General features: G+C 60.5%; 53 protein-coding genes (1 of these 53 cut by a window edge). 33 read left to right on the top strand and 20 right to left on the bottom strand.

Annotation, left to right across the window (positions count from 1 at the left end; all coding sequences use genetic code 11):
• From EK23_RS24855 to EK23_RS12285, 4 genes are all read right to left on the bottom strand, one after another.
• A partial coding sequence (locus EK23_RS24855; protein ID WP_200892154.1) for a PKD domain-containing protein occupies positions 1–746 on the bottom strand: 746 nt, incomplete at its 3' end.
• 5 nt (positions 747–751) lie between these two features.
• Positions 752–2596 carry a nickel-dependent hydrogenase large subunit gene (locus EK23_RS12275; protein WP_045225661.1) on the bottom strand — a complete coding sequence of 615 codons (1845 nt, stop codon included), beginning with the start codon at positions 2594–2596 and terminating at the stop codon, positions 752–754.
• Between the two features lie 65 nt (positions 2597–2661).
• Positions 2662–3672 (bottom strand): hydrogenase small subunit, encoded by a 1011-nt coding sequence (locus EK23_RS12280; RefSeq protein WP_045225662.1) that lies wholly within the window; start codon positions 3670–3672, stop codon positions 2662–2664.
• Between the two features lie 17 nt (positions 3673–3689).
• Positions 3690–4151 carry a hydrogenase expression/formation C-terminal domain-containing protein gene (locus EK23_RS12285; protein ID WP_052808148.1) on the bottom strand — a complete coding sequence of 154 codons (462 nt, stop codon included), beginning with the start codon at positions 4149–4151 and terminating at the stop codon, positions 3690–3692.
• 1231 nt (positions 4152–5382) lie between these two features.
• Here EK23_RS12285 and EK23_RS12290 point away from each other — a divergent pair.
• From EK23_RS12290 to EK23_RS12340, 11 genes are all read left to right on the top strand, one after another.
• On the top strand, positions 5383–5976 hold the full coding sequence (locus tag EK23_RS12290; protein ID WP_045225663.1) for a hypothetical protein: 594 nt from the start codon (positions 5383–5385) through the stop codon (positions 5974–5976).
• 130 nt (positions 5977–6106) lie between these two features.
• Complete coding sequence (locus tag EK23_RS12295; RefSeq protein ID WP_235282034.1) at positions 6107–7810, top strand: multicopper oxidase domain-containing protein; 1704 nt, start codon at positions 6107–6109, stop codon at positions 7808–7810.
• 13 nt (positions 7811–7823) lie between these two features.
• Positions 7824–8732 (top strand): cupredoxin domain-containing protein, encoded by a 909-nt coding sequence (locus tag EK23_RS12300; protein ID WP_045225665.1) that lies wholly within the window; start codon positions 7824–7826, stop codon positions 8730–8732.
• A gap of 65 nt (positions 8733–8797) precedes the next feature.
• On the top strand, positions 8798–9310 hold the full coding sequence (locus EK23_RS12305; RefSeq protein WP_052808149.1) for a HyaD/HybD family hydrogenase maturation endopeptidase: 513 nt from the start codon (positions 8798–8800) through the stop codon (positions 9308–9310).
• A 563-nt stretch (positions 9311–9873) separates the two neighbouring features.
• On the top strand, positions 9874–11157 hold the full coding sequence (locus EK23_RS12310) for a sialidase family protein (protein WP_145998650.1): 1284 nt from the start codon (positions 9874–9876) through the stop codon (positions 11155–11157).
• A gap of 4 nt (positions 11158–11161) precedes the next feature.
• Positions 11162–11668: a copper resistance CopC family protein gene (locus EK23_RS12315; RefSeq protein WP_082054154.1), complete on the top strand. Its 507-nt coding sequence runs from the start codon at positions 11162–11164 to the stop codon at positions 11666–11668.
• Positions 11669–11678: 10 nt separating this feature from the next.
• The gene (locus tag EK23_RS21800; protein ID WP_052808151.1) at positions 11679–12371 is read left to right on the top strand and encodes a hypothetical protein; all 693 of its coding nucleotides are present in this window, start codon (positions 11679–11681) and stop codon (positions 12369–12371) included.
• Positions 12346–14124: a hypothetical protein gene (locus EK23_RS12325; RefSeq protein ID WP_145998651.1), complete on the top strand. Its 1779-nt coding sequence runs from the start codon at positions 12346–12348 to the stop codon at positions 14122–14124. The genes EK23_RS21800 and EK23_RS12325 overlap by 26 nt, the downstream gene beginning before the upstream one ends.
• The gene (locus tag EK23_RS12330) at positions 14121–14774 is read left to right on the top strand and encodes an ABC transporter ATP-binding protein (protein WP_045225666.1); all 654 of its coding nucleotides are present in this window, start codon (positions 14121–14123) and stop codon (positions 14772–14774) included. The genes EK23_RS12325 and EK23_RS12330 overlap by 4 nt, the downstream gene beginning before the upstream one ends.
• A gap of 3 nt (positions 14775–14777) precedes the next feature.
• Positions 14778–15935, top strand: coding sequence for an ABC transporter permease (locus EK23_RS12335; protein ID WP_045225667.1), 1158 nt, complete (start codon positions 14778–14780; stop codon positions 15933–15935).
• Positions 15936–15946: 11 nt separating this feature from the next.
• Positions 15947–16861, top strand: coding sequence for a metal ABC transporter substrate-binding protein (locus tag EK23_RS12340; RefSeq protein WP_045225668.1), 915 nt, complete (start codon positions 15947–15949; stop codon positions 16859–16861).
• Positions 16862–17652: 791 nt separating this feature from the next.
• Here EK23_RS12340 and EK23_RS12345 read toward each other — a convergent pair.
• A complete protein-coding gene (locus EK23_RS12345; RefSeq protein ID WP_045225669.1) occupies positions 17653–18033 on the bottom strand; it encodes a hypothetical protein in 381 nt (126 codons plus the stop codon).
• Between the two features lie 478 nt (positions 18034–18511).
• Here EK23_RS12345 and EK23_RS12350 point away from each other — a divergent pair, with 478 nt between their 5' ends.
• From EK23_RS12350 to sufT, 5 genes are read left to right on the top strand one after another with little or no spacing between them, the layout of a single operon-like run.
• The gene (locus EK23_RS12350; protein WP_045225670.1) at positions 18512–19837 is read left to right on the top strand and encodes a TRZ/ATZ family hydrolase; all 1326 of its coding nucleotides are present in this window, start codon (positions 18512–18514) and stop codon (positions 19835–19837) included.
• A gap of 6 nt (positions 19838–19843) precedes the next feature.
• Positions 19844–20554, top strand: coding sequence for a bifunctional 2-polyprenyl-6-hydroxyphenol methylase/3-demethylubiquinol 3-O-methyltransferase UbiG (gene ubiG, locus EK23_RS12355; protein WP_045225671.1), 711 nt, complete (start codon positions 19844–19846; stop codon positions 20552–20554).
• 4 nt (positions 20555–20558) lie between these two features.
• Entirely contained in the window at positions 20559–21233 is a 675-nt protein-coding gene (locus EK23_RS12360) for an HAD-IA family hydrolase (protein WP_045225672.1), read from the top strand.
• Positions 21230–21979, top strand: coding sequence for an SDR family NAD(P)-dependent oxidoreductase (locus EK23_RS12365; protein WP_045225673.1), 750 nt, complete (start codon positions 21230–21232; stop codon positions 21977–21979). The genes EK23_RS12360 and EK23_RS12365 overlap by 4 nt, the downstream gene beginning before the upstream one ends.
• A gap of 37 nt (positions 21980–22016) precedes the next feature.
• On the top strand, positions 22017–22565 hold the full coding sequence (gene sufT / locus EK23_RS12370) for a putative Fe-S cluster assembly protein SufT (RefSeq protein WP_045225674.1): 549 nt from the start codon (positions 22017–22019) through the stop codon (positions 22563–22565).
• Positions 22566–22629: 64 nt separating this feature from the next.
• On the opposite strand, the gene EK23_RS12375 is transcribed toward sufT, so the two are convergent.
• Together EK23_RS12375 and purM are read right to left on the bottom strand one after the other, a co-directional pair.
• On the bottom strand, positions 22630–23349 hold the full coding sequence (locus EK23_RS12375) for a glycosyltransferase family 2 protein (protein ID WP_045225759.1): 720 nt from the start codon (positions 23347–23349) through the stop codon (positions 22630–22632).
• Positions 23350–23408: 59 nt separating this feature from the next.
• The gene (gene purM, locus EK23_RS12380; RefSeq protein ID WP_045225675.1) at positions 23409–24464 is read right to left on the bottom strand and encodes a phosphoribosylformylglycinamidine cyclo-ligase; all 1056 of its coding nucleotides are present in this window, start codon (positions 24462–24464) and stop codon (positions 23409–23411) included.
• Positions 24465–24631: 167 nt separating this feature from the next.
• Between purM and EK23_RS12385 the strand changes: the two genes are divergently transcribed.
• Together EK23_RS12385 and EK23_RS12390 are read left to right on the top strand one after the other, a co-directional pair.
• Positions 24632–25201, top strand: a complete 570-nt coding sequence (locus tag EK23_RS12385; RefSeq protein WP_082054156.1) for a CDP-alcohol phosphatidyltransferase family protein — start codon at positions 24632–24634, stop codon at positions 25199–25201.
• The gene (locus tag EK23_RS12390; protein ID WP_045225676.1) at positions 25198–25629 is read left to right on the top strand and encodes a hypothetical protein; all 432 of its coding nucleotides are present in this window, start codon (positions 25198–25200) and stop codon (positions 25627–25629) included. Before EK23_RS12385 ends, EK23_RS12390 begins: the two co-directional genes overlap by 4 nt.
• A 10-nt stretch (positions 25630–25639) precedes the next feature.
• Here the strand turns inward: EK23_RS12390 and EK23_RS12395 are convergent, their stop codons facing one another.
• Positions 25640–26221: a DUF4136 domain-containing protein gene (locus tag EK23_RS12395; RefSeq protein WP_082054157.1), complete on the bottom strand. Its 582-nt coding sequence runs from the start codon at positions 26219–26221 to the stop codon at positions 25640–25642.
• A 55-nt stretch (positions 26222–26276) separates the two neighbouring features.
• Here EK23_RS12395 and mtgA point away from each other — a divergent pair, with 55 nt between their 5' ends.
• Complete coding sequence (gene mtgA / locus EK23_RS12400; protein WP_045225678.1) at positions 26277–27014, top strand: monofunctional biosynthetic peptidoglycan transglycosylase; 738 nt, start codon at positions 26277–26279, stop codon at positions 27012–27014.
• A 113-nt stretch (positions 27015–27127) separates the two neighbouring features.
• Here the strand turns inward: mtgA and EK23_RS12405 are convergent, their stop codons facing one another.
• On the bottom strand, positions 27128–27400 hold the full coding sequence (locus tag EK23_RS12405) for a DUF4404 family protein (protein ID WP_045225679.1): 273 nt from the start codon (positions 27398–27400) through the stop codon (positions 27128–27130).
• A gap of 172 nt (positions 27401–27572) precedes the next feature.
• Between EK23_RS12405 and acs the strand changes: the two genes are divergently transcribed.
• Together acs and glnK are read left to right on the top strand one after the other, a co-directional pair.
• Positions 27573–29513 carry an acetate--CoA ligase gene (gene acs, locus EK23_RS12410; protein WP_045225680.1) on the top strand — a complete coding sequence of 647 codons (1941 nt, stop codon included), beginning with the start codon at positions 27573–27575 and terminating at the stop codon, positions 29511–29513.
• Positions 29514–29604: 91 nt separating this feature from the next.
• Positions 29605–29943, top strand: a complete 339-nt coding sequence (glnK, locus tag EK23_RS12415; RefSeq protein WP_045225681.1) for a P-II family nitrogen regulator — start codon at positions 29605–29607, stop codon at positions 29941–29943.
• Positions 29944–30007: 64 nt separating this feature from the next.
• Here the strand turns inward: glnK and EK23_RS12420 are convergent, their stop codons facing one another.
• Positions 30008–30586, bottom strand: a complete 579-nt coding sequence (locus tag EK23_RS12420) for a MarR family winged helix-turn-helix transcriptional regulator (protein ID WP_045225682.1) — start codon at positions 30584–30586, stop codon at positions 30008–30010.
• 180 nt (positions 30587–30766) lie between these two features.
• Between EK23_RS12420 and EK23_RS12425 the strand changes: the two genes are divergently transcribed.
• Positions 30767–31033 (top strand): DUF2024 family protein, encoded by a 267-nt coding sequence (locus EK23_RS12425; RefSeq protein ID WP_045225683.1) that lies wholly within the window; start codon positions 30767–30769, stop codon positions 31031–31033.
• A gap of 143 nt (positions 31034–31176) precedes the next feature.
• Positions 31177–31497: a c-type cytochrome gene (locus tag EK23_RS12430; RefSeq protein WP_045225684.1), complete on the top strand. Its 321-nt coding sequence runs from the start codon at positions 31177–31179 to the stop codon at positions 31495–31497.
• A 42-nt stretch (positions 31498–31539) separates the two neighbouring features.
• Here EK23_RS12430 and speE read toward each other — a convergent pair whose 3' ends face one another.
• Complete coding sequence (gene speE / locus EK23_RS12435; RefSeq protein WP_045225685.1) at positions 31540–32391, bottom strand: polyamine aminopropyltransferase; 852 nt, start codon at positions 32389–32391, stop codon at positions 31540–31542.
• An 82-nt stretch (positions 32392–32473) separates the two neighbouring features.
• On the opposite strand from speE, the gene speA reads away from it, so the two are divergent.
• The 5 genes from speA to metA are packed head-to-tail and all read left to right on the top strand — an operon-like array spanning position 32474 to position 37606.
• Positions 32474–34348 carry a biosynthetic arginine decarboxylase gene (speA, locus tag EK23_RS12440; RefSeq protein WP_045225686.1) on the top strand — a complete coding sequence of 625 codons (1875 nt, stop codon included), beginning with the start codon at positions 32474–32476 and terminating at the stop codon, positions 34346–34348.
• A 1-nt stretch (position 34349) separates the two neighbouring features.
• Positions 34350–35213, top strand: coding sequence for an NAD(P)-dependent oxidoreductase (locus EK23_RS12445; protein WP_045225687.1), 864 nt, complete (start codon positions 34350–34352; stop codon positions 35211–35213).
• A gap of 8 nt (positions 35214–35221) precedes the next feature.
• Complete coding sequence (locus EK23_RS12450; protein ID WP_045225688.1) at positions 35222–35620, top strand: group II truncated hemoglobin; 399 nt, start codon at positions 35222–35224, stop codon at positions 35618–35620.
• A 56-nt stretch (positions 35621–35676) separates the two neighbouring features.
• On the top strand, positions 35677–36519 hold the full coding sequence (locus EK23_RS12455) for an ATPase (RefSeq protein ID WP_045225689.1): 843 nt from the start codon (positions 35677–35679) through the stop codon (positions 36517–36519).
• Between the two features lie 22 nt (positions 36520–36541).
• On the top strand, positions 36542–37606 hold the full coding sequence (gene metA / locus EK23_RS12460) for a homoserine O-succinyltransferase MetA (protein WP_045225690.1): 1065 nt from the start codon (positions 36542–36544) through the stop codon (positions 37604–37606).
• A 39-nt stretch (positions 37607–37645) separates the two neighbouring features.
• On the opposite strand, the gene EK23_RS12465 is transcribed toward metA, so the two are convergent.
• Entirely contained in the window at positions 37646–40150 is a 2505-nt protein-coding gene (locus tag EK23_RS12465) for an EAL domain-containing protein (RefSeq protein WP_052808153.1), read from the bottom strand.
• Positions 40151–40329: 179 nt separating this feature from the next.
• Between EK23_RS12465 and EK23_RS12470 the strand changes: the two genes are divergently transcribed.
• The gene (locus EK23_RS12470) at positions 40330–41739 is read left to right on the top strand and encodes an OmpP1/FadL family transporter (RefSeq protein WP_082054158.1); all 1410 of its coding nucleotides are present in this window, start codon (positions 40330–40332) and stop codon (positions 41737–41739) included.
• A 132-nt stretch (positions 41740–41871) separates the two neighbouring features.
• Here EK23_RS12470 and EK23_RS12475 read toward each other — a convergent pair whose 3' ends face one another.
• Both EK23_RS12475 and EK23_RS12480 read right to left on the bottom strand, forming a co-directional pair.
• The gene (locus EK23_RS12475) at positions 41872–42189 is read right to left on the bottom strand and encodes a hypothetical protein (protein WP_045225691.1); all 318 of its coding nucleotides are present in this window, start codon (positions 42187–42189) and stop codon (positions 41872–41874) included.
• Between the two features lie 27 nt (positions 42190–42216).
• Positions 42217–43089, bottom strand: coding sequence for a hypothetical protein (locus EK23_RS12480; protein WP_145998652.1), 873 nt, complete (start codon positions 43087–43089; stop codon positions 42217–42219).
• 1038 nt (positions 43090–44127) lie between these two features.
• Here EK23_RS12480 and EK23_RS12485 point away from each other — a divergent pair.
• The gene (locus tag EK23_RS12485) at positions 44128–45528 is read left to right on the top strand and encodes a sigma-54 dependent transcriptional regulator (RefSeq protein WP_045225693.1); all 1401 of its coding nucleotides are present in this window, start codon (positions 44128–44130) and stop codon (positions 45526–45528) included.
• 687 nt (positions 45529–46215) lie between these two features.
• Here EK23_RS12485 and EK23_RS12490 read toward each other — a convergent pair.
• The gene (locus tag EK23_RS12490) at positions 46216–47019 is read right to left on the bottom strand and encodes a response regulator (RefSeq protein ID WP_045225694.1); all 804 of its coding nucleotides are present in this window, start codon (positions 47017–47019) and stop codon (positions 46216–46218) included.
• 301 nt (positions 47020–47320) lie between these two features.
• On the opposite strand from EK23_RS12490, the gene EK23_RS12495 reads away from it, so the two are divergent.
• A complete protein-coding gene (locus EK23_RS12495) occupies positions 47321–50215 on the top strand; it encodes a GDSL-type esterase/lipase family protein (RefSeq protein ID WP_145998653.1) in 2895 nt (964 codons plus the stop codon).
• Between the two features lie 42 nt (positions 50216–50257).
• Here EK23_RS12495 and sfsA read toward each other — a convergent pair whose 3' ends face one another.
• The gene (gene sfsA, locus EK23_RS12500) at positions 50258–50959 is read right to left on the bottom strand and encodes a DNA/RNA nuclease SfsA (RefSeq protein WP_045225696.1); all 702 of its coding nucleotides are present in this window, start codon (positions 50957–50959) and stop codon (positions 50258–50260) included.
• A 24-nt stretch (positions 50960–50983) separates the two neighbouring features.
• The gene (locus EK23_RS12505) at positions 50984–51451 is read right to left on the bottom strand and encodes a YqiA/YcfP family alpha/beta fold hydrolase (protein WP_045225697.1); all 468 of its coding nucleotides are present in this window, start codon (positions 51449–51451) and stop codon (positions 50984–50986) included.
• Between the two features lie 170 nt (positions 51452–51621).
• Here EK23_RS12505 and EK23_RS12510 point away from each other — a divergent pair, with 170 nt between their 5' ends.
• Both EK23_RS12510 and EK23_RS12515 read left to right on the top strand, forming a co-directional pair.
• Positions 51622–52113, top strand: a complete 492-nt coding sequence (locus tag EK23_RS12510) for a hypothetical protein (protein WP_235282035.1) — start codon at positions 51622–51624, stop codon at positions 52111–52113.
• Between the two features lie 19 nt (positions 52114–52132).
• A complete protein-coding gene (locus EK23_RS12515; protein WP_045225699.1) occupies positions 52133–53650 on the top strand; it encodes a B12-binding domain-containing radical SAM protein in 1518 nt (505 codons plus the stop codon).
• Positions 53651–53692: 42 nt separating this feature from the next.
• Here the strand turns inward: EK23_RS12515 and lplT are convergent, their stop codons facing one another.
• The 3 genes from lplT to malQ all read right to left on the bottom strand — a co-directional run.
• Positions 53693–54895, bottom strand: coding sequence for a lysophospholipid transporter LplT (lplT, locus tag EK23_RS12520; protein ID WP_045225700.1), 1203 nt, complete (start codon positions 54893–54895; stop codon positions 53693–53695).
• A gap of 6 nt (positions 54896–54901) precedes the next feature.
• Positions 54902–57058 (bottom strand): bifunctional acyl-ACP--phospholipid O-acyltransferase/long-chain-fatty-acid--ACP ligase, encoded by a 2157-nt coding sequence (aas, locus tag EK23_RS12525; RefSeq protein ID WP_045225701.1) that lies wholly within the window; start codon positions 57056–57058, stop codon positions 54902–54904.
• Positions 57059–57152: 94 nt separating this feature from the next.
• Positions 57153–57329, bottom strand: the 3' end of a protein-coding gene (gene malQ / locus EK23_RS12530; RefSeq protein WP_045225702.1) for a 4-alpha-glucanotransferase. Its footprint extends 1314 nt past the window's final position; only the last 177 of its 1491 coding nucleotides appear in the window; its start codon lies off the right edge, out of view; the stop codon is at positions 57153–57155.

Consider the following 57329-nt stretch of genomic DNA (forward strand, 5'->3'; position numbering starts at 1 on the left):
CTCGGACTCGGGCTCGGACTCGGGCTCGGACTCGGGCTCGGACTCGGGCTCGGACTCGGACTCGGGCTCGGACTCGGGCTCGGGCTCGGGCTCGGGCTCGGGCTCGGGCTCGGGCTCGGGCTCGGACTCGGACTCGGACTCGGACTTGGAGTCGCCGAGGCCTTAACCAAAATACTGCGTGTGGGTGTCACGGGAGCTGCTGCCCCGTCAGGGTCTGTCACGGTCAAGGTCGCTACAATTGGCCCTTCTGCCGCTCCCGTCGGTACCGTGAAATTGACGGATTGCCCGGTTAAAGCGGTGCCATTGGAAAAATTCCAACGATACGTGATTGCAAAGCCATCGGGATCGGTGACCGCCCCAGCCGTAAACGTGACAGTACTCCCCGCGAGTACCGAAGTCCCGTCGGTCGCTGGCACAGTGATCGTGGCCGTCTTTGGCGCGGTGTTGATGCAATAGGGATCCATGGCCGCCACATTCGTTGACAGGCTAGCCGTCCCAACGGCATTTAAGTCACTACGCGAGCGATTCGAGGTCGTATGGCACAGGGAACAATTGTAGTTCGACGCGCGATACGGCCGACTCTGCTGCGGTGCACTCGGCGCCACCGGAAGCGTCGCGCATTGGGTATCAAGTTTGGTCGCAAAGGTCGAGGTCGCGAGGGCGTCCGAAATACCAATGCCGGCCAACAAGAACGCCAGACTCGCCACCTGACCACGGGATACAGTACTGTTGCTTTCTCTGTTCATGACATTCACCCCATGACCTTTACCCGCAGCACTTCATTCTTCCGTGCGTCGATGACATGAACTGCGCACGCCATGCAGGGATTGAAGCTGTGGATGGTCCGCAACAGTTCCAGTGGCTGGTCCGCGACAGCCAGCTTGTGCTTGCCATCTTGCAAGGCGGCCTCATACGCACTCGGATTGTTCGCCGGATCGCGCGGCGCGGCGTTCCAGGTGGTCGGAACTACCGTCTGATACGACTCGATCTTTCCATCCTTGATCTTGACCCAGTGTCCGAGCGCGCCTCGCGGAGCTTCGGTAAAGCCGAATCCTTTGACCTCTGCCGGCCAAGTAAAAGGCTGAAATAATTCCGCGTTATGGGTCGCGAGGTCACCACCCTGAATGTTCGCCATGAGTTCCTCGAACCAGACCTTGGTCATATCGCCAATTATCTTGGTATCGAGTGCTTCCGCCAGCAGCCTTCCCATGGTCGAAAACATGCCGCTGAGGGGTTGCTTGATCTGTCCGAGGCTATCGTTAACGAGGGCTTGTGTCGCCGGATCGCCCTTCGCATAAAGCACCATCACTCGCGCAAGGGGTCCGACTTCCATGGCATTGCCTTTCCAACGAGGCGTCTTGAGCCACGAATACTCAGGTCCGCGCGCCGGGTCGAATAACAGTTCGCCGCCCTCGCATACCGGGACATGCGGCGCGTACGCACGAGTCGGCCCGGTGTACGCGGGAACGGTTTCGCCATCGAAGGGATGCAGTCCTGCCGACTTACCGGCAAGCGTATAGTTGAACCAAGATTTCGCAACGAATTCTTGGATTTCAGAAGGGTTCGAAAGATCGATGGGATAGACCGCATCCGCCAATCGAAAACGCGACAGAGGCAGCCGCCTGCCTGTGCTGTCTTTCGGCCAAAGTATGGCGCCGCTGGGTATCGCAAGTTTTGGCGCCAGCGCGCCCCAGGACGGATTATCGTCTTGCGGGTAGTCGCCGAAGCTAAGAAAGTTCCCCAGACCCTCTCCCAGGGTAAACCACTCGGGATAGAACCGCGCCATAGCCAGCATGTCAGGCAAATGAACCTTGTCGACAAAATCCGTCATTTCCTTGAGAGTCTGCCGCACGACCTCAAAACCATTGGGATCGGAAGACGTGTTCCCATTTAGCAAAAGACCCGTCTCATCTGTGCTGATCGCACAAGGCACACCACCGACTAGGAAATTGGGGTGGGGATTGCGGCCGCCGAAAATAGCATGGATCTTTACCATCCGGCGCTGCCAGTCCAGGGCTTCCAGGTAATGCGTGAACAACATCAGGTTGAGTTCGGGCGGAAGCTTGTAACCCGGATGTCCCCAATAAGCGTTCCCAAAAATACCCAACTGCCCGGAAGATACGAAAGTGGACAGCTTGTCCTTGACGGCACGAAAATAGTCGGGGGAGTTTTTATCCCAGCCGGATAGGCAACGTTGCAAATCCGCTGTTTTCTGTGGGTCTGCCTTGAGTGCCGAAGTTACGTCCATCCAATCCGGCGATGTCAGTTGGTAGAAATGAACCACTTGGTCTTGCACCATCTGGACGCCGCTCAATATGTTTCGAATGAGCCTTGCGTTTTTTGGGATGCGATAGTGCAATGCATGCTCGACGGATCGAATTGAGGCCATGGCGTGCACGACGGTGCATACACCACAGATCCGCTGAGTGATTGCCCAGGCGTCGCGGGGGTCTCGGCCTTTTAGAATTTCCTCGATGCCACGGAACATCGTGCCGCTGCTGTAAGCACCGGTCACAGTGCCATCTGATGCGACATCAGTTTCAATATGCAGGTGCCCTTCAATTCGGGTCACCGGGTCCACGATTACCTTACTCATGACTCGTGCTCCTTGATTCGTTTCAGACCGGGCGCTTCTCGCCGTCCTAGGGCGGACGGACCGGCTTAGTAGTAGAAGCTGCTACGGAACGTTTTTGTGATCGGATCAAACCCCTTGTCCCAGAACTGGGGCTCGGAACAACCTATGCAGCCGTGTCCTACGAGCGTGGGCGAATACTTCGGTTCGTTCGTCGAGGGATCTCGATTCCACCCCAGAGCCGTGCACGCATTGAACGTTTCCGGCCCCTTGCATCCGAGTCCGATCAGGCAATAGCCTTGGCGGGCCCCTTCGTCACCGTAGCTGTTGGCAAAGTTCCCCGCGATGAAATGCGAGAGCCGCGGGCAACTGTCATGTACCGTCTGCCCGTAAAAAACCACGGGCCGGAAATAGGCATCGAGTTGCGGAATCCCATGCACTAGGTAATAAGCAATGGTTCCCGTGATGACCGACGCCATGGGTGGGCAGCCAGCAATGTTGACAAACGGCGGCAGCCTTCCTTCGCCGCTCGGGCGCACCAAACCTTGTGCCACCAGATCAGCGTAACCCGCTGCGTGCGTCGGATTGGGATAAGCTGCCGGAATTCCGCCGTAAGCCGCGCAGGTTCCCAGGGCAACCACCAAGGCTGCGCCGCTAACCGCCTCGTTCAGAGTCGCCAAATTCGAATTTCCGGCTGCACAGGACCAAAATTCGGACTCTCCCGTCGGAATCGCGCCATCTACGATCAGAACATACTGACCATAGGCCGCTGCCATCGCATCCTTGCGCGCCTTTTCCGCGAACTCCCCCGCCGCCACTTGCAAAGTTTCGTGGTAATCGAGGGAAATAACGTCAAGCACCAATGTTTCAATCGACGGATCAAAAGAGCGAAGAATGGACTCGGAGCACCCAGTGCACTGCTGGAACGACAGCCAGATCACGGTTGGCCTGCGAACGTTAGCCAAGGCGTCGGCGAATACCCGTGCTTGCTGACTGGACAACGCGAGCGCCGAAGCGGTGACTCCAGCGAATTTTAGAAACGAGCGCCGCGAGACACCGCGTTCCATCAGCGCTTCCAGTAATGTTTGTTGCGTGTTCATGTTCCACTCCCAACAGGTCAAGGCATGGAGGTTGGTCGAACCGGCATAATCAGGTCCGCGCCGCGGGCGCGCAGAAGGGCTAGCCCGTGCGCCACGGACCCTCTATCTGAGCGCAGTAGATTAGGTATTTCAGCAATCTCGAGAAATGTGCCGAGTACATGATTGTTGACATCGTAGTGGATGACCCACCACAGGCATGGAACGGAAGTCTCGGTGATTTCAGAATTGCCAGAGGTGGTAACAACTGCGGCAACTTCGCCGCGACCGAGAATGCTGTGTATGAGTGAAATATCTGGTGAGGAACGAACCAACATCCTCAAATCTAGGGTTGACTCTTCGCCTTTATCGATGAAGGACGACAGCTTCGCATCGATCTCATTGAGGAGAGCCAGGACCGCATCTCGATTAGGCAGGCCCGAAGGACCAAAGCCACACTTTACGCTTTCGACACGAACCGGAATATCTTCTAACCGACCCATAAAATATCTCCTCCCCTTTATCGATATATAGAGGCTTGCCCTAACTAAAAGATGATGTTAAAACGGAAATCCATGCAGCCTTAAACTGAGCTACCCAAGTAAAATCACTTTGTGAATGAGATTAGCCGGCGAACACGCAAATTAAGCGGGGGACTTCACAAAAACAGATACCGGAGAAATCGGCCAGTAGCTTTCGGACTTTAGACCGACCTTCAGAGAGCTTAAGCATCACTTAAGTTTATGAATATCAAAGGTTCTTTAGATTTCAACGAAATACATTTCGCTGAATTGATATCACAACCGCACAACCTTTGACCTAGATCAAATTAGTGAGGCCGGAAAATGAGGGGATGGGAAATATCTATTTTGCTAGTCCGCTTTTTACCTACCAAGACTCCTTGCTCTAAGTCTTGGTTTAGCTGTCCTCGCGCAGTCCTCGCGGTCCGATTAAATCCGACAAACAGAGAAGAATGGGTTAATTGAGCTTTTCGATATGCCACACGTACTGCAATCAAGGCACCATGGAACCACTAAATTGTCGTGACACTTGATTACTTAGCCTAACAAAAATATCACTATAACTTCCAAATAACACAAACAATTTAAGGCCTAAAAAATCATTTATTAAGAGCCCTCATCAATCTCTAAAAAAACCAACCTATAAATTTTTTCAGCTTCGTGACAAGATCTTCGAAATAGGTCTCCAAAAGAGCCAATAGGAATCTTATAAGACTTACTATCCAGGATTTAGGCAAGCCTAGTTTGGGCTTTGCTTAAATTACGACCCATAGAACCTGAAGCAGCAGCGGACACTGAAGCATGCGGCTCTTAGGTCGACTTTCTGAACTTGACTTCTGTGAAATCGATAAGAAGGTCTGGTCGCGAGTTCACCGAACGCGCAAGCAAAAGGCAATGCACGAGTTCGTGGCGTGTGCCGCCGAGGCCTACAGACAAAGTGACCGGTGAGTCCGAACTTTATAGAGCTTTGCCTGTCACACGCTTTGAAATTTGGATGGGCGAAATGCGCGTTGGAAAGAAAGAGGCAGGGCTATTGAAATCTTTATCAACCGAGCGGCCTATGATAGGCTGCTTATGTTCGATCCAGGCTTCCAAACGGTTCCGTTCTCGGAAATCCGCCGTGCACCTTGACGGCGTGCCACGGATCTTTCAGTTTGCTCGTCCCGAGAGTCATAACGATATTACATAAACCAAAAATAATGAGGGAAGAGATATGCGTAATCTAACCTTTGTCAGAAGCTGGGTTGCAACGCTAGCCATCGTTCTATCGGCCTTGCTCCCAACGTCCAGTTCATGGGCTCATGGCGGAGCTAGCGTCGACACCGACCAATGTCGAATCTTCGTGGGCCCCCACTTGGTGCATTTTACCGCTTACCAGCCCCAATTGACCGGCACCACCGAATACTGCGACGCGATACCGGAACTCGGCCCCAGCACTCTCGTATTCGACTACGAGGGAAAAGCCCTGCGCGCCATGACGGTCGAGTTGGAAGTCACCAAGGAACCCGAAGGGACCCGCGTTTACTATCAGGAGCCCTCGACGCATCCCTCTGGAACCTTCAACATCAATCTCAACTTCACGGAACCCAGCAAGTACTTGGCGCACGTGACTTTGATCAACGAAGGTCAGAAAGTGGATGCCCACGTTCCGTTCAAGGTAGGCACCAACGTGAGTGGCGGTGGACTGTCCACCAACGCAATCATCATCCTCATGGTGATCCTGGTGGCGGGCGGCTACATCTTTTACCTGTCTAACGCCCAGTTCAAAGCCCTCATCGACGGCCTGCTCAAGAAAAAATCAGCCTGACGGCGGCTGTGGAGGCGGCCGCGGCAAGCCCGCGGCCGCTTTCTTGTATCCAGTCGGTGACCGCGACCCTATGGCAGAAGTTCAGATGCTCAGAATACCCCTCAGATCGCTGTTAAGTTGCGCATTATTGATGTCCTTCGCGGCTGGCGCCGTAACCACGCCCCCGCCTACTGAAAAAGTACCCCTGGCTGACGCCGAACCCTTCTGCAATAGCGGCGTGCCGCCGGAATGGCGCGACTCCCAGACGCTGGAAGGTGTCACGATTCAAGAGGAACGCGTCTGCAACCCCGACAATCCCGCAGACATCGCGGTGTTCGTGAAGGGGACCAACAACGTCTCCATGCAAACGCTGATGGACACGAATCTGGCCGCGGACGCAATCACCATGTCCAATGACATGGACGGCGACGGCGATCCTGACCATATCATCATCAAGCTGGAGATCATGGAGATCAACGGCCACTCGCCAGACTTCGCGGGCGTGGTGCCGACCTTTGACATCGCCCCCGGTATCAGACCGGGCTTCTGGGTGTTTGCGCCCAAAACGCGCGACATGTCCACCAAGAGTTTCGCCAGCGCAGAGGCCAACGCCTTGCTGCGCATGCCGTCCCCGACCATCCGCGTCGAGCAGGGTGACATCGTGTGGCTGGTGGTGGAAAACACGCACTATTTCCCGCATTCCATACACCTGCACGGCGTCGACCATCCCTTCCGCGACCACAGTGGCGAAGGTAACGATGGCGTAGGCCAGACCAGCCACATGGATATCATGCCCGGCGAGAGCAAGACCTACGTCATCAAACCCAGGCAGCCGGGCACGATGTATTATCACTGCCATGTGCAGCCGCATACCCATATTCCCATGGGCCTCGCGGGAATGTTTGTAGTCGAGGAAAATAGGCCCAACAATTGGGTGCAGACTTTCAACGTGGGCAATGGCCAGGTGCGCTCGCCCTCCAAAGCCGTCCGTGAAAAATACGACCGCGAATACGACTTGCACTTCCAGTCGGTGGACAAAGAATTGCACCGCATGATTCAGGCCGCCAACGATCCGCGTCTGATCGCGCGGGCCATGAATCAGGAATACGACATCACCGACGCGACAGACGATTACTTCATTTTGAACGGACGCGCGTTTCCCTACACCTTGCGCGAATCCATCATGGTTGTGGAGCCCAACCAGAAGATCAAGATGCGGGTGCTGAATGGTCATACGGAACTCCTGGCCTTACACACCCATGGCCACAAGGCAACGGAAACCCACTACGATGGCGTGGAGCATAACCCGGCCGCGAGGGTAACCCGTGATGTGTATTCCATTGCGCCGGCCCAACGCCTCGACCTGGAACTGAACACCACCAACGACGGGCTGCACAGCTTCGGATCCGGAATCTGGATGTTTCACGACCACGTCGAGAAGGCGTTCACAACCGACGGCGTCGGTGAAGGTGGAAGCATCAGCGTCATCGTCTACAAGGAATACCTGGACGAAAAAGGCACCCCGAAAACGCACGGCATGGACTTGACTCCTTATTTCACCAAGCAATTCTGGGAGCGCAAAGTCCCCATCTGGCAGAACTTCGCCGGCGACTGGGGCGCCCTGGGATTGCCGGCAACGGCCGCTGCGAGCAGCCAGACAGTTGCCCCGGCACCATCCCAAGCACAGGCGAATCAAAGTGCGCAGGCAGCCAGCTCGCCGAACGGTTCTGCCAGCTTTGGGAATCTGCTGACGGGAATTTTGCTTGGAGTCTTAGGCTATTTCTTCTACCTGAAGCGTAATTTCTTCATTCCGCTGGCCCATGATGCGGTCGCCCGGTTGAAGCGGATGAAATGAGGCTGTGACGAAGATGAAAAGCTTGCTTATTGCATTGGCGTTGAGTCTTCCGGCATCCATGACGGGCGCCGCGGAGTCCAAGATTGTTGACCACAACATGATGATGGATCACGGCGACGGTCACCTGATGGACATGGACGGTGGCATGGTCATGGGACAAAACAAGGACAAGCTGCCGGGCGGATGCGACAAGATTTCCGAAGATGCGCACATCACCGTGCATGGTGGTCACAAGTATTCCCAAAAGTTTCCGGGTACCATGTTCGCCTTCGATACCCAGGAGTGGCGTTTCAAGCCCTGCACCCGGTTGACCATCACGTTCGTCAACGAAGACAACATCCGCCATCAATGGATGATGCATGGGCTCCCCAAGTACATGTACGACAAGGGCATGTTCCACTTGGAAGTGACCGGCCCCGGCAAAGTGACGGGCACCTTGATCCTTCCGAAGGAGGACAAGACCTACTTGGTCCATTGCGACATTGCCCAGCACATGGAAAAGGGCATGAAGGGAGAACTTATCGTGGGCAACGGCAGCGGCACGTTTCCGAGTATTCCAGGCCTGACCGACCCTGCCATACCTGATTACTATGGCCCCGGCCCGGCACCAGCTACCGTCGCGGCGGGAGCGCTGTCCGTCAAGGGTTCCGATGCCTCATCGACCCCGGCGCCGTCCGTAACAGGGGAGTCGGCACAAGGTACAACACTGCTGTCCGGCTCGCTGGTTCTCGGCCTGGTGCTTGGCCTGTTCGGCACGCCCATGGCTATGCGCTACGCGGGCCAACGATTCAAGGGCAAGACCACGGCGGAAGCGGTGGCGGAAATCCTGAATATCGTGTCAGACCTCATAAGTCGCGTGATCAAACTGATTGCCTGGCTCTATGCCAAAGCCACGGGGCAAAAGCGACTGCCAAGCAAATAGGCGGGACCGCGGGCGGCGCACTTCCGCCCGGGCACCGAGGCCGCTAACAGCCCAGGTTCTGTTCGGTGCACACGGAAACTGAAAAGACGGTATTACTCCTGGGCCTGGGCAACGTCTTGATGGGCGATGATGGACTCGGTATCCGTGTGCTCGAGAGAATTCTCCAAAACTACGATCTCCCATCCAACCTGATCTGCTTGGATGGCGGGGTCATGGGCCTGCAGCTCTTGTCTCACATGGGCGGAATCACTCATTTGCTGGCAATCGATGCGACACAGACCGGTGCCCCGCCCGGGACTGTGGTCAGCCTCGAAGGCGACGATGTACCACAGTGTCTGACCCAAAAATTGTCCATGCATCAGATCAATTTTCAGGAGGTACTAGCCATTAGCCAGCTGCAGGGAATGCACCCACCCCACTTAATGATTTGCGGGATGGTACCGGAACGCGTTGAATTCGGCATGGAACTCACGGACACGATACAGGACCGGCTGCACGACCTTGAATCTGCTGTAGTAAAGGCACTGTGTGATTGGGGCGTGACCCTCGTTTCAAGATCCAAAACCGCAGAGTCTTAAAAAAAGCGCCGGCTGTCGAACGCTGGTGGCAACAAATTGAGAAGCGCACGAGTAGGCCATGAGGTTCGTGGAGGAGAGTCAACCTCGCCTGCCCGTGATACCCGACTGCCGGCGAAAACCGGATATGCCAGAGTTAACAAGCATAGAAGGTGCCATTGCCTGCTAGGCGAGGCCGGCATCTCTCCAGGCTGATACGCCGAAACCAACCATCAGTCCCCTGCTATCCTCGGAATGACGGGGCACGACACCCGCGACCGGATAAACTCAGACTCCACCTTCAATCACCGGGCCGACACTCCAGCCCATCCTTGCACTGTCCACCAGCACGCAGGCCAAGACCAGCCCCGCGTCATTTCCCCCAGCGCTTCCGTTAATTGCCATATTGAGAATCCTACACCTCTCTTACCTTACTGTTTTCACAAGCGTTTTTTCTGGCACGCAGATTGATTAAATAACACCAGGCGGCCTGCGTCACTGCATGCACTCCGCCGAGACGGATTCCATGTAAAGAAGGCCGTCCATAAGAAAAAAGCAATAAGGCACAGAATCAGAGGTTATTACGGTTGCTCCAACCATCCCACCGTCCACGTATTACCGGCGGGTCGACGCGCTCACTCGATGGCGCGCGGCTGCTCTCCCGCGTCCTGCAACTGCTGATATTGGTCGTACCCGCCATTGCCACGGGCGCATCCCGAGTCGCCCAAGATCAAAACGGTGGATTGCCGAATGTTCCTGCCATCGAGGGACTTGTGGATGTGCACAGCCTGGACATCTACAACGAGGCAAATAAACTCCACGCCTTGGTGGCAGGCCGTTTCACTGGTCACGCCAACCCGATGCTGGCCTACCTGGCTTCCAGTGACGGAGGACGGAGTTGGAGTAAGCCAGCATTCGTTACGGCAGAATCTGATCCTCCCATCGTTTCCCGACGTGGCAACGACGCCCAGGTGGCCGCGAGTGGCCCGCATCTGGTAGTGGCCTGGCAGCAGCGCGGGCAATTCCCCACCGGCGGCCCCCTGCGCCTCGCACGCTCGGGCGACAACGGCCACACCTGGACTCAATCCCTCCTGCCTGACATCGACGATCCCACCAACAATCAGTCCTATCCGGATCTGGTGGCCGACGCAAGCGGGACATTTCACCTGGTCTGGCTGGACGACCGCGAGGAGAATGGCAACGCCCAAGGCTTGCGTTATCTCAATTCCACCGATGGGGGACGTCGCTGGTCGCAGCAGACCACCATCGACGGCGTGGTCTGCACCTGCTGCTGGAATCGCATCGGCATAATGCCCGATCGCTCAGTGGCAGTCCTTTATCGCGACGATGAGCCGCACGACATGCGCCTCGCCGTCCGTAACAAGGCAGGCTCCTGGAAAGACCTGGGTAGCGTCGGCGATTTCAAATGGCATTTCGCCGGCTGCCCGCACTGCGGCGGCGGTTTCGCCAGCGCCATCCGCAAGAACGCCGCCCAACTCCACAGCGTGGTCTGGACCGGGATCGAGTCTGCCCCGGGCTTGTATTACCTGAAGTCGTCGGACCTGGGCGCATCCTGGTTACCCCCTTTCCGGCTGGGTGACAGCAGCAGCCGCGAAGCCGACATCGCCGCCCTGTCCGCGAGACACATCGCTGTGGTTTACAGCATCACGACAGGCGGGAAAGGCCTGATTCATGTGCGCCAGTCCAAGGATGGCGGCAAAACGTGGTCTCAGGCAAAGGCCCTGACCAAGGGCCCTGAGTCGGCTGATCACCCCCGTATCGTGGCAACGCCCTTCGGATTCCGCGCATTCTGGACTGAGCGCGCACCGGGCGGCGGCCGCACACTCACCATGCACTCTTTGGACTCATGATTTCATGACACAGCATTTGTCGTTTGGCCCGCTATGCCGATTCACCCTCCTCGGCCTCACATTGAGTTCCCCTGGGGCAGGCGCTTTTCCGGTCACACCGACCCAAACCACGGAAGAGTGGCTCACCACGGGCACGGCGCAAGCGGCGCAGAACCGCGAGACCAACCCTTTTGCCCTGACAGCCATCGCACTCCCGCATCTGCTCGCCCATGCGATCCTGGTCAAGGCGAATCCCGAGAAAGAGTCCGTGATCAGCGATGCGCCTGAAGAAGTCCTACTGATCTTCAACGATGGCGTCGGTGAAGAATACCTGGCCCTGGCCGTGGTGGACGAGGCGGGCAAGCGCGTCGACAAGCACGACGCCAAACTGGATTTCACCGATCGCTCGCATTTGCGCGCAACGGTGGAAAAACTCCCTCCGGGACGGTACATGGTGCGCTACCGGGTACTGTCGGCGGACGGGCATGTAGTCAGTGGAAAGTACTACTTCCAAGTACAAGGCAAACAATGAGGGAATTACCATGAGCAAATTCGACCGCGCACCAGCCCGTCTGGCCTGTTTTCTGTCCGTCACCCTGCTGGCGGGCCTCCTGGGAGGTCCCGCACTGGGGGCCAACGCGCCGCGAGATCCCTTGAACGGGCGCCAGTCGTACTCTGGATCAAACATGAACTGTTTGATTGCAAACGATTTTTACGTCATACATTTCACTGCCCTGCAGCCCGGCACGTTCAAGAACGAGGCCACCCCCTTCGAGAAGTACTGCCAGGAAGTGCCTCAGATCGGAAAGACCTATTTGACCATGGACCTGCTGGACCGCGACGTGCGTTCCACGCCCATCTCACTGCGGGTGGTTGAAGAGGAGTTCGGAGTGGACGGCACTCCTACCCGCGAGATCGCCACCCTGGCCGAAGTTCCGGCCAAGATCTACAAGAACGGCACCGCGGACACTCAAGTCGACATCACCAAACCGGGACATTACGCGCTCATCGCTAGCATCGGCGAAGACGCCATCACCGAGGACGACCGGCTACGGATTCCTTTCAGCGTGGGTCTGCCAAGCCCGAGCAAATCCACCGACTGGATGGGCAAGTTGACGGCCTTCATCACCATCGCCTTCTTCGGCACCATGGCCCTCATCGGCTTTCGCACCTGGCGCGCCTATCGCCGCCCCAAGGCGGCTGAGGCTGATGCGCTGCGCTATCCACCGGCTTGAAGAGAGCCTGACGCCAATAGCCCGCGTGGCGGCCCAGATGCATAAACTCCTGCAAGGATGGCTTCTGGCCGCCGTTGCGGCAATGGCGCCGCCGCTTGCCGCCGACTGGGCCGGGTTCTCCAACTACACGGTGCTGGCGGAACTGGCGGTTCAACCCGGCGTCTTCACGCTGACTCTCCGCATCCCACTCAAAATGCTCCCCGAACTGGCACAACGCCTGGGTAAGGAGCGGGATGTTACCCCGGAAGCGCTTTCACGCAGGCTCATGCGGATAAGGGCGGACCACGGCGCGCCCTTGCAGGAGTTGCAACCGCGAGTCACCAAAGAGGCCGTGCCCGACGCGAACGGTACGCCGGTGGAATTCGTTGAAATAACACGTGTGCTCACGCCAGCCGGCGCGGTCTCCGGATTCACGCTGGCGCCTGCCGCAGGCCTGGAGAACCGAATCGGCCTGGTGGTCCTCGACCGTGGCGTCCCCTTGGCAGACCTGGCGCCGCTCTCAGGAAACCTGCGCGCCCATCTGGACACGGAAGATCCCTGGAAATCCGGATTCGACGATCCGGGCTTGGTTCGCCGGCATGCCCAACCACGTTCTTTCCTGTATGTGGAGCCGCTGGAAGTGCGGCACGAACTATTGCTGCGCCTCACGGACCTGAAGCGCTGGCTTCCCGCCGATCTCATGAAGCCCAAAACCTTATCAGAGGACGACCAATCCCGACTATCCGAAGCCATCGCCAATCTGGTCAAGAGGCAGTTGCGACTGGAGGTGGATGGCCAGGAACGGCTGGCCGAGTCGGAACAGGTGCAGTTCGTCGGCTTCACCCGCACGGGCGTTCAACCCCTGCCGCCAGGACCGGTCGACACCACGGCGGCCCTGGTGGGCGTCGTGCTCGCCTACTTTACGGAACAACCGGCCACTACTCTCTCTCTGACCTGGGACCTGTTCCCGCCAGACGCAGCCCCCTGGCCCGTCAGCGTTCTCCAAGGCACCGAGAGCTTTGATGCCTATGTAACGCCTGCACAGCCACGGATGGACTGGGCGCACGAGGATGGATTCGAGCCTTTGGCCAGCGAAGCGGCTGCTCCTGCCGACTCAGAGCCCTTCACGCTGGCAAGCGCAGCACAGCCCGCTCCGGATTCCGAGCGGCGACTGTCCACTTTGCTGGCACTGTTGCTGCCAGTTGGTGTCTGGTTTATCTGGCTGCTGAACCCCAGACGGCGTTTCGCCGGCTTGACCCTTGCCGGCGCATTAGCGCTTGGCACGGCCCTGAGCTGCCACCCAGGCATCCGGCAGCAGCAGGGAGGCGACGGCTCCGGCTTGCTGGACGAAACCCGGTTACGCGCCGTGCTAGCACCCATGCTGCACAATGCCTACCGGGGATTTCAACTACGGGATGAAGAAGCCGTCTACGACCGGCTTGCCCGCAGCCTTGACGGTCAACTCCTGGAAGAAACCTATCTTCAGCAGCGCCGCAGCCTGCTCAGGCATTCGCAGGGCATCGGCGGCCTGGGCAAAGTGGATCGGGTCGAAATCGAGCATCTGCAACTGATGCCCACGGAGACACCGGCCACCGCAGAACTGGAGGCGGAATGGGTCGCCCATGGCAGCGTTTCGCATTGGGGGCATTCCCATCCACGCCACAATCGCTACCGCGCCCGCCTTAAGCTGCAGGTCGCCCCTGATCAGCGCGTGCGCATCACCGCCATGGATTTTCTCGACGGACAGGACTTGGGCTCCGGCCCCGCCTCATGATCCACATACGCAATCTGCACTTCAGCTATCCAGGTAGCGAATTCCGAATGGACGTGACTTCACTTACCATCGAGCCTCAGGCGAAGGTCGCCATCATCGGGCCCAGCGGCAGCGGCAAGAGCACCCTGCTCAAGCTCATCGCCGGCATCATCCCGGCACAGAGTGGCAGCTTGAGCGTGGATGGTGCCCACCTTCAGGACATGGACGACGGCGCTCGGCGCAACTTCCGTGTGAGCCGGATCGGATTCGTATTCCAGGAACTGGAACTGCTGGATTATCTAAACGTCCTGGACAACATCCTTCATACCTACCGCATCAACCATGTTCTGAAACTCAGCGCGGACGTACGCCAGCGCGCGCGGCTACTGGCGGATGATGTCGGCCTGGGTGGGAAACTCGAGCACATGCCCAGCGAATTATCCCAGGGCGAACGCCAACGCGCCGCCGTGTGCCGGGCCCTGTTGCCCAAACCTAAGCTGTTGCTGGCCGATGAAGCCACCGGCAACCTCGATCCTGTTAACAAGCAACGCATTCTCGACCTGCTCTTCCGTGCCACGGACGCGCAGGGCGCCGGCCTCATCGCCGTGACCCACGACCACGAACTGCTGCCGCGCTTTGACCGCGTCATCGACTTCTCCGCCCTGCACTAGCAAATGCGCCACGATTTCTACCTGGCATGGCGCTATTTGCGCCACCACACGGGGCGTACCTGGATTTTGGTCATTTGCCTCAGTCTGATCGGCAGTTTACCCATGGCGCTGCACTCACTCATGGATGCCGGTGAGCGGCAGATGCTGGCGCGCGCCGAGTCAACGCCTTTACTTATCGGCGCGCGAGGCAGCGCCGTTGACCTGACCCTGGCCGCCTTGTACTTCAACACGGTGCCGCCACCGGCCACACGCATGGCGGAAGTGGAGCGCATCGCCGACAGCGGCTGGGCAGACCCCTTGCCGATCTATGCCCGGTTCCGTATCCAGGGCCACCCCTTGGTAGGCGTTACCCTGGACTATCTTGAATTCCGTGGCCTCGAGCCCCAACAAGGCCGGACCTTCGCCCTGCTGGGCGAGTGTGTGATCGGCGCCGATGCTGCCGCCGCACTGCATCTCAAACCCGGCGACAACCTGCTCACCACCCCGGAGAACATGCTGGACCTGGCCGGCGTGTATCCCTTGAAGCTGCACGTCGCTGGCATCCTCGCCAGAAATCATTCGCCGGATGATGCGGCCGTGTTCATCGACCTGCAGACCGCCTGGATCATCGAGGGACTCGGACACGGCCACGAAGCCCAGGCCACCGCTGGCAGTCCGTCGAATGTGGTCGCCGACCCGCGTCTGGTGACCTACACAGAGATCACGCCGGAAAACGTCGAAAGTTTCCACTTCCATGGCGATCCCCTGACCTACCCCATCAGCGCCGTGATCGCCCTCCCCCACGATCGGCGCGCCGCCACCCTCTTACAGGGCCGCTACCTGTCACCGGATGACCCTGCGCAAATCGTCCAGCCTCCGCAGATTGCGCAGGGCCTGCTGCAAAACGTGTTCAAGGTGGGAGATCTGCTGGACGCCGTCCTGCTCTGGGTGGGAAGCGCCGCTTTGCTGGCCGTGGGCCTGGTATTTACTTTGTCCTTGAGGCTGAGGGAGCGCGAACTGCACACCATTTTCCTGATGGGCTGCAGCCGCAGCACCGTGGCGCGTCTCGTAGCCGCGGAATGCATCCTGTTGGCCGGATTCGCCGGACTGATCTGCCTGGCCTTGGTCCAGCTCGTGCGCACCTATGCCGAACCCCTCGTTCAGCACCTTGTCATTTCCTGAAGGAGCCCCCCTTGTTCAAACATCCAACGTTCAAGCATTGTCTCTGGCTGATCTGCCTGGCGCTGACGACGGCCGCTCATGCGGATCTCGACACCTCGAGCCGGCTCAGGATCATCGCATCCAACTACCCGCTGGCCTATTTCGCCGAACGCATCGCCGGGACTCGCGCGACCGTCTCCATGCCGGTTCCGGCCGGAGAAGACCCCGCCTTCTGGAAGCCTTCGCCGCGGGACATCGGGGACATGCAACGTGCCGACCTGATCCTGCTAAACGGCGCAGACTACGAAAAGTGGCTGGCGCGCGTGTCCTTGCCGAGACTTAAAACGGTAGACACGTCGGCTGCCTTTAAGCAGGACTTCATCGTCATCGCCAATGCTGTCACCCACAGCCACGGCCCTGCTGGCACGCACTCCCACGCCGGCACCGCCTTCACCACCTGGCTGGACCTCACTCAAGCAGTCAAACAGGCGGAGGCCATCGCGCAGGCCTTTGCGCGAAAGCGGCCAGAATTGAAAAGCCAGATTATGGGCAACTTCGCCAGCTTGCGGACCGACCTCGAGAAACTCGACTCCGAACTCAAGTCCCTCGCTTCCGCCAAACCGGGCATTGCACTGCTCGGTTCTCATCCGGTGTATCAGTATCTGGCGCGGCGCTATGGCCTGAACCTGGAGAGCGTGCATTGGGAACCCGATGAAATGCCTCCAGCAGGCGAATGGCAGGCTTTGGAAAGCCTCAACCGGGAACGCCAGGCTCAATGGATGCTATGGGAGGCGCAACCAAACGCGGATATTGCCAAGCGCCTGAAAGAGACCGGCGTGCAGAGCGTGGTGTTCGACCCCTGCGCCAACCGGCCTGAAGACGGTGATTTCCTCAGTGTCATGCAGCAGAACAAGGCCAATCTGCAGCGCGCCCTGGGCGTGCGCTGAACCATACTACAATTGCGGACTGCCGCCGCAATGCCCCTCAAGATCAAGGGCGAGGCCGATGTGGCTTAGCCCGTCGGTCCCCCAGGCTGAAGTCAGGATCACTCGCGCAATCCCAGACTTTGGCCGGAAAACCTGCGCGCCACTGGGAGAGTAGCAGAGATAAACACCTACCGATGCGGACTCAGGATGGACCGATTCCACGGCCAAATACTGGACTCCTTCGCCACGGGAGGGGTCGCTCGCGGCAGGACAAGGCTTCTGCCTCACGTCTTAGAATTGGGTTCGAATTCAGCGACCCGGCCAATCCGGATACGCACATAGATAAGCGCGCTATGGTCGCTCGGCTCCCCATACTTCGGCCAAGTCCGGGAGCCGTCGCGCCAATCCACCCTTATAAAAATCTTTGAAACGCAGCTCAGTGCGTCATCCAGTCGGGCTTCTTCGGGCCCGGAGTATTACCGAAAGGCCCTTCCTTGCCGCATCCCGATAAAGCGAGGAAGACGGCAATACAAACAATAATGCGTGTGGCATGTGACATAAAAACCCTCACCGGAAAAATGTTCCCGGATTATGGTTACTTAGTTTAAGTTGAATTAGGCGGAACACGAACGTAATCCACAGCCCCCCATGAAATCGAGGGCGGCAACGGAAAGCCCGCGTCATCTGACAGTATCGAAACAGACCGGGATTGACCTCGATCAATAGATCGAGGTCTGGATACAAGCAACGGAAATAGCTTAGTGAAAACCTGTCTTGGCTCTCGTTACCCCGTTTATGTCCCTGGAAATCGATTACATCTTGCCATCTTTCTTGTAGTAGTCGATTTCCTCACCGCACTTCGTGATGACGTGCTCCAATTTCGGAATGGCTTCACCCATGTTACCGGCCTCTAGGAGCGCGACCGCTTCTTTGAGATAGCTGGACGCGATCTGCATGGGCATGGTGCTCTTTTCCTTGAACGAGGCCACCGCCAGTTTACGGCCCTGGTTGGCGGATTCCAAAGCAGCGTCCTTATTGCCGGCCTTTGCAGCTTCAAGAGCGGTCTGGGTGGCCTTGTAGACTTCGCCCAGGTTCATCGGCGGATCAGCGTAACGGCCACCTGCGAAACTCACATTTGCGATCAGCGCAAAAATGGCAATCCACAGCATGCGAAACATAATGCTAGCTTTCATCTAGAACTCCCTATAATTATCGAAAAGTCAAAGTACACTCGTCCCATACTCTATGTCAGGGGCGAAGCATATACCGGATATATCGGGTCACAGCTGAGCGCAACCCAACTCGATAACATAAGCAAGCGTCATGCCGATGGATTTTCAGAAAAACCTTCATTCAAAATGAAGAACATAAGGCGAGGATACTGAAGCTTTGCGGAAATTCACTAGGGGATATGCCATAGCTCCTGCTGAATATCCCATAAATTTCACTCTAATTACTTCACCGCCTTACGCTACCATTTCATCGGGCCTTTCGACGATCCATGTGATTGACTAGGCCGTCAGGCTGGATTCGATAGGGATAACCTCAACTGTCATACGCAGTGGGGACGAGAGCCTTTCCCAGGAGGCCTGCGCAGAGCCTCTCGAGGCGGATGCAAAAAGGGGTGCTGACGTGATAAAGTCTAGGCTTACGCTAGGTTTCTAACGACGAATGCGCATCGACTCGCTGATCAGTGCCCGCTGGGTGATACCGGTAGAACCGGAAGGCGTGGTGCTGGACCATCACGCCGTGGCCATCCGCAACGGCCAAATCCTCGAGGTTCTGCCCACCGCAGACGCCTTGAACCGCTATCAGCCCGGCACCCATACAGACCTGCCGCAACACGCGCTCATACCCGGCCTGGTGAACGCGCATACGCACGCCGCCATGGCGCTCCTGCGGGGCGTGGCGGACGACATGCCCATGATGGATTGGCTGCACAAACACATCTGGCCCCTGGAAAGCCGCTGGGTGGGCGAATCCTTCGTGCACGACGGGACCGAGTTGGCCATTGCGGAAATGCTGCGCGGCGGAATCACCTGCTTCAACGATATGTACTTCTTTCCCCAGGTTACCGCGCGCCTCGCGCTGCAGTGCGGCATGCGAGCCAGCGTGGGCATGATCCTGGTCGATTTTCCCAGCGCCGGCGGCAGCGGGCCCGACGACTACCTGTCCCAGGGACTGGCGCTGCATGATGAGCTGCGTCACCAGAACCTTATAAAGACTCTCTTCGCACCCCATGCGCCCTACTCCGTGTCCGACGGCCCGCTGTCGCGCGTCCGCGTGCTAGCAGCGGAGTTGGAGCGCCCCATTCACATGCACGTGCACGAAACCGCCGACGAGGTGGAACAGGGACGGGCCAGCCACGGCATGCGTCCTCTGCAACGGCTCGACCAGTTGGAATTGCTCGGCCCCGGCTTCATCGGCGTGCACATGACCCAGCTCACCGATAGCGAAATCGAGCTCTACGCCCGCAGTGGAGCCCACGTGGTGCACTGTCCAGAGTCCAACCTGAAGCTGGCCAGCGGCTTCTGCCCGGTGGCGAGGCTGCTCGACGCCGGCATCAATGTTGCCTTGGGCACCGACGGCGCCGCCAGCAATAATGACCTGGACATGCTGGGCGAGATGCGCACAGCCGCGCTCCTGGCCAAGGGCCTCGCGGGCGATGCCAGGGCCGTGCCGGCGCCGGTCGCGTTGCGTATGGCAACCCTGGCCGGTGCCCGAGCCCTGGGGCTGGAGAGCGAGATTGGTTCCTTGGTGGCTGGCAAATCCGCCGACATCACCGCCATCGACCTGGGGCGACTGGAAAACCTGCCCTTGTTCGACCCCATTTCGGATATCGTTTACGCCGTGGGCCGTCAGCAGGTCAGTGACGTCTGGGTCGCGGGCCGGCGCTTGCTCAAGAACCGTGAACTTACCACCCTGGACCAGTCCGCCATCGTCGCCAAGGCCTGCGCCTGGCGCGAGCGGTTGGCCGCAACTGCAACCGAGGCCTGATACGCGATGACTTCCGCCGAAAACGTACACGCGCACGAAATCCACAAGTTCGGCAGCCAGGCCGAGCGCTGGTGGGATCCCGACGGCGAATTCAAGACCCTGCATGCGGTCAACCCACTGCGCGTTCAATTCATCCGCGCGATGGCAGCCTTGGAGGGCCAACGGGTCGTGGACGTGGGCTGTGGCGGCGGCATCCTCAGTGAAGGGCTGGCCCGCTGTGGGGCGGAGGTGCTGGGCATCGACCTGAGCGCCGACCTGCTGGACGTGGCCGATCTGCACGGGCTGGAATCCGGCGTCCCCGTGGCCTACCGCAAGATCAGCGCCGAGGCGCTGGCCGCCGAGCAACCCGGCGCGTTCGACCTGGTGACCTGCATGGAAATGCTGGAACATGTGCCCAACCCCGCCTCGATCGTCAATGCCTGCGCGCGCCTGGTGAAACCGGGAGGCATGGTGTTTTTCTCCACCCTCAACCGCAACCTGAAGGCCTATCTGCTGGCCATCGTCGGCGCCGAGTACCTGCTGCGCATGATCCCCAAGGGCACCCATGACTACGCCACTTTCATCCGGCCTTCGGAACTGGTGCACTGGGGCCGTCAGAGCGGACTGGACCTGGTCTCCATGGAGGGCGTGAGCTACAACCCCATCACCCGCCAGTTCAGCCTGGGTCCCGATGTCGGCGTCAACTACCTGGCCGCTTTCACCCGCAGCCCGGATTGACGCCATGGCAACAACGACACCCCGGGCCGTCCTCTTCGACCTGGACGGGACCCTGTTGGATACCGCCGAGGACCTGGTCCGCGCCTGTAACGCCGCAGTCTCCGAAGCGGGCCTCGCTCCGCAGCCCTTGGCCGACTTGCGCCCCTTGATCTCCGGCGGTGCCGAGGCCATGCTGGCCCACGTGCGCAGCCGGGATCCCAGACCGGTGGATGGACAGGCCCTGCTGGCGCGTATGCTGAATCTGTATGAGGACAATATCGCCGTGCATACGCGATATTTTGAGGGTATCGAGGCCGTACTGGACGAATTGGAGCATCGGGGGCTCCCCTGGGGCATCGTCACCAACAAAGTCACGCGCTTCACCCATCGCCTGCTGCAAAGCCTCGGGGTTTTCGACCGGCCCGGCTGCATCATCAGCGGGGATACCCTGCCGCACAAGAAACCGCATCCGGCACCCATGCTGGAGGCCTGCCGCCGACTGGACCGCGACGCGAGCGACTGCGTCTATGTGGGCGACGCAAGGCGCGACATCCAGGCGGGGAGAAACGCCGGCATGCATACTCTGGCTGCCTTGTACGGCTATCTGGGCGAAGACGATCCGGCCCAGGACTGGGGTGCAGACGGGATGCTGGGTCGGCCATCCGACCTGCTGGACTGGCTGGACACGAGGAGCGCATGACCATCTTGTTCGAAACCGGGGATAACCTCAGCGGGCGCGTCATCCTCATCACAGGTGCCGCAGGAAGCCTGGGCACGGTCGCGGCGCGCGCTTGCGCCGCCCAGGGCGCGCAGACCATCCTGCTGGACAAGGCGCTGAAGCGGCTGGAATGGCTGTACGATCAGATTACCGACAGCGGCCACCCGCGGCCCGCTCTCTATCCCATGGACCTGGCGGGCGCAACGGAAGCGGATTACGAGGAACTTGCCCAGACCATCGAGCGCGAATTCGGCGCCCTGCATGGCTTGTTGCATAGTGCGGCGGAAATGGGAGTACTCGGACCCTTGCGGGACGTGGATGGCGTGAGCCTGGAGCGCGCGCTGCGCATCAACCTGACCGCCCCCCATCTGCTCACCCGGGCCCTGTTGCCCCTGCTGGCGCGAAGCGGCGATGCATCCGTAGTGTTCACCGGAGACAGTTCCGCCAGCCGCCGACGGGCCTATTGGGGCGCCTACGGCATCGCCAAATCCGCGCTCGAAGGTCTAGCCAAGGTGCTCGCTCAGGAGCTTGAGGCGGGCGGCCGCGTCCGCGTCAACCTGTTTGAACCGGGTCCTGTGAACTCGGCCCTGCGCATGAAGTCCCATCCGGGTGAGCGGGCCGACCACCGCGGCGACCCCACCGCCCTCGCCAGCCGCTACGTTCAATTGCTTGGCCCTGGCAGCCGGGGCGCGAATGGCGCGGTGTTCTGCGGCCCGTTGGCGGCATAAACCGCCCAAACCAACAATCCAATGGAGAGATTTAACGATGTATGGTCGTGAAAGCATCGCCCTGCAGCGTGAGGTACATGCCGTTCAGATTCCCGAAGGCACCCCTCTGACCCTGCCCCAGGGACACATCGTGACCCTGTTTCAATCACTGGGCGGGAACTTCACCGTCACCACCGAGCGCGGCAACATGGTCCGCATCGCAGGTGACGACGCAGACGCCCTGGGCAAGGAACCCCCCAGCCTGGGGAATCTGGAGAGCGGCAACGACGCTGAAACCATCGAGAAGAACGCCTGGGAGGTCATGCGGACCGTGTTCGACCCCGAGATTCCGGTCAACATCGTCGATCTGGGGCTGGTTTACCATTGCGGGGTGACGCCGGACGCCGAGGGCGGACACGCGGTGCATGTGATCATGACCCTGACGGCGCCGGGCTGCGGCATGGGGCCTATCCTGCAGCAGGACGTGGAACTGGGCATCCGAAACCTGCCTGGGGTCACCCGCGTCAACGTGGAAGTAGTGTTCGATCCACCCTGGTCGCGGGAAATGATGTCCGAGGTCGCCAAGCTGCAGCTCGGCATGTTCTGAACGAGGCGACCGCCTCGCGGCTCCTCAGAGCTCGCGGGGAATCGCGCATCTGCCGGGCGAGCCCTCAGCCTTCTTCCACCTGCGGCACCCGGGCGCGGCGCTGCAGCCACATGACGCCGAACAAATCAACGATGCCGACCCACAATCGATGCCAGGTGCCGTACTTGGACTGACCACTGAGCCTGGACCGGTGGTTGACTTCCACCGAGATGACCTTACCACCGGCGCGCTGCACCAGGGCTGGTAGAAAGCGATGCATGTGGTCGAAATAGGGAAGTAGCAGAAACACCTCCCGCGAGAAGACCTTGAGCCCGCAGCCCGTATCCGGGGTCTGATCCCCCAACAGGCCGCCGCGCACCGCATTGGCCACCCGCGAGGAGAATTTGCGCCACCCGGTGTCCTTGCGCTTGCGGCGATACCCCGCCACCATGGCCAAGGGCTGCTCCTGTTGCAGTTCACGCAGGGACACCAGCAAGCGGGGGATGTCGGCGGGATCGTTCTGCCCATCTCCGTCCAGGGTGGCGATCACCCCTGCGCGGGCGGCACGCACGCCCGTCATCAGGGCCGTGCTCTGGCCGCAGGCTCGCGCATGCATCAATACCCGCAGACGCGGAAACGCCTGCTTCAGCGCCTGAAGCCGGGCGCGGGTGGCGTCGGTGCTGCCATCATCCACATAGATGATTTCGTGCTCACACACGCCCGCCAGGGCGTTGTCAATCTCCCTCAACAGGGGCTCGAGGTTTTCCTCTTCATTGTGCACGGGCACAACGACGGCCAGATCCATCAAACGGTCTCCCATGGGTTTTCAAAATGATGCGCGCGGTTCGAGCGACGCGACTACGTTCAAGCGGGTTGCAGGCTGGCGCGGTAGCCGACCACCGGTTCGCCCGCGACGATCTCCCCCAGCACCACGGGCGCCTCGCCCTGCGCCCTCAACACCTGCAGCGCACGCTCGGCATCGGCGGCCGCCACGCAGACCAGCATGCCGATGCCGCAATTGAACGTGCGCAACATCTCGTCCTGGGCGATCCCCCCCTGGTTCTGTAACCAGCCGAACACCGGGGGCAAAGGCCAGGCATCCAGATCGATGAGCGCCCCCGTGGTCGGCGCCAGCACCCGCGGCAGGTTCTCGGTGAAACCGCCGCCCGTGATATGCGCCAGGGCGTGCACGGGGACCTCCGCCAGCAGCGCCAGCAGGGACTTGACGTAGATGCGCGTCGGCTCCAGCAAGCGCTCGCCCAGGGTAGCGCCGTCGAAGGCCTGCTCGAGACCGGCCCCAGACTTCTCCAGTACCTTGCGGATCAAGGAATAGCCGTTGGAATGGGGTCCAGAGGAAGGCAAGCCGATCAGCACGTCACCGGGGGCCACGCGGGTGCCGTCCAGGATGCGTTCCTTTTCAACGATGCCAACGCAAAAACCCGCCAGATCGTAGTCACCGGCCGCGTACATGCCGGGCATTTCCGCTGTCTCTCCGCCCACCAAGGCGCAGCCCGCCAGTTCGCACCCGCGCCCGATGCCCTCGATCACCGCCGCCGCCGCGTCCACGTCCAGTTTGCCGGTCGCGTAGTAGTCGAGAAAAAACAGCGGCTCGGCACCCTGCACCACGATATCGTTTACACACATGGCCACGAGATCGATGCCTACACCGGCGTGCCGGCCAGTTTCAATCGCCAGTCTCAGTTTGGTTCCAACTCCATCCGTGCCGGCCACCAGCACCGGCTGCCGAAAGCGCTCCAGGGGCAATTCAAACAGCGAGCCAAAGCCGCCGAGACCGGCCAGCACGCCAGGAACCCGGGTGCGTGACGCAATGGGCTTGATGCGCTCCACCAGTTGATTGCCGGCATGGATATCGACACCGGCGTCCTTGTAGCTGAGACCCTGATCGGGAGTCGTATTCAAAGGCGATTCCTCAAAACTGCGTATTGGGTTGGAAAGATGGACTCGCTACAATGGCGCGGGTCATCCTGAAGGCATTATTGTACAACGCCATCCCGCGCACTGCGGGCGGAATTGTCGGCAACCATCAGGATGCCGCATGCAGTTGACCCACCAGCAGGACCCTGCCGATGAAGTTGGAAGCTCGACACCTGCCGAACCTCATTTCGATGCTGCGCATCCTGCTGGTGGTTCCCGTGGTGCAGTTGCTGTTGGCCGGGCGCTATGCGTGGGCGCTGGGTCTGTTCGTCCTGGCTGGCGTTTCCGATGGCCTGGACGGGTTTCTGGCCAAGCGCTACGGCTGGCAGAGCCGGTTGGGATCTTTCCTCGATCCGGCTGCCGATAAACTGCTGCTGCTCTCCTGCTTTATCGTGGGCGGATGGCAGGGACTGATGCCGATCTGGCTGGTGGCCGCCGTGGTGCTGCGTGACCTGGTCATTGTCCTGGGTGCCTCGGCCTACTACCTGCTACTCGGCCCCTACGATGGCCAGCCCTTGATCTCCAGCAAGATCAATACCTTCCTGCAGCTTTTCTATGTATTCCTGGTGCTCTGCAGACAAAGCGCATTGCCCGCGCCTGCTTTCCTGATCGATGTGGTGGCTCTGGCGACCCTGGCCACGACCCTGCTGAGCGGCGGCCTTTATGTCCAGATCTGGGGCAGGCAATGGTTGCGCGAACGGGGCGCCGGGGGGAAGACGTGAACATCCGGCGTGTGCTCCCGGGCGTCCTCGTGGTTCTGATGCAGGGACTCTGCCTCCGAGACGCCTGGCCCGGCGTCGCGGGCGGGAATTCGATCTTTGTCATTCCGCCGGACCCGCATACCAGCGAAGCCATCGCCATCAGCTACCCGCGCCGGGGTTGCGGGAGGGAAGTGATCGACACCACCACCCGAGGGAGAGACATCGAGATCACCGTAAGCTTCGAGGAGACGTGTCTTCAGGCCGTCACGCCCGGCGTGCCGCTTGGCGGACTGCCGCAGGCGCCGGGCGCTCTGTACGGCCGCATCGAGCTTGGCCACCTGCCCGCCGGCAACTACCGGGTCAAGCTGTATTACCGGGATCTGTCCGAGGGGCGCCGCTCCCGAAGTTTCGCCGCCACGGAGTTGTTCGCCGTCATGCCATCCCGTTGACGGCGGCGCCTCATCGTGCTGGCAAGGGGGGAAAGGCCTTCAACATCTGGCGGATGATGCGGTCAATCTGCTCGGTACGCTGCTGCGGCGTGAGATCCTCGTCCAGGGCATTGCGCGCCGTGGCCCGCCACAACAGCTTGCGCGTCCCCGGATTGACGAAATCGAGCACGATCACCCGCTCGTCATAGTCCCGAACGTAGGCCTGTGGCCCCAATCCGCCACCCATGTAGCCCCAGGGATAGCCCCACCAGCCATAACCGTAATAACCACTGTAGGTGGTGACCTCCACCTTGCGCTTCAAGGCCGCGTGGAAAGTCACCCAAAAGTCTGGCGCTTTACCCGGAACCAGTTCCTTGCGGTAGCCTTTTGCCAGCAGGGCCTGTTCGACCGCATTTTGCACACGCTCAAGCAACAGGGTGTCCGTATCCACCACGGCGTCGCCGCTGCCGGTATTCCCATCGGGCATCCAGGAGAAGGTATGGAGCCTGGAAAAGTTGGTACCGGGATCGAAGTCGCGGCTGATATCGTAGGATGTGGCGCAGCCTGTCACAATACACGCCAGAATTACCGCCAAAAGCCTTTGAGCGCTCATGATGATCTGCCTCCCCGGCCTTACCGCCGGACACAAGACCTGACAACCGCCTTTCGTGACTGAAACCCGCCGGCGCTATTTCTTTCCAGCCAGCCTTCCGCGTTCGACGCGACGCCTGGCTTTCCGCATCCTGTTCGCGATCCTGCTGGCCAGCGTGCTGCCGGTTATCGCCTTACGCTGGCTGCCGCCCCCCACCAGTGCCTTCATGCTGGAGGCCTGGGCCGGCGCGCTGCTGACAGGCCAGCATCTCGACCTCAGGTACCAATGGACTGCCTGGGATGCCATTTCGCCCGAAGCGGCCTTGGCGGTCATGGCCTCGGAGGATCAACTGTTTCCGGAGCACGATGGCTTCGATTTTCATGCCATCAGCCGGGCCATCAGTTCAAATCGCAAGGGCCGGCCTTTACGCGGGGCCAGCACCATCAGCCAGCAGACGGCCAAGAACCTGTTCCTCTACTCCGGCAAGAGTCTCTGGCGCAAGGCGCTGGAAGCCTATTTCACCGTTCTGCTGGAAAGCCTCTGGCCGAAACGACGCATACTGGAAACTTACCTGAATATCGCACAATTCGGCAAAGGAATATACGGTGTCACCGCTGCCGCCGAGACGTACTTTCACAAGCCCGCGAGCGACCTGACGACTGCCGAAGCCGCGCTGCTGGCGGCGGTGCTTCCGAACCCCGTGGTATTGCGCGCGGACCGCCCCAGCAACTACGTGCTGAAACGCCGGCAGTGGATCATGAGGCAGATGCGCCAGATGGGTGGGCGCGGCTTTTTGAACCGTCTGGCACCCTGAGGGAGCACTAATTCGAGAATTCGGGGCGCTGTGACAAAGGGCCCGCCCTGCGCGTGGCCAGGACCGGCGAAATGGAGAAGCGCCCGCGCCGGGAAGCAACGGGCGCCGGCGACTCAGATACCGCTGCTACTCAAGGCCATCATGATGTCGTTGAGGATACCCGTGATACGCGGGTGTTCCACTTCGAACTGGGTAACGGCATCGTTCATTTCGTTGAGCAGGTCGGGTTGGTCCTCTTCCACCACCCCGGGTGCCGCCGTCATGCGCTGCTCTATGCTCTCCACGAGACCGGTAAGCCGCTCTTTGGTTTCCGTGTCGCTCAGATCGAGCCGCTCGATCTCACGGCGGAGTTCCTCCAGCGCATTATTGATTTGTTGTTCTGTCATAGTCAGGGATTCCGGCAACTACTCATATTGCTATGACAGTTTACCATAGAAACCCGGCCGTCTCGGTTGTCGCAGAGGTAGAGTCGGTCAGGGAACATCTCGCTGTGCGTGTGGTTTTTTGTCAAAATTGTCTGCGGGTCCCTCAACCCGGCCAAAATAACGGAGACATGCGATGTCCGACGACAAGATTTATGAGGTTCCGGCCGCCGCGGCCGGCAGCGCTCACATCAACCAGGCACGCTATCAGGCCCTTTACCAGCAGTCGGTGCAATCACCCGACACGTTCTGGGCCGAGCAGGCCGTGCAGTTCGTCGACTGGGAGCAACCCTGGCGCAGCGTGTCCCGATTCGACTTCAACACCGGCGACATCCGCTGGTTCGAGGGCGCCCGTCTCAACGTGAGTTACAACTGCCTGGACCGGCACCTGGCCGACCGAGCGGAACAAACCGCCATCATCTGGGAAGGTGACGACCCCAATGACACGCGGCGCCTGACGTATGCCGAACTGCACCGGGCGGTGTGCCGCTTCGCCAATGCCATGAAGGTGCAGGGTGTGCGCAAGGGGGACCGGGTCTGCATTTACATGCCCATGATCCCTGAGGCGGCGGTGGCCATGCTCGCCTGCGCCCGTATCGGCGCCATCCATTCCATCGTGTTCGGAGGCTTCTCGGCCGATGCGCTCAAGGACCGCATCCTGGATGCAGACTGCCATTTCGCCATCTGCGCCGATGAGGGGCGGCGCGGCGGCAAGACGGTGCCGCTCAAGGCCAACGTGGACAAGGCCCTGCGAGAATGCCCGCAGGTGGAAAAAGTCTTCGTGGTGAAACACACGGGGGGCCGCATCAACTGGGTGGATGGGCGCGACCTGTGGTTCCATGAAGCCGTGTCCGCGGCAGAAGAACAGTGCCCCCCCGAATCCATGGATGCCGAGGATCCCTTGTTCATCCTCTACACCTCGGGCTCGACCGGCAAGCCCAAGGGCGTGCTGCACAGCACGGGCGGTTATCTGCTTTACGCCGCGATGACCCACAAGTACGTGTTCGACTACCGGGAAGGCGAGGTCTATTGGTGCACCGCCGACGTAGGCTGGGTCACCGGCCACTCCTACATCGTTTACGGCCCCTTGTGCAATGGCGCCATAACCCTCATGTTCGAAGGCGTCCCGACCTACCCCAAGCCTGACCGCTTCTGGCAGGTGATCGACAAGCACCAGGTCAACATCTTCTACACCGCGCCCACCGCCATCCGCATGCTCATGGGACTGGGCGATGAACTGGTCACCCATACCAGCCGCCGCAGCCTCCGAATCCTGGGCTCGGTAGGGGAGCCCATCAACCCCGAAGCCTGGGAGTGGTATTACCACGTGGTGGGCGAGGCCCGCTGCCCTATCGTCGACACCTGGTGGCAGACCGAAACCGGCGGCATCATGATAACGCCCCTGCCCGGCGCCACGCGCCTCAAGCCGGGCTCCGCCACCCTGCCCTTCTTTGGCGTGGTGCCCGCCATCGTCGATGCCCAGGGCAATGAAATCGAAGGCGTCGCCGAGGGTGTCTTGGTCATCGACGCTTCCTGGCCGGGCCAGGCGCGCACGGTTTACGGCAATCACCGCCGGTTCTTCGAAACCTATTTCTCCACCTACCCGGGCAAATATTTCACCGGAGACGGGGCAAAGCGCGATCAAGACGGTTATTATTGGATCACCGGACGCGTCGACGACGTGCTGAACGTATCCGGGCACCGTATGGGCACGGCGGAGATCGAAAGTGCGCTGGTACTGCACGACAGCGTTGCGGAAGCCGCCGTGGTGGGGTATCCCCACGACGTCAAGGGTCAGGGCATCTACGCCTATGTCACCCTGATAGCCGGCGCGAAGCCCACGGACGAATTAAAGAAAGAATTGGTGCAACTGGTCCGCAAGGAAATCGGGCCCATCGCGACACCGGATGTGATCCAGTGGGCGCCTGCATTGCCCAAAACCCGGTCCGGAAAGATCATGCGCCGTATCCTGCGCAAGGTCGCCGCCAACGATCTCGGGAACCTTGGCGATACATCGACCCTGGCCGACCCCAGCGTGGTCGAGGACATCATCGAGAACCGGGCAACTAAGGCTTAGACGCCTCCCGGGTGCGCCGGCCAGCGCTAGGTACCCCGGCGGAGATTTGCAACAACGAAACCGTTAGCCAAAAAAACGAGGGAGTACACACATGAAGTTAATCATCGCGATCATCAAGCCCTTCAAACTCGATGATGTCCGTGAAGCGCTGTCGGATATCGGCATCAGTGGCGTCACCGTCACAGAAGTCAAGGGCTTCGGTCGCCAGAAGGGCCACACTGAACTCTACCGGGGCGCAGAATACGTGGTCGACTTTCTTCCAAAGGTCAAACTCGAGGTGGCCGTGGGAGACGACGTGTTGGATCGGGCCGTGGAAGCCATCATCAAGGCGGCCAATACCGGCAAAATCGGTGACGGCAAGATCTTCATCACCAGCCTGGAACAAGTGATCCGCATCCGCACCGGTGAAACCGGCGAACAAGCCATCTGACAGGCTTCGGCCGACGGGTTGGTCCGGTCCCGCCCGGGCCAACCTGACGCGCCCAACCGCCGTTTCAGGCGGCTGAAGGCGGGGGGGCTTCGTGTTCCCGGCAGATCTGGTGGATATCGCCCTGCATCAGCTTCTCGCCAGTCAGGGCACAGCGATGACTTGCGTCGTCCTCGATACAATGGTGGCGGCAACTGAGGCATACCCCGAATGAGCGCGACTGATTGGCCTGCTGCAAGGCGCGCAAGACGCAGTTGAGCGCTTCGACGACCTGACCCTGCTCGCTTTCCGGTATCAGTGCCACGGCCTTGCGCAAGGTCGCCGGAGGAATCGCGCCGGTTACCACTTGCCGGCCGCTCTCAGTCAACTCGAGGTGCACTACGCGGCGATCCTTGAGGTCGGGCTTTTTCTCCACATAGCCGCCATTTTCCAACACGCCCAGCGTCTGGGATACGGTTCCCTTGGTCAAGCCCAGGAATTCCGCCACCGCTGCCGGCGTGTTGCTGTAGCGGTTGCAACTATTGAGGTAATGGAGAGCTTCCAGTTGCACCGGCTGCAGCCCTTTACTCAAGCCGGAGCGACGCGTGTCGGTACGCAGCAGGTTCGCGATTCTCTCAAGATGCTCGTAAATCGGTTCCGTCTTCATGTCTCAATGGTATCGGATCAAAATTTTGTTGACAAGGCAGTAGGAGAACCGGTAGTTTGTGCTCCGGTGTCGAGACCATACATTCACGACTAGCAGTCCTCCTTCCCATGTGGGGGTGAATCATCCAATTCACTCCCATTTTTTATCTCCAGCATTCGCCCCGCAACGCAGAACGTGACTATGACAAAAGTCTATGTTTTTGATACGTATGCAAAGACTACCGGCGGCCGCATCATGCATTTCGATGTAGTCATTGCAGAGAACGTCCCTGAGAAAGCCCTGAAATATGCCAAGGACTGGTTAGACAGCCTTGGCGAGCACGGCGCATATCTCGCGCCCGAAAATTGCGCGTACTGCCATAGTTCCGACGACGTCCCGCCGCCCATGCAACAGGCAATTGCAGAAAATGGCTACGCCATATTTAAACTGGAAGGTTGCCCCAAGTAGCGCCGCTTGCTTTCCCCCGAGGCTTTCATGCTTGCAGTGCCCCTTCCATGAGCGTCATAATGATGGCCAAGCCTATTTCAGGCGCCCGGCCACGCCGGGTGCGCATCCCTGGTATATTCCCTACCGAACCCAGGAGGTTCATTATGCGCGAAAATTTGACATCATGTATCTTTCTAATTGCTTCACTCAGTGCCAGCTCGGCCGCACTTGCCGCCAACGCCGAGGCGGCCAAACCCACGGCCACCGGCATGTGCGCAGCCTGCCACGGCGCCAACGGAATCAGTGCCGCCGGCAACTTCCCTAACTTGGCGGGTCAAAAGGAAGAGTACCTCGCCGCCGCCTTGAAAGCCTATCGCGACAAGACCCGGAACGCGCCCATAATGAACAATATGGCGGCCAGCCTGAAGGATGAGGATATCGCCAACCTCGCGGCTTATTTCTCCGGCCTGAAACCGACTCCCTGAACTTCCCTAGCGGGCTGGCGCGCAGTAAGCCGCCAGCCTGCCTCAGGCCCCCAAAATCGCCTTGAAGAATTCCGGCTGCGCGAACGCAGCCCGATGCACTGCCTCGTTGTAATAGCGCGTGGCAAAGGCTTTGCCGCGGGCGTCAGCATCACGAAACCCCTCAAGGCTGCCCTTGCCTGCCATGGTCCCGCTCCACCAACCAGAGGGATAGAGGAACTGAGGGAAGAAAAACGTCGTGGTCTGGGCAAAGCCGGCCCCGCGCATGGTCCGGTGCATGGATTCCAGAAGCGGCAGGTGAAACAGCGGCGACTCGCTCTGCTGAACAAGGATGCCATCAGGCCTCAGGCAGCGCAGGCACTGCTGGTAGAAGGCCTGGTTAAACAAGCCTTCGGCAGGGCCCACCGGGTCGGTACTGTCAACGATGATGACATCCACGCTGTTGTCCGGCGCGTCCTTCACCCATTGGATACCGTCGATGAAGAGCAGTTGCGCCCGCGGGTCGCCGTTGGATGCGCAAAGGTCCGGGAAATAGGTTTCCGCCAGGCGGGTCACGCGCTCATCGATCTCAATCTGCACGGCAGACTCCACCCCCGGATGCTTCAGCACCTCCTTCAGGCTCCCGCAGTCGCCTCCGCCGATGATCCACACCGTCTTCGGATTAGGGTGGGTGAATAAGACCGGGTGGGTCATCATCTCGTGGTAGAGGAAATTGTCCCGGTCGCTCACCATGGTGCAGCCATCGATCACCATGAGTTTGCCAAACCACACGGTGTCGTAGATCTCGATCCGCTGAAAGGGCGTCTGCTCCTCGTGCAACTTGGCGGTGATTTCCAACGACAGGGCGCTGCCGTTGTGCGGATAAACCTCGGTGAACCAGTTTTTGCCTGCCTGCATATGCCGTCAATTTCAAGAATGGAAAATTCTCGGGATTTTCCACATAATCAGCGACTTTTCAAAGAACTTTTTTGGAACCTCCATGCCTTGGGACCTGCAGCGGTCGAAAGACACCTACGCCATCGAACATTGGGGTGATGGATACTTCAACCTCAACGAATCCGGTCACGTGATTGCCATTCCCCAACGGGACCCGCGCAAGGGCTCCGTGGATCTGGTTGCGATCGCGACCCAGATTCGCCAGGAGGGCATGGCCCTGCCGGTGCTGGTGCGCTTCACCGATATCCTGCGCGACCGCGTGCACCTTCTTCACGAAGCCTTTGCCCGGGCCCGCGCCGACCTGTCCTTCACGGGCCAGTACACGCCCGTCTACCCCATCAAGGTCAATCAGCAAAGAGCGGTGGTGGAAGGCATCCTGGACGGCGGCAAGGCCCAGGTCGGCCTCGAGGCCGGCAGCAAGTCGGAGCTGCTGGCCATTCTGGCGCTGGCGCGCAGCGGTACCATCATCTGCAACGGCTACAAGGACCGGGCCTACATACGCCTCGCGCTGATCGGCATGCGGCTTGGATTGGACGTCTTCCTGGTAGTCGAGAAGCTATCGGAACTGGCGTTGATCCTCGCGGAGTCCAAAGCCATGGGCATACCGGCCCAGCTTGGCGTGCGGGTGCGGCTCTCCAGCATCAGCGCGGGTAAATGGCAGAACAGCGGCGGCGAAAAATCCAAGTTCGGCCTGCACGCCAGCGAAATCCTCAAGCTGGTTCAGCACCTTGAGAGCGAAGGCAGCCTTGCGTGCTTGAAGCTGATGCACTTCCACATGGGTTCCCAGGTCGCCAACATCAATGATGTCAAGGCCGCCCTGCGGGAAGCCGGCCGCCACTTCGTGGAACTGAGCAAATTGGGCGCCCCAATAGCCTACGCCGACGTGGGCGGCGGCCTGGGGGTGGATTACGAGGGCACCCATTCCAATGCGGAGTGTTCCATCAACTACAGCATGGATGAATATGCCCACGCCATCGTGCGCGCCTTCGCCGACGCGTGTTCGGAACACGGTCTGCCCCACCCGAACCTCATCAGCGAGTCCGGCAGGGCCATGAGCGCGCACCACGCGGTGCTCATCACCGATATCATCGACGTGGAGTCCATACCCGACACGCCACCGCCGGCCAGCGAATCCTCGGCCAAGCCCCTGCGCGAGATGGCCGAAATACTGGAGCGTATCCCTTCGGAGCCGGTTCTGGCGCTGTATCTGGACGCCCAGTTCGATCTGGCCGAGGCACGTGCACAGTTTGTCCAGGGCCAGCTAGGCCTCAACGAACTAGCCACCGCGGAGGCTCTCAATGCCACCATTTGTCACGCCGTGCGGCCCCGTCTGGACATGCGCCTTAGGGCCCATCGCGAGGTCCTGGACGAACTGAACCAGCGTCTGGCGGACAAGGTATTCTGCAACTTCTCGGTGTTCCAGTCGGTGCCCGATGCCTGGGCCATCGACCAGATTTTCCCGGTCATGCCACTGCAGCGCTTGAATGAGGACCCTACCCGCCGCGCTATCCTGCAGGATCTGACCTGCGACTCCGACGGGCAGATCAGCGCCTACCTCGACCGCCAGAGCATCGAGCCGACCATGCCCTTACATGCCGTCCGTCCGGGCGAGGATTACCTGCTGGGCATCTTTCTGGTCGGGGCTTACCAGGAAATCCTGGGCGACATGCACAACCTGTTCGGCGACACCCATTCCGTGAATGTAGAACTGCTGCCAGACGGCGGTTACCGGCTGGTGCAGCCCGTGTTCGGCGATGGGGCGGACGAATTGCTGCGCTATGTCCATATCGATCCCGAGGAATTGCAGCAGGCCTTCCGGAGGAAACTGCTGGAAGCCAATCTGGGCAGCGAACAGCGCAAACAGTACGAAAGCGAACTGATCGCCGGACTCAGCGCCTACACCTACCTGGAGGACTGAGATGAAAGCGGGCTTCATCGGGCTGGGCGCCATGGGGGCGCCCATGGCGGTTAATCTGGCGCGGGCAGGCTATCTTCGTGGCGTCTGGAACCGCAGCACCGGGAAAGCGCAAGCGCTGGCCGATGAGCTTGGCGTTCGCGCCGCCGCCACGCCAGCCGAACTGGCCAGCGAGGCCGACATCCTCCTGATCTGCGTGTCCGCGGACACCGACGTGCTCGCCGTCGTCGAGGCACTGCGCCCGGGCCTGCGCTCCGGTCATATCGTCGTCGACCATTCCACGGTCAGCGCCGCCACGGCGCGCGCGGCGGACGCTCTGGTTCGCTCCACCGGAGCGGCCTTTCTCGACGTCCCCGTCACCGGCGGCGTGGAAGGAGCGCGGGCCGCCAGCCTCGCCATGATGGCGGGGGGCGAAGCCGAGGATCTGGAGCGCGCGCGTCCCGTGTTGAACGCCATGGCCACGCGCATCGCCCACATGGGGCCGGTGGGCTATGGCCAGGCCAGCAAGGCGGTGAACCAGATCATGGCGGCCGGCATCAACCAGGCGGTGACGGAGGCCTTGGCCTTTGGCCAGGCGCAAGATCTGGACATGGACAAGCTCATTGATGTCGTCGCCGGCGGCGCCGCCGGCAACTGGTTCCTGAACAAGCGGGGCCCCACCATGACCCGCGGCGTTTTCGAACCGGGCTTCAAGCTCGCCCTCCATCACAAGGACCTCATGATCTGCCTGCAGATGGCGGAAGCCATGAACATGGACCTGCCCCTCACGCGACAGACCTTGATCGACTACGCAAGCCTCATGGAGCGTGGCCATGGCAGCGAGGATATTTCGGCGCTCTACCGCCTTAAACGACAGGCGACGGACTGAACCGCGACATGACAGAACAGACTGAAACCACGACGCCCTATGAACGCCTTGGCGGCGAACCGGTGCTGCGCGCCCTGGTCGAGCGCTTCTACGCGTATATGAACGATCTGCCGGAAGCGCGCATGATCCGCAAGATGCACGCCGCGGACCTGGGCGGCGCCAAGGAAAAGCTGTTCAAATTTCTTTCCGGCTGGCTGGGCGGCCCGGACCTCTACGTCGCCGAATACGGTCATCCGCGCCTGCGTATGCGCCACTTCCCTTTCCCCATCGGCGTCGAGGCGCGCGATCAATGGGTGCTCTGCATGCGGCAGGCGCTCGACGAGACCGTCGCGGATGAGGCGCTCCGAGCCCTGCTATTGCAGGCATTGGAGCAGACCGCGACCCACATGATCAACACCGAAGACTGAAACAGATCCGCTGCCGCGCGCCAGCAACCCATCACACTCCGAGGAAACCCCAGCGTATGAAAATGAGCCCCCAGCAGTTCCTGGACTGGGAATCCAAGCGCATCACCCTGCTCGGCATGTCGGGGGTGGGCAAAACCACCCTGGCGGACAAACTGCCCAAGCAGAACTGGTTCCATTATTCCGGGGATTACCGCATCGGTACCCAGTACCTGGGCGAAGCCATCCTGGACAACATCAAGCGCCGCGCCATGGAAGTGCCGTTCCTGCGCGACCTGCTGCGCTCCGATTCCATCTACATCGGCAACAACATCACGGTGAACAACCTAGCGCCGGTGTCGACCTTCCTGGGCAAGCTGGGCAATCCGGCCCTGGGGGGGCTGAGTCTGGCGGAATTCAAGCGGCGCCAGGCACTGCACCACCAGGCGGAGATCGCCGCCATGCGCGACGTGCCGGCCTTCATCGAAAAAGCCAGCGACATCTACGGCTACCGTCATTTCATCAATGATGCCGGCGGCAGCGTGTGCGAACTGGACGACCCGGCCACCCTGGAACTGCTGGCCGAGCACACCCTCATCCTCTACATCAAGACCACGCCGGAACTGGAGGAGACCCTCATCGAACGGGCTTCACGCGATCCCAAGCCGCTCTATTACCGGGAAGAGTTCCTGGATGAACAACTCGCGGCATTCCTGGCGGAAAAGTCCTACGGGGGAATCGACGCCATCCCGCCCGACGAGTTCGTCACCTGGGTCTTCCCCAGACTTTTCAATTCGCGCCTGCCGCGCTACCAGGCGATCGCCGACCAGTTCGGGTATACCGTGGACGCCCGCGAGGTCGCCCGGGTCGAAAACGAAGCCGATTTCGTCCGCCTGATATGCCAGGCCCTCAGCCGGGCCTGATGCCAAACGCAGATACCGAACCATGCCCCTCGTTGCCCATAAACCTTTACCCACATTCGACCGCCTCCGCGAGGAAGGCCAGGAAATCCTGACGCCGGAGCGCGCCGCCCATCAGGACATCCGCGAAATGCACATCGGGCTGCTGAACATGATGCCCGACGCCGCCCTCGCCGCCACGGAGCGGCAGTTCTTCCGCCTGGTGGGCGCCGCCAATCCCATCGTGCAGTTCCACATGCACCCCTTCACCATCGAGGGACTGCCGCGCTCGCCGGAGGCACTGGACTATATCGCCACCTATTACGAGAGCTTCGAGCAGATAAAGCAGGATGGACTGGACGGACTGATCGTCAGCGGCGCCAACGTCACCCATCCCAAGCTGCCCCAGGAGGCTTTCTGGCAGCCCTTGACCGAAGTCATCGACTGGGCGAAGGACAACGTCAGTTCCATCCTCTGCTCCTGCCTCGCCACCCATGCCCTGATTCAGTACTGCCATGGTATCGAGCGCACGCACCTGGGGGGCAAGCGCTGGGGCGTGTTCTCCCACCGCGTGGTGGATCCGGCGCACCCGCTGGTGGCGGACATCAACACCCGCTTCGACGTGCCGCACTCGCGCTACAACGAGATCTTCAGGGAAGACATGGAAAACGCCGGCCTGCGGGTGCTGGTGGAAAGCGAGGAAGCCGGCGTGCACCTGGCTGTGAGTCAGGACCTGTTCCGCGTGGTGTTCTTCCAGGGGCACCCCGAGTACGACGCCATCAGCCTGCTCAAGGAATACAAACGCGAAGTCTTGCGCTATTTCAACGGCGAGCGCGAGGACTATCCGCCCTTTCCGGAGCATTATTTCTCCCTGGAAGTGGCCGGCATCCTCAACGAGTATGGCCAGCACCTGCGCAGCGCCAAGCATTCGGGAAAGCCTGCGCCCGAGTTCCCGGAACGGCTGATCATCCCGCATCTGGACAACACCTGGCGGGATACGGCGAAGGCCGTCTTCAATAACTGGCTGGGGAAGATCTACCAGATCACCGATCAGGATCGGCGCAAGCCCTTCATGCCGCATGTCGACCCGGACAACCCGCTGGGACTTTGACCTCCCGCCCGAAGCCGACCGAGCGGCGAACGAATCGAGCTAGTTGGAGCCCGGCCGACTGGCCAGGGGCCGCGGTTCGCCCCAGTAATAACCCTGACCGAATTCGATACCCATGGCTTCCAGGTCCTGGGCCAGCTCGCGAGTCTCCACCCATTCGGCGATGGTCTGCAGCCCCATCACATGACCAATGCGGTGAATAGATTCCACCATGGCCTGATCCACCGGGTTTTCCCGCATGCCGCGCACCAGCCGCCCGTCGATCTTGAGGAAGTCCACGTCCAGGCTTTTCAGGTAACCAAAGGACGAAAAACCAGCGCCGAAGTCGTCCAGGGCGAAGCAGCAGCCCAATTCCTTGAGGGCGGCGATGAACTGCCGGACTCGGCGCAGGTCGGCGATGGCGGCATTTTCATTGATTTCGAAACACAGGGCGGAGCTTGTCGCGACCTTGCTGCGCCGTATGCGTTCAACGGCGAAATCCAGGAAGTTCTCATCCGACAGCGCCTGAGCCGACAGATTGATGGCGTAGCGGCGGTGACCCGGCACCGTCTTCGCCTCCAGGTAGGAGAGCAATTCGTCCAGCACCCAGCGGTCGATGCTGACCACCTGGTTGTAGCGCTCGGCGGCCGGAAGAAAAGCGCCCGGCAATATGTCACGGCCCTCCGCATCACAAAGCCGCAACAGCACTTCCCCGTATTCACCGTCGACGCTGCCCGGTTGCAAGGGCAGGATGGGCTGCAGGAATAGTCTGAAATGCCCGCCAGCCAGCGCCGACTGGATGCGCGGCAGCCAGCGCATGTCACCATGCCGCTTGAGCAGATCCTGATCGTCCGGTTGATACACATGGACACGGTTGCGGCCGCCTTCCTTGGCGGCGTAGCAAGCCGCATCCGCGGCGCCCAGCGCCGCCGCGAGACTCATTCCCGGGGTACTGATGGGCAACAGCCCGATGGTCACGGCAATGGCGAAACTCTTGTCTTCCCAGGCGAAGCGGAAATTCTGCACCACTTCCCGCACGCCCTGCGCGACGCGCTCGGCCTCCTCCAGGGGACAATGCTCGAGCAGCACGCCGAATTCGTCCCCACCCAGGCGCGCCAGCGTGTCGCGGGTCCTGATGCGTGACTGCAACTGCACGGCCACCTGGCGCAGGAGTTCATCGCCCGCGGTGTGACCGCACTGATCGTTGACCACCTTGAACTGATCCAGGTCCAGATAGAGCAGCGCATGGGGATCGGTAGGCCCGGCCGCCTCGAGCACACGCGACAACCTGCGCTCAAATTCACGTCGGTTCACCAGGCCAGTGAGTTCGTCATGGGTCGCCTGGTAATTGAGTTCCTGTGCCAGCTTGCGCTGGGCGCTGACATCGCGAAACACCAGCACGGTGCCTACACTGGAATCATTGCCGTCGCGTATCGGGGATAGACTGAACTCCACGGGGATTTCCCGGCCGTCCTGGCAGGTCAGCAGACACGGCTTGGTCCCCAGGGTTCGGGTTGGCAGCGTACCCGGAGCAGACAGTAAAGCACTCTCCACCGTCCGGCTTTCCTCATCCACGATGCGCAGCACCTCCGCCAATGGCCGACCGACGATCTGATCGGCCTGCCAACCCGTGACCTGCTCGGCCACCGGGTTGACGAAGCGGACGTTACCGGCCTCGTCGGTCGCGATCAGCGCATCGCCGATACTTTCCATGGTGACCCTAAACAACTCCTTTTCCCTTACCAAGCTGCGGTTGCTGGCATCCAGTTCCCGGGTCCTCTCTCGTACCCTCTGCTCCAGCGCGTTATGGGCCGCTTTCAACGATTCCTCGGCACGCTCTCGCTCGCCGATCTGGATGGTCAACTCGCGGTTGACGGCCTCCTGCGTATCTCTGGAAGCCATCAATTCACGCACCAGATCGCCGTTCTCAAACCGGAGCCGGAGTGAATCGGTCAAGGTTTCATGGATGCGCCGCGAAATCACCAGCATCAAGGCTGCAAACAGCACCAGCAACAGGCCCATGGCCAGGTGAAGCTGGCCACCCTGCCCCATGATTTGCACGGTAAACGGGGCCAGGCTGGGCAGCATATAGGCCAGATAGGCGCCACGGTAGGAGGAGAGCGTCGACATGGCCCCAGCCGCCAACCCGGCCAGGACGAAGGCGAGGAATATCTGGTGAATGGCGCTGTCCGGAATGAAGAACAGCACGCCGGCAAAGCCCCACACACACCCGGACAGAACGATTCCCCACAGGAAACGTCTCGCCCAGATCGGGCTCTCGGTATCAGGTGACGAACGCCGGTATGAACGGACCAGGCCGGTGCGGACCAGGGTGAGAAGCAGGGTTGCGGCCAGCCAGACACCGACAACGGCCGGGTCTGCAAGTCCCCAGAAGACGTGGGCGACAACACAGGCAATGAGGACAACCGCGGTGAACGCACTGGAACTTTGCGTATAAAGCAAACGCACCTGGCCGGCGGTTACGGCGGCGGTCTGATCCCTCGTGAGGATTCCAGCAGACGCTTCGAAAGGGTACGGCTCCTTCAGCGTCTTGAAAGCGCGCATCATGGAAATCGCCTAGGCAGAACTCATTCCTCAGTTTACAGCAATTTACGTCACCAAAATATTCGGACATGCTGATACGTGGCATCCGCCGTGATATCCGGGATTGACGCAGCCCGCTGCGGCGGGTCAGACTTCCGGTAGCTGGCGCAACCCGCACCGCCACCTCACCTGCCTGAGGCGCCATGGAAGCAACTCCCTTCGGCCGAACACGAATACCACCGCGTCTTGCGGAGCGCTGCCCGTGCCCGCGTATCGCGTGCTCGCCTTGCTTGGCGTTGCTCTGCCTCGCCTCGTTCTATGGCACCCCGCGCCCGGTTTCAGGCGCCGGACTGGCCCTCATGGAGCAAGGCGTCAGGGAGCTGGGACAAGCCTTTGCCGGTGCTGCCAGTTCTTACGAGGATGGCAGCAGTGTCTATTTCAATGCGGGCGCACTCGGGCGATTCGAGCGTCCAATGCTCTCCGTGGCAGGTTACATCCTGCTGCCAGGGACCCGCTTTCATGACGGCGGTTCACGCATGAGTCCCTCCCTAGGCGGCGCGCCACTTGCCGGCAGCGATGGCGGCGATGCTGGCGTGACAACCTTGCTTCCCAACGCCTACCTGGTGCAGCCGATTGCCCCCGGGCTGGTCTTCGGACTCGGCGTCAATGCCCCATTTGGCTCCCACAGCGCGTATCAGGCAGGCTGGAAGGGCCGCTACCAGAACCTCAGTTCCGATCTCAAAACGATCAACATCAATCCGTCCCTGGCTATCCGCATCCGAGATGACCTCGCCTTTGGTGCGGGCATCAATATTCAGTACCTGCAGGCCTCGCTGACCAGTGCCATCGATTTCGGGACGGCCTGCTTCGCCACGCTCGGACCGCTCGCTTGCTCCGCCCAGCGGCTCCTGCCCCAGCAATCCGATGGAAAGCTGACACTGGAGGGCAACAGTCTGGCGCTTGGCTACAACCTCGGCATTCACTATACGCCGCTGCAAGGTACGGCGCTTGGCGTCAGCTACCGCTCCCGGGTGGAACATCGCGTGGACGGCCATGTTGACTTTGACGTGCCTGGCGAAGCGGCGGCAATGACAGGCGGCGGCCGCTTTACCGACTCCGCCGCCCGATCCACCGTCGTCATGCCCGACAGCCTGGAATTCGGCTTCACCCAGCAAATTGGCCGCCAATGGAGCGTCAGCGCGGAAGCGCTCTGGACGCACTGGAGCCTGAACCGCGAATTGCGCACACGACTGGCTTCCCCCGCCGGGGACCTGGTGGAAACCTTGGACTGGCAGGACACCTGGCGCTGGGCCTTGGGGACCAGTTTCAAACCGGAGGAGCGCTGGACCCTGCGCGCCGGCCTGGCCTTTGACCAATCCCCGGTCCGCAGCGGCCGACTGCGCACAGCCCGCATACCGGACAGCGACCGGGTCTGGCTGACCATCGGGCTCAGCTACCAGCTCGGCGCTGACCTCACGCTACACGGCGCCTACGCCCATGTCTTCTTCGCCGAGGCGCCCATCAACCACACCGGAAGCACAGGCGACCAGCTGATCGGACGTTACCAGCAGCAAGCCGATATCATCGGGCTGCAACTGGACTGGCGTTACTGACACTCAGCCCAGACTGCACGCTCGACCCGCCGCAGTCAAAACGGACGGACTGCATATTGGCCTTCGAGCCGAGTCGTGCCCAGAGGTCTATAGAGGGCCATTGGAGGGGCATTCGGCCCTCAGACGATGAGATCACGCCGCAGCAGCCGCCAGTTTTCCCAACTGATCCACCGCCTTGCCAACACTCTGAATGGTTTCCGCGACCTTGCCCAAGTCCTTGAGCGCATCCACGATGTCGCCGTTCGCTGCCTCGATTCCCTTTCGAGCCTTGCGGTACTCTTGGGTAGCCGCGTCCACATTGGCATCCACCAGCGCTTGAATTGCCTCAAACACCTTGGCCAACTGTTCCCGCAGCGACTTCTTCTTTTCCCGATCAGTCTCTTTGATGATCAGGGCTTCGAGCAGATGGGACATCTGCTGCAGTTCAGCACCCAGGGAAGTTTGGGTCATGGTCTTGCTCCTTTGCATGGCTCCGAATCAGTCCGTATCGCCCAAGGCCTGCATGGCCGTCCTGAGCGAATTCATCTGCTTGCCCAAGCTGCGCACATCATCCAGGGAATATCGATCGTGAAGCAACGACTCGACCAAGCCTTCATGCGCCTGCTTGAAGTCACGCAGCGCCGCGGCCGCCTGGGCGGAAACAGCATCCAGATGCGCCCGCTCCTCCTGGGTGCGGCGCAGCCCGTCGACGGCGGTCAGTCGGTCGGCGCTGCGACTGGCAGGGTCCTCCAAGACCGCTTCCGAATCCTGCCGCAATTGCCGGATCGTGGTCTCGAATCCCATCGCCAGTTGCGCATTCTGGGGCGAGAGATCGCTGATGAGTAGATCGCAGAGGGTATTCACGTCCTCGCGCGCAGCAGGCACAATCTGTTTGACCGCCTTGGCCTTCTTCGCTTCCACCCAGAAATAGCCGATGCCCTGCACGAGGCGGCCGAACCCGTTCAACTGCGCATCACTCATGTGCCGGCCGCCAATGGCGGAAAAACTGTCCAAAAAGGCGTCTGTAGCCTGCCGCACTTCCGCCTCCTCCGAGTCTTCCACCAAGGTGAAGAGCAGCTTTCCATAATTACTCAGTGCCTGGGCTGACCTGACCCGATCGATCACCCTTTCCGGGTCCATGGCGCCATCCAGATTGTCGGCCTTCGCATGGCCGCCTAAGACCACATCCATACTGTTCATTTCAATAGTGGCGGAACGAAAATGCCCGAATTCTTTTGCCGCCACATCACCAATTCCCACCGATGCCTGGGCAACCCCAGCGGCGGCGGCGCGCTGGTTCACATTCAGGGCACAACCGAAGAGATTACCGGCCACCACCAGGATTAAACAGGTTCTATACAGCCCTTTCATGCGCGTTCCTCCTTCTTTCAGCCCTGTCACCTTATGCCGCCGACGCGGATTCAGCAAGCAAGAGTGAGCTTGGTCACATTCTGATGCTTCAGAGCTACCAGTGACGGGAAAGATTACCGGCAGGCGGCGGTATTATTAACCTGGCCCTCAAATTCGCCTGATCAATGCGGGGCAAGGATGCCCCGGCGTGGCCACTGGCCGCGTCAGCCAAGGCAAGCGCGCCCAACCCCGGCAGTGGTGCGGCTTGAGGACCTCGGACCCGATGACGCCTGCCCCAAGCATCACCTCCAAGGGCACCAAGAGGCATCAGGCCGACCCGCGAGAGTTGGGATAAATCACAACGTCAGTGACGCCTCGGCCTTCAAAAAGGCGCAAAGTGTCGCAGATTTGCGACACTCTTCCGATCAACCCACTCCCGTCCCCTTAACATTTTCTTAAATTTCCGACATCTGGCTAACGAACAGCATCGGTGCATGGGCGAAAATACGAACTGATCTGCTCCGATTGCTTATGTAAAATTTTTGAACAGGGCGTGTTTGAGCGGATACGGGGATTTCCTAGTACAATGAATTTTGGAACTTTTGTCCGCAACGAATCCGTGCTGAATGTGGACCTCGCGAGCCAGCCTGTCGGAAAAATTTACAGAGCCGGAAAAGATCGGTATTTAGCGTGGCAGCCTGCCGATCCCCGCAATCATGGCTGTTGTGACAACCGCCCCTAATAAAATAATAAGCTTTTGAATTTATATTATTTATTTTTTCATATCCATTGCGATGGGAAAGGAAATAAAGCGACTCCAGAGGGATTTTCTGGTTTTTGGCGCGCAGTTTGCTTAGACTAATGACGTCGCCAAGCAGCAACACTCGTCCCGATTTGTTTGGGTACCGGGGCGCGGATTGGCCAGCATTTGGGCGCTTGATGGAACGCCGACTCGTGCTGAATTTCAGCGTCGGTATCGCTAAGAAAAATAACCGGCCCGCCGTCTGGCGGGACAGGGCCAAGGCCAAGGACCTCCGACTGATACTGGAGCAGAGATAAATGTTCAAGCGTAACGTATTCGTACTGTCCAGCAATCAGGATCTGGTGGAGTTCAACCGTGGCGATGTGCGCCACGAGTGGAACATACACAGTGCCGAAACCCTGCAGCAGTCATGCGCATTGATCGGCATGCACGACTTTTTCGTCGGTGTGATCGACTTCTCCCATTCTTCCGCTAAAGCCTTGCTGGAGTGGCAGGAAGAACTGATGCTGCTCAATCCCGCCATAGCCTGGCTGGCGTTGGTGCCACCGCATTATCTCGATGATCCCCAATTTCGCCGGCAGCTGATCGTCAAATTTTTTGACTACCATACCTTGCCGCACGACCCCCTGCGCCTCCAAGTAATCCTCGGTCACGCCTACGGCATGGCGCTTCTGCACCATCACCCTGCGGATGAAGTGGGCTCGAATGGGCAATGCGGGATGGTAGGCGAGACCGACTCCATGCAGCAGGTATTTCGCGAGATTCACAAAGCAGCCGGCGTCGACTACCCGGTGCTGATTACCGGCGAGAGTGGAACTGGTAAGGAACTGGTGGCCCGCGCCATTCATACCTCATCTCCCCGTTCAAACCGGCCTTTTGTCGCGGTGAATTGTGCGGCGCTCCCGGCCAACCTGATCCAGTCAGAGCTGTTCGGCCACACCAAGGGAGCCTTCACCGGCGCCCACGAGAACAAGACAGGCCACATCGAATCCGCGCAAGGTGGAACGGTGTTCCTGGATGAAATTGGCGACCTTTCGCCCGAGGCCCAGGTGGTGCTCTTGCGCTTCCTGCAGGAGAGCGTCATACAGCGGGTGGGTTCTTCCCAGGATATCAAGCTGGACGTGCGAGTCTTGACTGCGACCCATGTGGATCTGGAAAGGGCAGTCAGAGAAGGCCGCTTTCGCGAGGACCTGTACTATCGCCTCAATGTCTTGCGCGCCACCCCCCCGCCCCTGCGGGACCGCCGCAATGACATCGCCATTCTGGCACAGCACTTCCTGGAAAAATTCAAAGGCAACAATGGCAAGGTAAAAGGCTTTTCCAGCCAGGCCATCGAAACCCTGTTGTCCCACGATTGGCCCGGCAATGTTCGGGAGCTGATCAACCGGATCAGGCGCGCCCTAGTCATGAGCGAGAACCGCTGGCTGACTCCCGGCGATCTGGGCCTGGAGCGCCGCGCCGGTCGCCGCGGCCAGGTCACGGACCTCAATCTCGCCAGGCAATTGGCGGAAAAGCAGGCCATCCTGACTGCTCTTAGACAGTCCGGCAACAATCTTTCTCTGGCGGCCAAGTCCCTGGGCATTTCGCGTATGACACTTTATCGCCTGATGGAAAAGGTAGGACTCGAATGCGAAAGTCTGGACCGCAACAATGCCGTCCGGCGTCCACGTAACAACCAGAAGCCCACGGCACGCTGACCCGCCAGATCGCTTACCGGTGACCACGCGATACACCTTCTGCCAGCATACCGGGGATACTCAGCCCCTGGATTGAAACGGGCTATTTGGAGACGCCAGCCCCCCATGCCCCGGCTTATGCACCCAGACAAGGCCTGAATCGGTTTCCTCGCAAGCAGGCGGCGGATTCAGTGAATCGCCTGACTACCTGGCTAACCGACTTATTAACCCGGCCCTTGAAATGGCCGGGTTAATGCGGGGCACGGATACACCGGCGCGGCCAGAGGCCGCGTCAGCCTAGGTCGGGCACGAACCGACCTTGGCGTCGGCCCGAAATACCAGGAGCGTATTTTGGGGGCCACATTAATGATCCCACCCTCCAAGCGATGCGGCCTGACAGTCCGGCGCAGTATGCGCGGCGGCGTTTTCACACCGTCAAGAGCCAACCAAACGGCTCGCTCCACGCCCCCTTCGGGCTATCAGACCGTAATCCCGAACTGAGTTGCCTAACCACCCGATGTGGCGGATCGAGCCAACACCAGCCGCTCCGGAGGCCTGCATCAAGCCCGGCGGGGACCGGGCGATGACTCAGTCGAATGAAGACGTAGGGGAATCCAAAATATGAAAAAACGGCGCCAAACCCTGGGAAGGGTCATGGCGCCATTCCTGTTGAATCGCTCGGCTGCTATTAAAGCAGCCCGGTAACGCTTAGTTAAGGAAAGTCGTTTGAGCTGTACCGCGGGAAGATCCTGCATCCTTGAGCGTCATTCTGCGCTTGCGACCGGTCCCCGGCCCAGCCTCAGGCATGTCTCGCCCACCGCCCTCCCGGTCCCATGAGAACGGGGAACTGCTCGACGAAACCGTCGTCGCTTCGGGAACAGGCACCGGCTGCAGTTTGATGACGCCAGTGCTCAAGGCCAAGTGCGCCAACTGCGCTGCGTTGCTGACGCCCAGCTTTTTCATGATGCGCGTCTGATGAACACCGACGGTCTTCGGGCAGGAATCCAGCAGGTTTGCAATCGCCCGGACCGAATGGCCTTCCGCCAGGCGCCGGAACACTTCAAACTCGCGCGGGGTCAACAGGTCGATACCCCATCCCATCAACTGATTGGGCTTGCGGATCGGCGTACTGTTGAAGAAGTTTTCCCCCTTGGCCACGGCGTTCAAGCCTTCGACAATCACTTGGGCACTGGCCCGCTTGTTCACGAAGCCCTTGATTCCGACCTCTTTTACCCGCCGTAAGATCATCTCGCAATCATCGGAATTGAATGCCAGGATCTTCGCTCGGGGATCTTCCTGCAGGATGCGGCGAGAAATTTCCAGGCCGTCGATGTCGGGCAAACACAATTCCATCACAACCAGATCAGGGAGAGCCCGGAAATAGGCGGCATAGCCGTCTCGACCCGCTTCGGCCTCCGCAATGACGGCAAACTCGCCGGTTTGTTCCACAAGACGGCGGAAACCTTCACGAACCACCGGCTGGTGTTCAATCATCAGAATCTTTTTTGTCATGACGGAGTCTGTGCCTTTAGTTGGAAACGAACGTTGATAGGCATCCTGCTATCGAGTCGAATACGACTTCTTCTGCCGGACAAGTCTCTTAGTTTCTGATCTGTGTATTCCGCACGCTTTGCGAAAAGTTCAATGGTTCTCGATAAGTTTTTTGCAACCAATGCAACCCGGCCATTACCTTGACGCGTGTGAAACTTTGTACTAGCGTCGCTCCCCTATTGCCGTATAGAATTTTTTTATGGAAGAGTCGAAGGCCTTCGTATGAACCTTCGCTCCCTATCGCTATCGGGACACTCACGGCTTGAAACTCACGGGAACGGGCACGCCGGCCTTCAATCGAATCGAAGTACATCGGAGAAGACCTTTGATTTTTAAGTACCACTTCGCCATTTCTGCCCTGCTTGGACTCTCGCTGATGCTGTCGGCGCCGGTCCAAGCCGAGCCGAACCAATCAAAGCTGGCGTCCCAGGCGCTTGCGGCCCAGTTTGCCGGACTGGCCAGTCCGACCATTGCTATCGGTACCCCTGAGCCAGAACAACCGTATACGGTAGGAGAAAAAGCGACCGTAACCTGGTACTACACCGGAATTAGCAAGAAGAAAAAGCTGCGCGTCTCCCTCCTTCAGGCAAACGGAAAAAGCATCCGTAGCGTCCGCGTTCGGGCAGACCGCGCATATCGCTTTACGCTGAACCAAAAGCTCGCCAGGAAGCTTAGCCAGGTTGAGGTCTGCATACCGCGCAGCACGAAATTTCCCGGTATTTGCGACTTACGAAAGGTCACGGTGCTTGAGGCACCGCCCCCAGGCGCAGCGATTGGGTTCAATCCGCCGTCGGTCGGTTTTGTTGCCCAGAAAGATGTTGACCCGCCCGCCCAGGTCCTGGAGATTTCGACGACCGAAAGCCAGAATATCGGCTATTCGGTAGCAAACGACGCGAGTTGGCTGAGTGTCAGCCCCGGCGACGGTACAGCACCCGGCTCTGTCACGCTGACGGCGCACACGGCGGGCCTGGTTCCAGGCACATATAAAACGTCCCTGAAGGTTACGGCTGCAGGAACATCGTCTTCCACCAGCGTCCCGGTTACCCTGGAAATTCTCAAACCGGGCACAAAAACGCCTCTCGGCCTGAAGTTCAGCGCCACAACCCTGGGATTTGACCTAAGCAGCGGCGCTGCACCCGAATCGCGACAACTCGATATCTTTACCAGCACCAGCGGGACGGTCGCATTTCAGGCAGCCAGCAATGCCAGTTGGCTCAGCGTGACACCCAACACTGGCACGACGCCGGCCAGCTTGACGGTCAGCGCGAGTGCAACAGGTCTTTCACCGGGCAGTTACAGCGGCGAGATCAGAGCGACCGCTGACGGTCACGCGGCAGTGAAACTCGGCGTCACACTCAACGTAACCGCGCCCCCTACCCCACCCACACCTGCCATACCCGCCTTGCAGTCGAGTACAGCCAGCCTGAGCTTCACCGCTGCAAGCGGCACCTCGCCAGCGGTGCAAAACATCCAACTTTCTACCAACACGGGAGCCGCCGTCAGCTTTGCACTTGACGAACCAGCACCCTGGCTCAGCGTGCTGCCCGTCGGTACCAGCACGCCGTCGGGCATCAGCCTGGCTGCGAACGGCGCCGGTCTGTTACCGGGCGATTATTCCACCACCTTGAAGGCGCAGTCGTCGGGATACCAGTCGGTGGCAATTCCTGTGCGCTTCAAGGTGACCGCACCCACTGGGACGGACCTGCTCTCCGATGACTTCAACGACGGCAGTGCTGCAGAATGGAGTATCGGCAACGAAACAAAGAATACGCCGGACTGGCAGGTAGTAAACGGCCAATTCAAGCTCGTTAACCTGGTGGCCTTGGCCTCAGATACGCACAAACAAGGCCATAACGTCGGCACTTACGCAATAAGAAACGACTCGATACCGTTGCAGGATTACCAGTTCGACGTCACTGCGACGAGTTCGTCCGAATTCAACGTGGATACGGGGGTCATGTTCCGCTACCAGGACCCAAACAACTATTACCGACTCTCCATCGGCAATGGCATGACGCGCCTGGAGCGCAAGCGGCTCGGTACGTTCTCAACCCTGGCAGGCAATGCGCGAGGATATTTGCGCGGGGTTCCCCAGGTCATCAGCGTCAGCGTGCAAGGTGCCCTGATTCAGGTCAGCGTCAACGGAGAGCGTCTCTTCACCGTGCGCGATGCCGAAATCGCCACCGGCGGCGTCGCCCTTTACTGCCGCGACAACTGCGCCTTTGATGACGTCCATGTGCGGCCGGTACCCGGGGCACCTAGCATAGCGGTGTCGAAACCAGAAGCTCATACCGTGGTGGCCCAAACCAATTTCGATGTCTCAGCCGTGGTCTTGAACGATCCGGGAGCAAGCGCCGAGGTGGAATTCAGTCTAACGGACATGCCTGGCGCCTGCGGCCAGGCGGTAAGCTCTGGCGCTGGTCTCTTTACAGCTCAGTGCAGCATTCCCGCCGATGGCGTCATCAGGGGCGTCACGGCAAGCCTTAAGGTCGGCGGCACACTTGTCGACCTGGATTCAAATGAGCGCATCGCCTATGGCAACAAAATTGTCGCGGTGGGGGACAGCATCACCTTTGGCGTGGGAGATGACAACTCAGGGGACAATCCCGATCCGGGCGGATGGGTAGTCTCGGACGGCTATGCACCGGTCCTGACCAAACTGCTGAATCAAAGCCACGCACTTCCCAGCATGGTTTACAACAACGGGATACCGGGTGGATTAAGTGTCGACATCAAGACTCATATCGGTAAGATTCTAGAACGCCACGCTGACGCCCAATACGTGCTGTTGATGATTGGCACCAACGACGCTGGCAGGGATAAGTCCGTCGCCGAGTACGGAGCCAACTTGGATGCGGCGATAGCGACCATCACAAGCCGGGGCAAAACGCCGATAGTGGCGAGGATTCCTCCAAGGCTCGGCGACGACCCGACCGCTTATCCGGCTCCGATCGAGAGCGCGCCACGCAATCAAAAAGTCATTTCATACAATGACCTGATCGAATCAAGAGCAGTGAGCGGGCTAAGCTTGGGCCCCGACTTTTTCAACTACTTCCTGGCGAGGCAAGACCAGTTTTCTGATCTTCTGCACCCAAATGGCCTCGGTTACAACTCGATGGGCGAACAGTGGAGCCAGTCCCTGGGCTTCCTCCCCTGAGAAGCGTCAGCCACCTTCGAACGATCATTACGAGGTGAGCGATCAGGGCACCACCGGCACCCTCTGTACGAGGCGGATGCCGGTGGTTGTCACCGCCGCCGAGTACGCCAGCGCCTCGACCCCGGCGCGCAGCGCTTGGCGTAGGGTCTGACCATAAACCGCATCGATGCGGTCGGCAGGACATAGTTGCGTGGCGTCCTGCCGTTGGATGCAGAAAAAGATGACTCCGCGACCGCCCTGCCACACCATCTCGGCAAGTTCGCGCAGATGCTTGCTGCCCCGCGCGCTGACGGCGTCCGGAAAATAGGCGGTGCCATGCTCCACCAGGGTCACGTTCTTGACCTCCACAAAACAGGGCGGCCCATCGCCTTCCAGGAGCAGGTCGATCCGGCTGTTTTCAGCGCCATATCGCACTTCCCGCCGGATGGTCGAATAGCCCGCCAGTTCTGAGACTGTGCCGTCACGGATAGCATCCTCCACCAGGTGATTGCTCAATCCCGTATTGATGCCCACCATGACGCCGTCCAAGGTTTCCACCAGTTCCCAGCTATAGCTGTACTTACGCGCGGGATTCTTGCTGATGCTGAGCCAGACCCGGCTTCCCGGCTCGGCACAACCGAGCATGGACCCGGTATTGGGCGTGTGGGCGGTTACCTGCTCGCCATCATCGAGTTCCACATCGGCGAGAAAGCGCTTGTAGCGCCGCATCAGGCGCCCCGGAAGCAAGGTCTGTTCGAACTCCATGCCCGGTTTGGCCTGGCCGCTGCGTCAGGAAACCTGTAAAGAGTCCACCACCTTCAACAGCATGGCCAGCGATTCCGGGTCCGCCAGGCGATGCTCGGTCCCCACGGCGATCAATGCCGATTCGGAGAGCCCGCTGCGGGAAAGTAGTTCCTGGCTGTCCGCATAGGGGACGACCTCGTCGGCCGGGGCATGCAGGATGATCGTTCCCGGCGGCACGCGGTCGATACTGCCCCAGCGTTTCCAGGCTGGACACAACAACACCCGTGGCACGCCGGCGGCTTGCATGTTGACGGCAACGGCGCCGCCCCGGCTGGAACCCACGATCAGATCGGCGCCGTTCTCGGCCAACCAATTTTCCGCAATGCGCACCGCGGCATCGAAATCCTCGTCCGGCAGAGCCGGTTCGAGCATTTGATGGCCCGCCTGTTTGAGATAGGAGGGCTTGACGCCGCCCGGGACGGATTGCCAACCGTGCAGATAAAGGATTTTCATGGTGATGCTTGCGCTTCCGTCGGATTCAGGGGCAAGATAAGGGCAGATTGCGGCCAGATATCGTAACTGTCGCTTCCTGCATGAACGCCGTCCATTTTAACCAAAACCATCTCACACCACGATTCGCGGCACTCCTCGCGGAAGAACGCAACGCGCCGCTGGGGCCGGGAATGCCGGACGAAGGACTGCGCGCGGAACTGTCGGGACTGAACGCCGGGGACGCCTTTCTCCCGCATCGAGTCATCGACAAGTCCATGGCCCAGGCCGTGCTCGCCGGGCTCTGGCTCTATCACGACTTCCTGGATGAGAGCCACCGCATCAGCCAGAACATTCCCGGCAGCACCGGCAGCTACTGGCACGGATTGATGCACCGGCGCGAGCCCGACAGTTGGAACAGCAAGTACTGGTTCGAACGGGTCGGTGCTCACCCTATCTTTACCATGTTGTGCGAGTGTGCACGGGAACTGGCGGAGGCCGCCCCGCCCCTGGTCGAAACCGACTTCCTGCGCCAGCAGACGCAATGGAACCCTTTTCTGTTCGTTGATTTGTGCGAATCGGCGCGGGAAGGGCGAATTCCGGCGGAAGCACTCTGCCGAGAAATCCAGATGATCGAATGGCGGCTGCTGTTCGACTTCTGCTACCGGCACGCCGTCGGCATCTGATCGTCCGGATTCCGTCCCGATGATCCTGCTGGCGACGCTGAATGCCCGCTACTCCCATGCCTCCCTGGGGCTGCGCTGCCTGATGGCGAACATGGGCGAACTCACGCCCATGACGCGGATCGAGGAATACATTATCACCGACCGCCCCCAGGACGTGGCGGAGGCCTTGCTCGCCCTGCGGCCCCGCATCATCGGCCTGGGCGTTTATATCTGGAACGTGGAGCAGTCCACCAAGCTGGTCGCCCTGCTCAAGCGCATCTCCCCGGAAACCGTGATCGTGTTGGGTGGTCCCGAGGTGAGCCATGAATGGGAGGAGCAGCGCCTCGTGCAGCTAGCCGATCACATCATCACAGGCCCCGGCGACCTGGCTTTCGCCGAACTTTGCCGGCAGGTGCTCAAGGGCGCGAAACCGCCCAAGCTGCTGCACGCAGAACAACCGTCGCTGGAATCCCTGCGCCTGCCCTACGAGTTTTACGACGAACGGGACATCGCCCAGCGCACGGTTTACGTTGAAGCCTCCAGGGGCTGCCCCTTCAAATGCGAGTTTTGCCTGTCCGCCCTGGACAAGACCGCTTGGCCGTTTCCGCTGGAACATTTCCTGTCCGCCATGGACAACTTGCACGCCCGTGGACTGCGCCAGTTCAAATTCGTCGATCGCACCTTCAACCTGAACGTGAAGGCCAGCCTGCAGATCTTGGAGTTTTTCCTGGAACGGTTGGACGAACACCTGTTCCTGCATTTCGAGGTCGTCCCCGACCATCTGCCGGATAAGCTGAAAGAGGCGATCAAGCGCTTCCCGCCCGGCAGCCTGCAGTTCGAGGTGGGCATCCAGACCTTCAATCCCGAAGTGCAGCAACGCATCAGCCGGCGCCAGGACAACGATAGGACCGAAGCCAACCTGCGCTGGCTGCGGTCGGAAACCAATGCGCACATTCATGCGGACCTGATCGCGGGACTGCCGGGCGAGGGTCTCGCCAGTTTCGCGGCGGGCTTCGACCGCCTGGTCGGGCTTGAGCCTCACGAGATCCAGGTCGGCGTACTCAAGCGGCTGCGCGGCGCCCCCCTGGACCGCCACAGCCAGTCTTTCGACCTGCGCTACAGCCCCGATCCGCCCTACAATGTGCTGAGCACCAGCCTGATGGATTTCGCGACCCTGCAGCGCATCAGCCGCTTCGCCCGGTACTGGGACCTGGTGGGGAATTCCGGGCGCTTTCAGAACGGGCTGCAATTACTTCTGGGCTCGTCGCCTTTTGAACGCTTCATGGCCTTCAGCGACTGGCTGTACGCATGCCTGGGCAAGACCCATCAACTGGCGCTGGACCGCTTGTACGATCTCACCTACCAGTGGCTCACCGAACAGGGCGGAGTCGATTCAGCCGCCGCCACACAGGCCATCGCCCGCGACTTCCATGCCAGCGGCACCCGCAGCGTACCGCGCTTCCTGGCACGGGAAGGCATCCGTTCACCCGGACCGCGAGTTCCGGCTGCCGGCGTCAAGGCACCCGCGCGCCAGCAGCGCCATCTGTCAGGTCACTGAACCCGCTGAGCGGCGGGCCGGGGAAGTCTGGAACCGGCTACCCTAAGCCGCCGCCCGCAGCCGCGTCGCCGTGATGGGCAGCAGGCCCAGCAGGATCAGGGCGCCGAAGCCGACGCCAGCCTGGATAGCGGAGACACCGGCCTCCATGGACATGGTATACAGGCCGATCATGATCAGCATGGACAGGTTCTCGGCCAGGTTCTGCACCGCCACCGCGTGCCCGGCGCCCACGGTATCGTGCCCCCGCTCCTGCAGCAGCGCGTTCAGGGGCACCACGAACAGGCCACCGCAGACTCCGATAGCCACCAAAAGCAGGACTGTCTGAGGCAAGTTGGCCACCAGCGACAACGCCATGATGAGAGGCCCCAGCAACAGGCCGGGGACCAGCGCGCGGTTGACGGTTTCCAGGGCGATCCAGGCGGAGGCCAGGGCCGCGCCCACGGCGATACCGATGGCCACGGCGCCGTTGAGGTTGGCGGGCGTGCTGGTATCCTGGATGGCCAGGGCCAGCGGCACCCACGCCACCAGCAACAGCCGCAAGGTCGCCCCGCTGCCCCAGAACAGGCTGGTGCAGGCCAGGGAGAAACGCACATCGCGATCGCGCACCAGGGTCCAGGTGATTTGCAGAAAATCCTTGAACAACTCCCAGGGATGGAAGCGCTCCCCGGGGTGCACGGCAGGCAGCCTGGGAATCGCCAGGTTGGCGAGCATGGCGGCCAAATAACAGCCGGCCACGCTGATCAAGGCCAAATTCACCGACTGGTCCGACAGCCAGCCGCCTGCCGCCACTCCGAGCAGGATGGCGACGATGGTGGAACCTTCCATCATGCTGTTGGCCTTCACCAGTTGCGCCGGCGTCACCAATTCCGAGAGGATGCCGTACTTGGCCGGCGAATAGGCCGCCGCCCCCACACCCACCAGGCCATAGGCCAGCAAGGGATGAAAGCCGGCGGTCATGGCCCCGGCGCCGATGAGCTTAAGGCCGTTGGCCCACAACATGACGCGTCCCTTGGGCAAAGCGTCGGCAAAAGCGCCGGCGAAGGGCGCGAGGACGACAAACGCCAGCACGAAGAACTCCTGCAGCAAGGGCACCCATTCCGCCGGCCGCTGCTGGGATTTGACCAGGGCGATGGCGGCAAACAGCAGGGCATTGTCGGCCAGGGCCGAGAGGAACTGGGCCGAAAGCACGGCGCTCATCGCCCGCAGCGGCCAGTGGTTCGGGTCTTGCGCGTTCGTGGATTGCATAGCCTGTTACCCTGCCCCTTCCAGATGCTCGAGGCCCAGGGCCTTGAGCGCGACATAATCGAGCTTACCGGTGCCGAGCAGCGGTAGCGCCTCCAGGCGCACGAGGCGCCGCGGCACCGACAGTTCCGGGAAGCCGGCCTGGCGCGCCGTTTTGGTTAGCAGTTCCTGGCTCAGCCCCGGGTCGGTGGTGCACAGCACCAAGGCCTCGCCTTTCTGCGGGTCCGGCATGGCGAATGCGCCATGCTGGCAATCCGGCGAAGCCAGGGCCGCCAGCCGTTCGACCGCTTCCAGCGAGATCATCTCGCCGGCGACCTTGGCGAAGCGCTTGACCCGGCCCAGGATGCTGACATACCCGTCCGGGTCGATCTCTACCACATCGCCGGTCTCGTACCAGCCCTCCCCCAGTTCGGAACGGGGCGGCTCGATCACACCGGGGTGCTCGTAGAGGTAGTAACCCAGCATCACATTGGGGCCGCGCACATGCAGGATGCCCCCGCGCTCGATCCCGGGCACCGGCAGCAACCGGCCCTCCACGGCGGGCAGCAACTGGCCGACGGTGCCGGTCCGGTAGGCCATGGGCGTGTTCACCGAGATGACCGGAGCTGTTTCGGTGGCTCCGTAGCCGTCCAGAATGCGGATACCGAATTTCTCGAACCACAGGCTGCGCACGCTCTCCGGCAGCTTCTCGGCGCCAGACACCACATGGCGCAACCGGTAGAAATCGTAAGGGTGCGCCTGCTTGCCGTAGTTGCCCAGGAAGGTGCCGGTTCCCAGCAGCACCGTGCAGTTGCGGTCGTAGACCACCTCGGGGATGACCCGGTAATGCAGGGGCGAGGGATAGAGGAACAGGTTGGCGCCCGCCAGGATGGGCAGTAAACCGCCCACCGTGAGCCCGAAGGAATGGAACACCGGCAGCGCGTTCAGCACCTTGTCCTCCGCGCTGAAATCCACCACAGAGAGGATCTGCGCGATGTTGGAGAGGATCGCCCGGTGCGACAGCACCACGCCCTTCGGCCGCCCCTCGGAACCGGAGGTGAACAGCACCACAGCGGGGCTGTCCGCGTCAGGCCGCGCGGTCGCCCAGCGCGGGGCCAGCGTGGCCAGGATCACCCACAGCCGGTCGGCCAGTTGCAGGTCCTGCTGCAAATCCTCGAGATAACAAAATCGGGCCTCCGGGAGCGCCTCGGGCACCCAGGCGAGCTTGCCCTTTTCCAGAAACACGCGCGAAGTGATGACCGTGCGCACCTGTGCCGCGGTGCAGGCCGAGCGCAGGCCCTCGGCCCCGGCGGTGTAGTTGAGCAAGGCCGCCACCCGCCCGCGCCCCGACAGACCAAACAGCAGGCCGAAGGTCGGCGCCAGATTGGGCAGCAGAACGCCCACGTGCTCGCCTTCGTGTGTATGGCGGGAAATCAGGCGTCCCAGGCCTAGCGACAGGCGAATCAGAGCACCGTAGGACAGCTCGCTGCCCTGGATGTCCTCCATGACCGGCCTCCGCCAACCCTGGACGGCGGCTGTATCGAACAAGGCCGTATGCAGGCTCTGGACCGGCCGCGAGCGGAACATCATTTCCTGCATTATGCGCCGCAAGCGTTCTCCCGCCAGCCGGCGCCGCTCGCGCGCCCGCTCCGCTTCGGGCATGGCGAGAACCGTGGGAGCCTGCACCGAGATCGTGATCCTGGGAAACAAACGCCTGGGGTGACGGCCGGCCAGACGGCTGAAATAGGTGCGGGCGGCACCGTCCAGACGCACCGGCACCAGGCTGGCGCGGGTCTTGGCGGCGACAAAAGCGGGCCCGTCATAGACCTTCATCAGGGACCCGGTCACCGTGATGCGCCCCTCGGGAAATACCATGACCGGCCGGCCGGACTCCACCAGGCGCAGGATCTTCTTCATCGCCATAGGGCTGGTGGGATCCACCGCGAGGTAATCGGCCAGGGACAGGATGGGCCGGAACAGCCGGCTGTTGGCGATGCCGGTGTGCACCACGAAGACGGGATCGACCGGCAGGAATAGCCCCAGGAGCAGGCCATCCAGAAACGACTCGTGATTGGCGACGATCAGCAGCTTATCGTGGCCGGTGATCCGTTCCACACCCTCCACGCGGACGCGGAAGAGCAGGCGGAACAAGAGTTGCAGGACAGGGCGGAGAAACGTGCGGGCCATGGGGGTTCCTTTTCAGATCGCTCGGGTCACGCCAATGGCCCCTCAGGTGCGGGCTCGGCCCGGCCGGGTTCGGTGCCCGGCCGGAATCCGGTGCTCAGACGCGGTCGTAGCGCCGGATCATGCGGCCCAGCCAGATGCTGTGTTCGCTGCTGACCTGCTCCCATTCGAATCGCCAGCGCCAATTGCTGCCGCCCATGGTGCCGGGCTGGTTCATGCGGTGCCCCTCACCCAGGCCCATGACGTCCTGCATGGGCAGGATCGCCAGGCGCGC

The sequence above is a fragment of the Methyloterricola oryzae genome (assembly GCF_000934725.1).
GTDB lineage: Bacteria > Pseudomonadota > Gammaproteobacteria > Methylococcales > Methylococcaceae > Methyloterricola > Methyloterricola oryzae.

What these genes read in the sequence shown, in the direction of transcription:
- EK23_RS12325 (WP_145998651.1), top strand. Translation starts at nt 12,346, where the DNA reads ATGCGCTGCGCTATCCACCGGCTTGAAGAGAGCCTGACGCCAATAGCC.
- speA (WP_045225686.1), top strand. Translation starts at nt 32,474, where the DNA reads ATGCCTTGGGACCTGCAGCGGTCGAAAGACACCTACGCCATCGAACAT.
- EK23_RS12485 (WP_045225693.1), top strand. Translation starts at nt 44,128, where the DNA reads ATGTTCAAGCGTAACGTATTCGTACTGTCCAGCAATCAGGATCTGGTG.
- EK23_RS12515 (WP_045225699.1), top strand. Translation starts at nt 52,133, where the DNA reads ATGATCCTGCTGGCGACGCTGAATGCCCGCTACTCCCATGCCTCCCTG.
- EK23_RS12510 (WP_235282035.1), top strand. Translation starts at nt 51,622, where the DNA reads ATGCCGGACGAAGGACTGCGCGCGGAACTGTCGGGACTGAACGCCGGG.
- EK23_RS12425 (WP_045225683.1), top strand. Translation starts at nt 30,767, where the DNA reads ATGACAAAAGTCTATGTTTTTGATACGTATGCAAAGACTACCGGCGGC.
- metA (WP_045225690.1), top strand. Translation starts at nt 36,542, where the DNA reads ATGCCCCTCGTTGCCCATAAACCTTTACCCACATTCGACCGCCTCCGC.
- sfsA (WP_045225696.1), bottom strand. Translation starts at nt 50,959, where the DNA reads ATGGAGTTCGAACAGACCTTGCTTCCGGGGCGCCTGATGCGGCGCTAC.
- EK23_RS12420 (WP_045225682.1), bottom strand. Translation starts at nt 30,586, where the DNA reads ATGAAGACGGAACCGATTTACGAGCATCTTGAGAGAATCGCGAACCTG.
- ubiG (WP_045225671.1), top strand. Translation starts at nt 19,844, where the DNA reads ATGACTTCCGCCGAAAACGTACACGCGCACGAAATCCACAAGTTCGGC.
- EK23_RS12465 (WP_052808153.1), bottom strand. Translation starts at nt 40,150, where the DNA reads ATGATGCGCGCTTTCAAGACGCTGAAGGAGCCGTACCCTTTCGAAGCG.
- EK23_RS12455 (WP_045225689.1), top strand. Translation starts at nt 35,677, where the DNA reads ATGAAAATGAGCCCCCAGCAGTTCCTGGACTGGGAATCCAAGCGCATC.
- EK23_RS12490 (WP_045225694.1), bottom strand. Translation starts at nt 47,019, where the DNA reads ATGACAAAAAAGATTCTGATGATTGAACACCAGCCGGTGGTTCGTGAA.
- sufT (WP_045225674.1), top strand. Translation starts at nt 22,017, where the DNA reads ATGTATGGTCGTGAAAGCATCGCCCTGCAGCGTGAGGTACATGCCGTT.
- EK23_RS12405 (WP_045225679.1), bottom strand. Translation starts at nt 27,400, where the DNA reads ATGACAGAACAACAAATCAATAATGCGCTGGAGGAACTCCGCCGTGAG.
- EK23_RS12295 (WP_235282034.1), top strand. Translation starts at nt 6,107, where the DNA reads ATGTCCTTCGCGGCTGGCGCCGTAACCACGCCCCCGCCTACTGAAAAA.
- EK23_RS12330 (WP_045225666.1), top strand. Translation starts at nt 14,121, where the DNA reads ATGATCCACATACGCAATCTGCACTTCAGCTATCCAGGTAGCGAATTC.
- EK23_RS12385 (WP_082054156.1), top strand. Translation starts at nt 24,632, where the DNA reads ATGAAGTTGGAAGCTCGACACCTGCCGAACCTCATTTCGATGCTGCGC.
- EK23_RS12475 (WP_045225691.1), bottom strand. Translation starts at nt 42,189, where the DNA reads ATGACCCAAACTTCCCTGGGTGCTGAACTGCAGCAGATGTCCCATCTG.
- EK23_RS12335 (WP_045225667.1), top strand. Translation starts at nt 14,778, where the DNA reads ATGCGCCACGATTTCTACCTGGCATGGCGCTATTTGCGCCACCACACG.
- EK23_RS12445 (WP_045225687.1), top strand. Translation starts at nt 34,350, where the DNA reads ATGAAAGCGGGCTTCATCGGGCTGGGCGCCATGGGGGCGCCCATGGCG.
- speE (WP_045225685.1), bottom strand. Translation starts at nt 32,391, where the DNA reads ATGCAGGCAGGCAAAAACTGGTTCACCGAGGTTTATCCGCACAACGGC.
- glnK (WP_045225681.1), top strand. Translation starts at nt 29,605, where the DNA reads ATGAAGTTAATCATCGCGATCATCAAGCCCTTCAAACTCGATGATGTC.
- EK23_RS21800 (WP_052808151.1), top strand. Translation starts at nt 11,679, where the DNA reads ATGAGCAAATTCGACCGCGCACCAGCCCGTCTGGCCTGTTTTCTGTCC.
- EK23_RS12280 (WP_045225662.1), bottom strand. Translation starts at nt 3,672, where the DNA reads ATGAACACGCAACAAACATTACTGGAAGCGCTGATGGAACGCGGTGTC.
- EK23_RS12470 (WP_082054158.1), top strand. Translation starts at nt 40,330, where the DNA reads ATGGAAGCAACTCCCTTCGGCCGAACACGAATACCACCGCGTCTTGCG.
- EK23_RS12375 (WP_045225759.1), bottom strand. Translation starts at nt 23,349, where the DNA reads ATGGATCTGGCCGTCGTTGTGCCCGTGCACAATGAAGAGGAAAACCTC.
- EK23_RS12450 (WP_045225688.1), top strand. Translation starts at nt 35,222, where the DNA reads ATGACAGAACAGACTGAAACCACGACGCCCTATGAACGCCTTGGCGGC.
- EK23_RS12275 (WP_045225661.1), bottom strand. Translation starts at nt 2,596, where the DNA reads ATGAGTAAGGTAATCGTGGACCCGGTGACCCGAATTGAAGGGCACCTG.
- EK23_RS12505 (WP_045225697.1), bottom strand. Translation starts at nt 51,451, where the DNA reads ATGAAAATCCTTTATCTGCACGGTTGGCAATCCGTCCCGGGCGGCGTC.
- EK23_RS12430 (WP_045225684.1), top strand. Translation starts at nt 31,177, where the DNA reads ATGCGCGAAAATTTGACATCATGTATCTTTCTAATTGCTTCACTCAGT.
- EK23_RS12345 (WP_045225669.1), bottom strand. Translation starts at nt 18,033, where the DNA reads ATGAAAGCTAGCATTATGTTTCGCATGCTGTGGATTGCCATTTTTGCG.
- EK23_RS12290 (WP_045225663.1), top strand. Translation starts at nt 5,383, where the DNA reads ATGCGTAATCTAACCTTTGTCAGAAGCTGGGTTGCAACGCTAGCCATC.
- EK23_RS12480 (WP_145998652.1), bottom strand. Translation starts at nt 43,089, where the DNA reads ATGAAAGGGCTGTATAGAACCTGTTTAATCCTGGTGGTGGCCGGTAAT.
- aas (WP_045225701.1), bottom strand. Translation starts at nt 57,058, where the DNA reads ATGGCCCGCACGTTTCTCCGCCCTGTCCTGCAACTCTTGTTCCGCCTG.
- EK23_RS12285 (WP_052808148.1), bottom strand. Translation starts at nt 4,151, where the DNA reads ATGGGTCGGTTAGAAGATATTCCGGTTCGTGTCGAAAGCGTAAAGTGT.
- EK23_RS12315 (WP_082054154.1), top strand. Translation starts at nt 11,162, where the DNA reads ATGACACAGCATTTGTCGTTTGGCCCGCTATGCCGATTCACCCTCCTC.
- EK23_RS12360 (WP_045225672.1), top strand. Translation starts at nt 20,559, where the DNA reads ATGGCAACAACGACACCCCGGGCCGTCCTCTTCGACCTGGACGGGACC.
- lplT (WP_045225700.1), bottom strand. Translation starts at nt 54,895, where the DNA reads ATGCAATCCACGAACGCGCAAGACCCGAACCACTGGCCGCTGCGGGCG.
- EK23_RS12395 (WP_082054157.1), bottom strand. Translation starts at nt 26,221, where the DNA reads ATGAGCGCTCAAAGGCTTTTGGCGGTAATTCTGGCGTGTATTGTGACA.
- EK23_RS12300 (WP_045225665.1), top strand. Translation starts at nt 7,824, where the DNA reads ATGAAAAGCTTGCTTATTGCATTGGCGTTGAGTCTTCCGGCATCCATG.
- EK23_RS12365 (WP_045225673.1), top strand. Translation starts at nt 21,230, where the DNA reads ATGACCATCTTGTTCGAAACCGGGGATAACCTCAGCGGGCGCGTCATC.
- EK23_RS12350 (WP_045225670.1), top strand. Translation starts at nt 18,512, where the DNA reads ATGCGCATCGACTCGCTGATCAGTGCCCGCTGGGTGATACCGGTAGAA.
- acs (WP_045225680.1), top strand. Translation starts at nt 27,573, where the DNA reads ATGTCCGACGACAAGATTTATGAGGTTCCGGCCGCCGCGGCCGGCAGC.